Below are 45,491 nucleotides of genomic sequence, written 5' to 3'. Positions count from 1 at the left end.
TAATGACATTGCTCGCCGGGAGGCGAGCGACTGCCCACATGCTGCTAATAACGTAAACTGGTATCTGATTGAATATCGCTGATGGCAGAAGCTGGAATTGTGAAATCTTGTATATCCTGCCCCACGCCGATCATGCCCAGCGCTGTATATCCGCCCGCAAGATAACTGCCATTTGCAAATCGAAGTCCAGGCTTGTTACCTGCAGGATCATTCACACTCAATGCCAGAATATATTTCCCTTTCGATACGCCGCTCAATTTTATCTGCTGATCTACTGTATACAATGGAGCGGCAATACTGTATTGTTGTTTGGCTTCGTCCCATTCATCACCTGGCATCCATTTACTGATGTCCACTTTTTTCAAAGTGCTGCTCCATACAGGTTGCAGCGTGCGCGGCTCCAGCAATACTACCTGAACCGGCCAGTTGTAATAGAAAGGAGAGGAACCGGTATTGGTAAGATCGAAACGCAGATTGAGCATTTTTCCATTATCCACCCTTGGCGAATATTGGGCATTGTTCAATACAAAGCGATACCCCATTGCTTTTTGAAGCAGGCCGGCAGCGGCCATGAATTTCGGTTCCTCAAAATTGGCCCAGGTGATGCCACCCAGGTGATTGCAGTGTAAATTTCGTATCTGCTTCATCGTTAGTTTGAAGAATTCCGGGTCCAGCACCACCTGCTCAAAGCTCTTGAATTTACCGAGTGTTCCCCAGTTCCAGGTGATCTCACCACCGATAGGCTGTGTTTTCCACCGATCGCCGAGCTTGCGCATTTCTTCATACCCACGTACCTGTTCTTCTGGCTGGCTCCAGGAATCCCAGTAGATACCAAATTCATAATCCTTGAATTCGTAGGCATAACGCACCATCACTTTTTTATTTTTGAAAGATTTGGTGAATGCATCACCCAATACTTTTTCCATGCCCGGGATCCAGGTGCGGTTGACTACATGGTCAGGCTCATCATGCGGAGCCCAGTAGGTACTCAGATCAGGATCATGATGCTCACCCCATTCGCCGATGATGCCCATCTCCACGTAAGCCACGCGGGGATCATTGTCCCAGGCTTTACCGATCTTCTCCACCAGTTTCTTCACGCGTTCAGGAAACTTAGGATCGAAATAGCCGCCTGTAATGGGCTTGGTCTTGTCAGCCGGGTCAACGTGGGCGCCCCAGTTCCCAACATTCTGCTTATACGGACTGCTTTCTTCGGGTATACCATTTGGCCAATGAGTTCCTGTAAGATCATCCGGATTGTTGGGATCCTTGGGGCGCCCACCATGCCAGGGCTCAACCCAAACGAGATAGACTCTTGGAATTACTTTCATGTTCATCGCTTCCACTCCCTTCCAGCGATGATTGCTGTAGGCGATTATTTTGTCGATGCCATCATCGGCATCATTTTCGATCATATTCCACTGCATGTATTCCTTGATGATGCTTCCATAAGGGTACGGATAGGAAACCCGTATCTTGTCTACACCAGGCTGGAAAAATTCCCGGAATCCTTTCATGGGATTGCGGAAAGCTGACTGGTATTCCTGCAATTGCACTTGTACCATACCGTTATCAAGTGTAGCTGTATTGGATTGAGCAACTGCTTGCTGAAACAAAACAGACAGGCCCAGCGCAGCAGTGATATTCTTGAAATTTTGTAGCATGCCTGTTATTGTTTTTTGTATTTCAGTGTACGATCGTCTTTCATATCGCGGAAATCAGTTTCCGGGATCTCATAACTTTCCAGTTCCTTATTGATGCCGATATAGCCCATCGGATGCCGGCCACCGATAAAATAATTCTGAACGGCAAAGCGCAATGAAGGCTCCATGCCTGCGGGGTCCAGTACAGAAACAGCGATCACATATTCCTGTTCCGGCAGATCAGCATCCAGGCTGATCTCTTTTTCGATATTGTAAACAGGAGGCTCGATCCTGTACTTGTTGGTGGACTTATCCCAGTCGTCTCCCGGCATCCATTCGGAAATGTTCACGCCATCGAGCGTTTTGCTCCAGACTTTCTTTTTGGTACGCTTGTTCAGCAGTGAGATCTCTACAGGCCAGTTATAATAGAAAGGAGAGGATCCGTTGTTCACTACTTTGAAAGAGACTTTGAAGGGTTTATTCTTTTCTATTTTTCCAGGATAGATAAAATCCGACAGCACATAATTGTAGCCCATGGATTTTTGTAACAACTCTGCATTCACCTTGAACTGCGTATCGTTGAAATCCGCCCAGGTGATGCCGCCGAGATGATTATTGTGCAGGTTGCGGATCTGTTCAATCACTGTTGATCTGGTGGCAGCATCGGCCACTACTTGTTCGAATGTATGGAACTTAGAGAGACCGCCCCAGTTCCAGGTGATCTCACCACCGATGGGTTGCGTTTTCCACCTGTCGCCAAGTTTTTTCATTTCATCGTAACCGCGTACCTGTTCTTCGGGCTGACTCCAGGAATCCCAGTAGATCCCGAATTCATAGTCTTTGAAATCATAGGCATAACGCACCATCACTTTCTTATTCTTGAAAGCAGTGGTAAATGCATCGCCCAGAGTTTTTTCTATGCCGGGGATCCAGGTACGGTTGGCAACATGTGCAGGTTCATCATGTGGCGCCCAGTAGGTGCTGATATTGGGATCGTGTTGTTCGCCCCATTCGCCGATGATGCCCATTTCCACATAAGCTACACGCGGATCATTGTCCCAGGCCTCGCCGGCCTTGGCCACCAGCGCTTTTACGCGGTCCTGGAAGGTTGGATGATAATAACCGCCGGTGATCGGTTGAGTGGGATCGGCGGGACGTGTTTGTCCGGGTATATCGGCAGGCCAGTGCCAGCCATTGAGATCATCGGGGTGATTGGTATAGGTGTTCTTGGCTACGCCTCCATGCCAGGGCTCCATCCATACGATGTAAATGCGGGGGATCACTTTCATGTTGATATCCTCCACTCCTTCCCAACGGTGATTGCTATACGCAATGATCTTATCTACCCCGTCAGCTGCATTGTTCTCCAGCATATTCCATTGCATATACTCTTTGATGAGCGTGCCATACGGATAGGGGTAATCAGCCCGTTTTAGATCGATGCCGGGCCCGATGAATTCTCGGAAACCTTTCATCGGGTTCCGGATAGCGCCGGTGTATTCTGCGGGGTGCACGGTAACGACACCATTGGCCACCTCCACTTTCGGCTGTTCTTCCACGTAAGGAAAGGTTTCTGGTCCCAGCTTCTTGCAACCTGTTGCCAGCAATGCAAATGATGCAATGGCCAGACTGTTCTTTATGATTGAAGTTGATTTCATTGCTAACTTTTTTGATGGGGATTAATAACCGGGGTTGTTGTCTTTAATCGCTTCATTGGCGTCCATCGCTGCCTGCGGTATGGGATACAACACATGATAGTCCTGGATATCGATGCCCATCCGGTCTTTCAGGTAAGGCTTCAGCTTACCGAAGCGGATCAGATCGAATCGGCGCAAGTGCTCGAAGCAAAGCTCATGCAGTCGCTCCTGCAATACCACTTCCGCAAATTGTGCTTCAGTAAGATTATCCGCAGCGGTGATCTCATTTATGTTTGCGCGGCGTCTCACTTCATTCAGTGCATCGTATTTGGCGGAGGAAGCATCTTTGATGGCGTTCAGCGCTTCCGCCTTCATCAGCAATATATCAGCATATCGGATCAGGATGAAGTTGAGGTTATCATCTTCGATCACATTCCCAAACTCCGGATCCCAGAATTTGTTATTGGTAGCAGGCGATTGTGTTACTCCGTTATAAGTTGTAAGGAAGAAAGCTGCTTTGCGCTTATCGTTGGCAGCGTAACTGTTGTATACATAGTTGGTTGGACCGAATCCACCCCAGCCGCCGAAATTGGTGGGGCCGCCTACGCCGCGTGGTCCCCAGTAGCTGTGTTGGATGCTGCCTTCCAGCCCCCATGATCCTGAATGACGGAACTGCACTTCGAAAATATTCTCATACTCTGCGTTCTTGTTCTTCGGATCGAAAATATCTTTCAGATTAGTGTACAAATGGAATTTCCCGCTGAGCTTATTGCAATAAGGGAGTGCTTCAGCAGGCTTGCCCCATTGCAGGTAGATACGTGCCAGGAAGGCAGATGCAGCGTAGGTTGTAGCGCGTCCTTTATCCGCAGCATTGTTCCAGGTGGGTGGCAATACAGCTTCCGCATCCTTCATATCCTGTACAATCAGCTGGTACACTTCATCGGCAGCAGAGCGCGGCTTCATGATCTCCCCATCGATGGATGATTTGGTCCAGAGCGGAACACCGCCGTACATTCTTACCAAATCGAAATAGTAAACAGCGCGAAGGAATTTCGCCTGGGCGATCATCAGGTTACGCGTGTTGTCATCTACTACGCCTGATGGCATATCGATCACTGCATTGCTTCTTTTCACACCTTCATAGCATACGCGGTAATGGTCCTGGAAAAAAGGATGACCAGCATTGAAAGTGTACATTTTCAGCTCTGAATACGCGGCCCAGCCGAGATCGTAGGGTTCCACTTCATCGGTACCGAATTCACCGAGGGTGATGGTATACTTTCCCACGAACAGGCGCTGCATGGCGCCATAGGCGGCATTCAGGGTCTTCTGCCAGTCTTCCGGAGTATTGTAAGCATTCTCCGGCGTCTGGATACTGCGCGGATCTTCGGTAAGGAACTTTTTGCAACTGCCCAGTGCCAGCAAGGCGACTATAATGATGAAATAATTCTTTTTCATATCGCAATTGATTAGAAGTTGATGGAAAGGCCAGCCATGAATGTTCTGGCATTCGGGTAAGGATTGGTGTTATCTCCGGACTCTACATCAAAGCCGGTGAAGCGCGTCCAGGTATAAGCATTCTGCACGGAAGCGTACACACGCATGCCGGTGGCTTTGATGCGGCGCAGGAAACTGTCGGCTGAGAAATTGTAAGCCAGTTCTATATTGCGCAGCCGCAGGTAATCTCCTTTCTGCAGGTTGGCATCGGTACCGTCGCCATTGGCATAAGCGCTTCCCACGCGGGGTGCAGGGTAACGCATGCTGGGGCGGGTGGGTGTCCAGTAACTATTGTAATAATCAACACTCATATTGCCCCAGGTATTGAATGCATTCAGGTAACGGTTGAGTGAGTTATTGATCATATGTCCACCTGCATAAGTGAAGAAGGCAGACAGCTCGATGCCTTTGTATTTGAAAGTATTGGTGAAGCTGCCATAATATTTAGGAACAGCTACGCCGGCAAATGTTCTGTCGTCCCCATTGATCACGCCATCATTCTTCAGGTCAACGATCTTCCTGTCGCCGGGTTGCGCATTGTATTTAGCGGCTTCTGCTGCGTCTTTCGTTTGCCAGATGCCATCGGACTTCAGCATATAAAACACATTGATGGGCTGGCCAACAAAGAGAGATTTGTTCACATCCTGTTTACCTGCATAAAGCGCTGCGATCTTGTTCTGGTTGTAAGAGATGTTTCCGGCGGTGGTCCAGGTGAAATCCTTTGTGCTGATGTTCACGGTGCTGATGGAGAACTCGATGCCTTTGTTATCGATCTGACCAATATTGGTAAGTGAATTATCGAATCCCGATTCGATGGGCAGTGGCACCAGCCAGAGCAGGTCTGTTGTTTTCTTGTAGTAGGCATCGATGGTGCCGGCGATGCGGTTCTGGAAGAAACCGAAATCAAGACCGATATCGAACTGGTTGGCCTTTTCCCAGGTGAGGTTGGGATTGGAAATGGTATTCTGTACAGACCCGGTAGCGAGGTTGCCGCCGAAAACATAATCAGACCATTCGCCGCCCTGGCTGATGGTGGCCGCATAAGCGTAATCACCGATATTCTGATTGCCGAGCTTACCCGCGCTCAGCCTGAGTTTCAGCTCACTTACAAAGTCAACATCCTGCATGAATGATTCCTGAGAGATCCTCCAGGCCAGGGCCGCGGAAGGGAATACGCCCCATTGCATACCCGGCGCAAAACGGCTGGAGCCATCTCGTCTCATCGTCACCGTTAGCAGGTAACGGCTGTCGAAATTATAGTTGATACGACCGAAGTAGGAAGTGAGCGTGGATGCAGAAGCGTAAGATCCGTTCGGTCCGTGGTTCTGCGCGCCACCGAGATTATTGTAACCGAGGATCGGCGAAAGATTCTTTGAGTCGGCCGTTGTGCTTTCGTAATCATATTTCGATGCAGCGAAGCCACCCATCACGGTGAACCTGTGTTGCTTTCCGAGATCGAAAAGATAAGTAGCGGTATTTTCCGTTTGCACATATCTTTTCTTTCCATTGAATTTTACGGCGTGGCCACCATCGGGATAATGCTGCCCCATTCTTCCATCTTCATAAGAATTCACGTTGAAGAATTCCAGTTCGCCGCCATTCTCTGAACGGATCTTTAAATTCTTTATGGGCTCGATCTCGAAGTAGACTGAACCAACTGCCCGTGTTTTGGCGGTGCTTTTATCCATCAGGTCAACAATCGCAACAGGATTAGCTTTTGTATTGAGGAAGCCGTCGAAATATTCTCCGTTGGCTGTATAGATGGGTGCTGTAGGCTGCGAGCTGATAGCACTGAACATGGTGCCATAACCTGAATCATCTTCCTCGTTGATATTCCTCAGCTTGGATTCGATCACATTGAAGCGGATGCCAGATTTCAACCAGTCAGTCGTTTGTGCGTCCATGTTATAGCGGAGCGTCACTTTGCGAAAGGAAGAGTTCTTGATGGTTCCGATCTGATCGTAGAAATCTGCTCCGAAGAAATGCGTTACTTTTTCATTGCCGCCGGAAATGCCCAGGTTGTAGTTATTGAACCTTCCATTTTGTGTAACGGCATCCTGCCAGTCAGTGCTTTCACCGCGACTGAGCAATCGAAGTTCTTCGGAGGTCCAGGTATAATCAGGAATGGCTTTCGATGCCAGCTCATAGTATTGCTGTGCATTCATCATGTCCTGTTTATTGAGCATGCGTTGCGTACCACCATTGATATTGAGGGTTACACGGCCGCGGCCTTTGAGTCCTTTTCTTGTGGTAACGAGGATCACGCCGTTGGAACCGCGCGATCCGTAGATGGCGGCAGAGCTCGCATCTTTCAGAACTTCGATGGACTCGATATCACCCGGTGAAAGGTCCTGTAATCCACCTTCTACCGGCATCCCATCCACGATATAAAGCGGACCGTTGCCGGCACGAAGCGAGCCTGAACCGCGGATCACCACGGAAGCATCACCACCAGGTTTCACCGATCCTGTTGCAACGAATACACCGGCAGCCAGTCCCTGAAGCGCACTGGTGGCGGTTCCCACTCTTGCATTTTTCAATCCGTCCGGTTTGATGGTGGCTACAGATCCGGTGAGATCGCTTTTTTTCGTGGACCCGTAACCGATCACCACCACATCGTTGAGATCAACAGCTGCGCGGATCAGCTGTACATTGATAGTGGTGTTTGCGCCGATCACAACAGATTTCGTGACCATGCCCGTATGGGAGAACTCGAGGGTCTCTCCCTTCGATGCCTGCACACTGTACCTGCCCGAAGCATCCGTACTGGCGCCACGGTTGGAATTTTTGATGGTTACAGAAACACCGGACAGCGGCAGGTTATTTTCACCGGTGACCCGGCCGCTGATCTTTTCCTGTGCATGTACCATAACGGTGATGCACAAACAAATGGCTATAAAGAATATTTTCTTGTACATACGCTGTATGTTGTAGATGAATGGAAGTCAGTTAATCGAAAGATCAGAATGCACGGATGGCGCGGATACCGATCTGCCAGCCTTCTTTATCGGAATTGCCAGAGACCACCTGCGTAGCTTCATAGAAGTTCACATAGAAGGCAGACCAGCCGGCGGCATCACCATCGCCCTCACTGGAGCTCCAGTAATTGTTGGCAGGTACGGATGCGCCATGTGTGGCCAGCATGCTCTTCACTTTGAACATTTCTATCAGCTCCTGCCGGGATGGAAGGAACCAATCGTCGTAAACATCACCATTCTCTGTTACACTCAGTTCATCACAGAGCTCGGCGGCTGTTTTCTTGTTATTCCAGTTGGAAAAATTCTGGCGGAAGCTGATCATCTTCGCCACCAGCTTACTGGTATTGGTCTTACCTGCGCCCAGGTCCTTGCTGGTGCCCGCTGCATAAGCGATGGCGGCTGATGGACCGAATTGTTGCGTGGGTGTTCCTGTATTGGATTTGTTGACGATATAACCGTGCAGCTTGTTATTGTCTGTATAATACACTACACCTCCGCCGACTTCATCGCCAACGCTCACCTGAATTCCGATGGTTCCCAGAATGGTCTTGCGTTGGGTGCCTCGGGAAGCGATCACGGTGTTGATGCCATACGCATCGGCCGGCAACTGAAAGCTGATGCCTTCGGGCGTAACAGTGGTGGGAATGGAGATCACTTTATTGACGGGATAGAAAGGAGCAGTAAGCTGGATCATATCGCCAGCCTCAAATCCTTCCGCTGAGATGCTGACTGTGGCGCCTGCTGCAAACGGTGTGGTAGGCATCACCATATCTTCCAGTACGATCACGAATGGTACTTTCAATTCTCCGTCCAGCGTGGTTTGTTTACCAGCGCGTTCGATGGTAACAGTATACACGCCGCCTGCATCTGCCGGCACCATGATCACCATGGCTTCATCGGTTACACTTAACAGTTGTACTTCGGTCATTTTCTGTTCATCCTCGATGAACACTTTATCGGAAGGATCGAATCCCAATCCCCTGATGGTAGCAGGGCGGCCGGGCATTACATCGTTCTCGCCGGGGAAGATCACTTTTTTGAGGATCGGGGCGATGGGAACAGGAGCGGGATCATCGTCTTTTTCACAGGAGCTGAAAACAGCTGCCAGCAAGACGCCGATCAGGCAAATCGTTATCTTTTTCATATAGCAATCGTTTATTTGATTCAGGAGTTAATGCTATCAGAGACCTGCCGCAATCACCAGCCCCAGCCCCACTACAAAGAGAAGGAACATGGCAGCGATCAGGTTTTTTACTTGTTTGGAACTTCCGGCAAATTCTTTCCAGATCATTACGCCCCATACAGCGGCTACTAACGTTGCCCCCTGACCGAGTCCGTATGAAATAGCCGGACCGGCTTTTCCTGCTGCGATCAAATTGAAAAGATTCCCAAGGGCCCAGATGGAACCACCCAGAATGCCGATAAAGTGTAAGGATAAACGGCCTTTGAAATATTCGGTGTAACTGATGGGCGCTCCTTCCAGCGGGCGCTTCATCATAATGGTATTGAACAGGAAATTACTGAGCAGGATGCCTGCGGCAAAAATCACAGAAGCCGTGTAGGGCGTCATTTTGCTGGCTTCCGGATTCACGAAATTGTCCAGGTCCATACCTGCCGCAACAAATGGATAGAAGAAAGACATCAGCAATCCGGCAATAATGGACAACAAAATTCCTTTCGCTCCGGCTTTTGAAACCGTGGCTGATTTTTTCCTGTAAGCGATCGCATTCAGAATAATCGCCAGCGACACCAATGCTACCCCGGCAAAAAGCAATAGCGGATCACCTTTCTGATGGTTTGCATAATTGATGATCACACCCACCACCAGCGCCAGCCCGATACCAACCGGGAATGCAACAGACATACCGGCGATGGCAATAGCAGAGCTCAGCAAAATATTGGCGAGATTGAAAATGATCCCTCCCAGCAAAGCGCTTCCGATATTGGCGCCGGAAGCCTGTTGCAGATCAGGCAGGAAGGAACGGCCCTGATCCCCTGTACTGCCCATGGTCAGGGCTGCGAGCAGGGAGAACAAAAAGATGCCGATCACATAATCCCAGTAAAACAATTCATAGCGCCATTTTCCGGCAGCGAGTTTCTGGGTATTGGCCCAGGAGCCCCAACATAACATGGTGATGACGCAGAACAAAATGGCCAGGGGATAACTTTCAACAAAAAACATATGACAGCAATTAGTAGGTGAGCGATTAGTTCACGGAATTGGGACTGGTGAAATTGAGTTGCACGGCCACCAGCTCATTGCGATGCGGAATGGACGACTGTGCTCCTAACCTCGTCACAGAGATTGCCGCTGCTTCACAAGCGAATCCCACAGCGGCTTCCAGCTCACGTCCTTCCGCCAGCGCTACAGCCAGTGCACCATTGAATACATCTCCGGCTGCAGTGGTATCCACTGTTTCCACTTCACGGGTCTTCACCAGCTTGATATTTGTTCCATCGCAGATCACAGCCCCAAGCGGCCCCATCGTTACCACCACATTCTTTACGCCCATCCTGCAGATGGCCATTGCTGCGCGGCCTGCGGAATCGATATCGGTCACTTCCATTCCGGCAAGCATACCCGCTTCCGTTTTGTTGGGTGTGAGGATGTCAATCTGCGCCAGCATCTCTTTCGGCAAACTGGCCGCAGGTGCGGGATTGAGGATCACTTTCACATTCCTCTCTGCCGCATAAGCGATCACATGCTGTACTGTGGTGAGGGGAATTTCCAACTGCAGCAGCACGATGCCGGCTGATTCAATTTCACGCAGTGCGGAAAAAATGTCTTCATCACCGAGATAGGCATTGGCGCCGGAAGCGACCACAATGCTGTTCTCGCCTGCTTTGTCTACCGTGATCAATGCAACGCCGGAGGGACGCTCATCATCGAACCTGAGATGGGATGTATCGATACCTTCGCTGCTGAACAGCTGTGAGAACTGTTTGCCGAAAAGATCATTACCGAGTTTGGAGATAAAAACAACTTCGCCACCGAGACGGGCTACTGCCACAGCCTGGTTGGCCCCTTTGCCACCGGCATTCATGAAGAAGGAACCGGAAAGAACAGTTTCACCAGGTACGGGAATATGGTCTGTTTTCACCACCATATCCATATTGGAACTGCCTACCACTACAATTTTGCCTGATTTCATATAGAGCTGATTAGTAGAAAAATCGAATCGTTAGGAACCAAATGTATTGGTTGTTTATTTGGAAGAACGCACCAAAAAAACGATCAATTGGGAATCCTGAAATTCCAATTTTATACTATTTCACTTTCTAACTATATGAAAAATAGAATATTAATAATATTTATCTTGCCGTATTTCCATATTTTTAAGATGAAAACACACATGTATGTCCCTGCTGCCCGCCATCCGCCTGGTACAATCACTATCGGGTCCGGAGAAACGATTTTTCAAGCTCAATACCCGTCAGCAATCCGGCCCGCGGGATTACCAGGAGCTCTTCGATATTATTTGTAACGATGGCCCGCAACCGAAAACCATCGTCCAATCCTTCAAAACAGCTTTTCCGAAAAGCAATATCGATAATACGGCACGCTACTTACTGCGCATACTCACGGATTGCCTTATTCAATCGCGCGTACAGAAGGATGGATTCTTCCAGTTGTTCCAGGGCATCATGCGCGTGAAAGTGTTGCAGGAACGGGCATTGCCGGAAGAAGGTTACAAGGAACTGAAACGCATACGCGAAAATGCCAGCCAGCACCAGCAATATTTTATCGAATACCTTACCTACCGGTATGAGCTGGATCACCTGTCTGGCAGCGGCTTTTCCGGCGTCAGCGATAACCAGCTGGTGCAAACGCAAATGAAAGCCAAAGAACTGCTCAAGCATGTGAACCATGTACAGGACCATCATTCACTGTTTGAATTGATGAAGTACAGGCTTCTCCATGCCGGTCAGATCCTTTCCGATGAGCATCGCAAAAAGCTCAATGATCTCATGCTGAGCGAAATGATCCTGATGACAGGAAAAATGAAGGGGAATTTCGCCGCACAGAAACTGCACCTGCTGTTCCAGTCGTATTTCCTTACCAATGTGGGCGACTTCCCTTCTGCGCTTAAGACATACCGTGAGCTCAATAAATTGTTTGAAGACAATCTTTCTTTGCTGGATCATCCTCCCCTGGATTATCTCTCTGCGTTGGATGGCATCATCACCAGTCTTTGTATGTTGAAGAATTATAATGAGATCGAATATTATTCCACCAGGCTGGAGCAATTGTTCCAGCAATCCTATCCCGAATATTTCAAATACCAGCTTCGTAAATCCATGCTGGCAGCCAAACTGGCCACACTCACGGCCAGGGGCCAATATGAAGCTGCCAGGCAACTATTGCAGGATACAGACAAGGACCTGATCCCTGGCTACGCCATGGTGAACGAAGAAAAACAATGGGAGCTTCATTTTTACGCAGCCCTTGCACATTTTGGTTGCGGCGATCTGAAGAAAGCGCACAAATGGCTGGGGGCAGTGATGCAGCTGCACAAACCGCAACCTACGCTACTGATCTGCAAGGCAGCCAGGCTATTCAATCTCATCATTCATTTTGAACAGGGAGATACTGAGTACATAGATTATGAGATCCGCAGTTATACCCGCTTCTTCCATAGACCGCAATCACCAAGGCTGCAAACAGAATTGCTGTTGCTTAAACTGCTTCCTTCGATGCCTGCAAAAGGAAAACGCTTTGTAATACCGGCCGCTCTCAAAAAACAATTGTCAAAAATGGAACAACTGCAAAACGATAAATATGAACAGCAGCTCCTCCGTTATTTTGATTTTGCAGGCTGGATGAAACAGAGCATGCAGCCGGTCAAAAAGTAATAACTTTATACAAACTTCTTGTTATGCAAAACATCCTTGTTCCTGTTGACTTCTCTCCTGTTTCCCGGAATGCCGCCATCTATGCTGCTGAACTGGCAAAACAATTCAATGCCAAACTGGTATTGTTCCATGCTTATATGTTACCCACTCCGGTAAGCGAAGTTCCTTATGTAATGGTAACGGCAGATGAGATGCAGAAAGAGAATGAAGCGATGATCAAAAAAGAAGCGGACCAGCTGCATGATACCTATAAGATAGAAGTGGAATGGCTGGTGCAGATCGGTATCGCTTCAGATGAGATCAAACAACTGGCCAAAGACAAGAACTCGGATATGATCGTAATGGGTATGAAGGGAGCCGGCGGGCTGGATAAGATCATCGGTTCCACTACCACCAATGTGATCCGCAAAGTGAAAGTACCGGTATTGGTGATCCCGGACAATGCCACGTACCAGCCCATTCAACATATTACTTACGCCTACGATCTCAATGATCCTTCCCGCCCGGCGCTTTTCCAGCCTCTGCTGGACCTGGCCGCCGGTTACCAGAGCAGGTTCTCCCTCCTGCACGTACAGAGCTCATCTGAGGCCAAAGAAAATCCAGGGGCAGGCAAAGCCGCTCTGGAAGCCATTTTCAATGGCAGGCAGGTGAACTGGGTAACTACTGAAGATTCCAGTGTAACCCGCGGCATCAGCGAATATTTGCTGCAGCATCCGGCCGAACTGCTGGCCATGATCGCCCACAGGCATAACTTTTTTGAGCGGGTGTTTTCCAAAAGCCATACCACTGCCATGGCCTATGAAACCAGTATTCCCCTGCTGATTTTGCACGATAAGGAATAAGTCCCGCGCAGTTCCAGAGCCCTGGATCTCTAAAAAACCCATAAAAATCTGATGCTTAGCCCAACTTTTTGGGTTATTTGCCTATTTCAACGTGAGTTTCCATACCTTTGCACCCCAATTAAAAATTGTAATATGGCAACCGTTACCAGAGAGAATATAGGGCTGCTGAACGACAAGATCACAGTAAAAGTAGCAAAGGACGATTACCTGCCTTCCTTTGAAAAGGCATTGAAACAATATAGCAAAACCGCCAATATCCCCGGCTTCCGTAAGGGTATGGTACCCACCGGCATGATCAAGAAAATGCACGGCCAGTCGGTTTTCACTGATGAGGTGCTTCGCACAGTGGAAAAAGAACTCACAGACTACATGACCAAAGAGAACCTGGAAATCTTCGCCCAGCCTCTTCCCATGTCTGAGAACGATGCCCGTCAGATCAATATGAACGATCCTGCTGAATACGCTTTCGCTTTCGAAATTGGCCTGAAACCCGATTTCAAAGTGGCTGACCTCGGCAAGGAAAAAATGGTCCGCTATAAAGTGACCGTAACCGAAGAGATGGTCAACGAAGAAGAAGATCGTCTCCGTATGCGCCACGGTAAAATGAACGAGCCTGAAACCGTAACCGGCGACGACAACGTGTTGAACGTTTCTTTCATTGAATCCGATGCCGATGGTAACGAAGTGGAAGGCGGTGTAAAAAAAGACAATAGCCTCCTCGTAAAATATTTCAACGCTTCTTTCCGTCCCGGCCTCCATGGCAAGAAGAAGGATGATGCCGTTGTTCTCCAGCTCAGCGCTGCATTCGACGAAAAAGAAAGAGAGTGGATCCTTGGAGACCTCGGTTTGGACAAGCACGATGCAGAAGCTGCCAACAAGTTCTTCAAAATGGTGATCACCAAAGTTGGACTGGTTGAGAAAGCTGAACTGAATGAAGAATTCTTCAACGCAGCATTCCCCGGCAAAGAGATCAGGGACGAAGCCGGTTTCCGCAATGCAGTGAAAGAAGAGATCCAGTCATACTGGGATAAACAAGCCAGCAACCACCTGCAACACGAGGTTTACCACGTGTTACTGGACCATACAAAGATCGAGTTCCCTGAAACTTTCCTGAAACGCTGGATCCAGCAAGGCGGCGAACAACCTAAATCAGCAGAACAGGCTGAACAGGAGTTCCCCAGTTTCGCCAACCAACTGAAATGGACTGTGATCATCGACAAGATCGTTCGTGAGCATGGCGTGGAAGTAAAACCCGAAGACATTCAGAACTTCGCCAAACAACAACTGTTCGGATACATGGGCATGAACATGGGAGATGCTGAACAACCCTGGATCGCAGACTACGTGAACCGTATGATGCAGGACAGGAAGTTCGTTGAAGACGCTTACCACCGCGTGCAAACCGAGAAAGTTTTCGGATGGGCAGAGACGCAGGTGAATGCTACTGACAAGCCGGTAACAGTTGATGAATTCACGAAGGAATTAGAAAAACACCAACACCATCATCATTAGTAGAGATGGTTTAGAATAGTAGGAGAGTGTGTCGAAAGGCACACTCTTTTTTTTGTGGGTAGTTCGAACTTGATTCCAGTCATCTTTCAAGAAGCCGGAAATAAACATCCCCGTGAGGAAAGCAACCATCAGCAGATTCATTGAGAGTGCGGCCAAACAGAAAGCAGCTATAGTGATCATTAATTTATTTAACAGAGAATATACTGTTCAGGATGTCAAGAAGGGAATTATCGGAGCGCTTCAACCTAACAGGAACCGAAGTATCAGACAGGTTTGGGTAATTACACGAAAGAGAAACCTGTTTTTGATCAGACGGGAAATTGTATTTGAAGATCACCGGTATCTTGAATTATACAATACTTAAAAACAAACACGGCAATCACTAAAATTGTAATTGCCGTGCCGCGAGGCTTCGAACCGAAGTCAAAAGCACTACAAAACAAGCCCATAATTTCTACTTCCCATTTTCTCCGCCACCAAATCTCTCCTTTTCTTGTCCTCCATCAAGATTCCCCATTTCCGTCACTCCTTCCCTTCTCCTCCTGACAATTGTTGATAATAAAATTCTGTAATTTCCCTCTCCAGCCTTGATTTTGTGGCAAAATGTCGGATTTTTGAAGTAGCACGGTCTTTGATTTCCCAAATGACTTATATTGCTAACTAAATCAATAGGAATACGTTATGAACCTTGGAAAAGAATTTGAAAAATATGCAGTGAAACACAGGGGCATTTCGAGCAATACCCTGGACTCTTATCAAAAATACCAGGTCACTAACCTCACTCCCAATATCATCGAAGAACGTCCCATGAACATTGCTGTTATGGACGTATACAGCCGCTTAATGATGGACCGCATCATCTTCCTCGGCTATCCCATCAACGATGAAGTGGCCAACATCATCACAGCACAGATGCTGTTCCTGGAAAGTACAGACCGTCACCGCGATATTCAGATGTACATCAACTCGCCTGGCGGATCCGTTTATTCCGGCCTCGGCGTGTACGATACCATGCAATACATCACTCCCGATGTAAGCACCATCTGTATCGGTATGGCAGCAAGCATGGCAGCTGTACTGCTCTGCGCAGGAACCAACGGTAAACGTACTGCGCTCAGGCATAGCCGTGTGATGATGCACCAGCCAAGCGGAGCTATCGGAGGCCAGGCCAGCGATATCGATATCACCGTGAACGAGATCCGCAAGATCAAGAAGAACCTGTACGATATCATCGCCTACCATACCGGTAAACCTGTGAAGACGATCGAGAAAGACAGCGACCGCGACTACTGGCTCACATCAGATGAAGCCAAGGAATACGGACTGGTGGATGAAGTGTTGCTGATCAACCCACGCAAGGAAAAGAAAGACTAACCTTACTAAAAACATTAACTGAATAGCATGAGCAAGTATTCACAATATTTGATGAACCCTTATCGTATGGACGATGAGGATGAAGAAAAAGAAGAAGCGCCGAAGTCTGACCTGATGATGTTCAGCAAAAAGCTGGAAAAATATTTCTTCGATACACGCGCCGTTTATCTCTGGGGCGTTGTGGACGATAAATCCGCCCGCGACGTTACCACCAAACTCCTCCTGCTGGATGCAGACAAGCCCGGCCAGGAGATCAAGTTCTTTATCAATAGCCCCGGCGGCATCGTTACCAGTGGCATGGTGATCTATGATACCATGAAACTGATCAAGAGCCCGGTGAGCACCATCTGTATGGGTCTTGCGGCCAGCATGGGCTCCATCCTGCTCAGCGGTGGCGCCAAAGGCAGACGCTTTATCTACCCGCACGGAGAAGTGATGATCCACCAGCCAAGTCTTGGTGGCCATATCCAGGGCGTCAGTGCAGACCTGGAAATCCAGGCCAAACAAACCAAACGCGTGAAAGAAGTGAGCGCAAGAATCCTTGCTGAAAATACCGGCAAGAAATTCGAGCAGGTGATGAAAGATTTCGATCGCGATTACTGGATGGATGCCAAAGAATCTATCGATTACGGCATCGTTGATCAAATAACAGATAAGTTATAAAGTACTCATAATCAGGTTCCCAAATCCCCATTTCATGAAAAACAGGGCATTAACAACCCTATGACCTATTAAATTGGGATTTGGGAATTCATTTAGATACCTTTGTAACCGGAGAGTAAGTATCATTATGGCAAAGACAACCCTGCATTGTTCTTTTTGTGGTCGCAGTCGCGATGAAGTGAAAATTCTCATCGCCGGTCAGGAAGGACATATATGCGAAAACTGCGTGGAGCACGCACAGGAAATCATCGAGCAGGAGCTCATGATCCGCAGCGAAACCGCCCCCGCCCCCTCTTCCTTCAAGCTGAACGTGAAGAAGCCGATGGAAGTGAAGAAATTCCTCGACGAATATGTGATCGGTCAGGACGATGCCAAAAAAGTATTGTCCGTTGCCGTTTATAATCACTATAAACGTCTTCAGCAGAAATCAAACGACAGTGAGATCGATATTGAAAAAAGCAATATCGTGATGGTAGGGGAAACCGGTACCGGTAAAACCCTGCTGGCTAAAACCATCGCCAAATTGCTGAACGTTCCCTTCGCGATCGTGGATGCTACTGTATTCACCGAAGCGGGTTATGTGGGTGAAGACGTGGAAAGCATCCTTACCAGGTTGCTCCAGGTTTGCAACTACGACGTGCCTGCGGCTGAAAGAGGAATCGTGTATATCGATGAGATAGATAAGATCGCGCGTAAAGGCGACAACCCTTCCATCACCCGCGACGTTAGCGGTGAAGGTGTTCAACAGGGTCTGCTCAAACTGCTGGAAGGTACAGACGTACTGGTTCCACCGCAGGGAGGCCGCAAACACCCTGAGCAAAAACTGATCAAGATCAATACACAGAATATCCTCTTCATTTGCGGTGGCGCATTTGATGGTATCGACAGGGTGATCGCACGCCGTGTGAATACCAATGCCATCGGGTTCAACGTGAACAAAGAATTACAGGAATCGATGAAGAAGAACCTGCTGCAGTACATTACTGCAACGGATCTGAAATCATTCGGTCTGATCCCTGAGTTGCTGGGACGTTTGCCCGTGGTTACACACCTCAATCCGTTGGACGGAGAAACACTGCGCTCCATTCTCACCGAGCCAAAGAATGCCCTCATCAAACAATACAAGAAATTGTTCGAGCTGGAAAACATTCAACTCAATGTGGAGAATGATGTGCTGGACTTCATGGTGGAAAAAGCCATCGAGTACAAACTCGGCGCCCGCGGTCTGCGCAGCATCTGCGAAAGCATCCTCACTGATGCCATGTTCGAAATGCCATCTTCCAAACAAACCGTATTCAACCTCACACTTGAATACGCACAGAAGAAATTCGACAAGAGCAAGATGAGCATGCTCAAAGTTGCATAAAAAGGATCTCAATTCATTCAATATAGCAGTGCCGGGGAAACCCGGCATTGTTTTTCAAAAACAAGTATCATGAAAGAACTCATTGAAAAGCTGATGGCGGAAGGGCTTACAGAAGCCCAGGCGCTCAAAGCCATTGAAGTGATCAAGAATTATGCGAAGGAGAAGATCCCGATGTTCGGTGGCGCAATAGATAAGATGTTTGCCAAGTATGGCCCCAAACAGGATGATGATTTCATGCCCTGATCAATGAATGGAAGACCGGCAGTGATGCCGGTTTTTTTATGCCTGCATCGCTTCAAAATAAAAAAGCCCCCGCAACCATTCGGGGGCCGAACAAGACATGACAGACAAAACTACTTCGCCAGCACTTCCCTGGCAATTACCAGTTTCTGAATTTCGGAAGTGCCTTCGCCGATAGTACAGAGTTTGCTATCGCGATAATATTTTTCAGCAGGGAAATCTTTCGTATACCCATAACCGCCAAAGATTTGCACGGCTTCGTTGCTCACTTTCACTGCAACTTCACTGGCATAATATTTTGCCATGGCGGATTCTTTGGTCATTTTTTCCCCGGCAATTTTCAATGAACAGGCTTGCAGCGTCAGCAGTTCAGCGGCAGCGATCTCCGTGGCCATATCAGCCAGCTTGAAAGAGATGCCCTGGAAATTAGCGATCGGCTGATCGAACTGGTGGCGCTCTTTCGAGTATTTCAAAGCCGCCTCATAAGCTCCTTTTGCGATGCCAAGAGAGAGGGCGGCAATGGAGATCCGTCCACCATCGAGGATCTTGAGACTTTGCCTGAAGCCATCTCCCACTTCACCCAAACGATTGGCATCGGGGATCCGGCAATTATCGAAGATCATCTCGGCCGTTTCGCTGGCGCGCATTCCGAGTTTATTCTCTTTCTTACCACCACTGAAACCCGGTGTACCACGTTCAACAATAAACGCAGTTGCGTTACCGCTGCTCCTTGGTTCGCCGGTCCTGGCTATCACCACGGCCACATCCCCGCTGATCCCGTGTGTGATCCAGCACTTGGTGCCATTGAGCACCCAATGATCTCCGTCTCGCACGGCGGTGGTCTTCATATTACCGGCATCGCTGCCGGTATTGGGCTCCGTGAGCCCCCAGGCGCCCAGCCACTCTGCAGTGGCCAGCCTGGGTAAATACTTTTTCTTTTGCTCCGCATTTCCAAAGGTCATGATATGACCAGTGCAGAGGGAATTGTGAGCAGCAAGGCTTAAGCCAACTGAACCACATACTTTGGCGATCTCCTGAATAATGGCAACATATTCAAAGTAACTGAGACCAGCTCCTCCGTATTCTTCAGGTACAAGAACACCCATCAATCCGAGCTTGCCCATTTCCCTGAAAGTATCCAGCGGAAATTCCTGGCTTTCATCCCACTCCATTACAAAGGGTTTGATATGCTGTTTAGCAAACTCTGCGGCGGTCTGGGCTACTTGTTCTGTCAGTTCAGCTTTTTGAAAATTCATACTTAATCTATTGACAACAATCGTTAAAGGCAAGTGCAAGATATGGGATCCGGGCGAATATAACTAACATTCGTTAGTAATATTTTTCTAAAATTTGTTCCCCACTTGCCAGGTAACGATTGCCGGGTATTTGTAATTACAGAGGGATCTCAGTACTCAATATACGGCGCAATTTTCGTGATCAGAACAGGTGTGACCAGTATGATTTTCTGCAAATCTGCTGCCGAGCGGAATGGGCCGTGGTGCTGACGGTATTGCACAATCGCATTGGCTACTTGCCAGCGCAGGTAAGGATGTTGTTTCAATTCCTCAATGTCCGCGGTGTTGATTGGCAGCTTCCGTAAAACATCAGAATTGCATTGCAGCCAGGGTTTGATCTTTTGAAAAGTGGAGTCAGGCAGGGCCCAGGTCTCGCCTACCTGATCAGGACTATGAAAACCTCCCAGCTTATCGCGATACTTCACAATGCGAAAAGCGAGTCGGCTACCGATACCGGGGAAATTCATCCAGGCGCTGGTATCGGCTGTATTGATATCGATGCTGATGTATTTCTTTCTTCGTACAGGCGATGCCGTTACACGGGAAAAATTCCCGCTATCAGCAACGGTTGGCCTCGTAAATGTACCGGTAGCATTGCGATCCATCTTTCTGCCCTTTCCGGTAAATCCGGATTTCTCAGCGATCCTCACCCAGGGCATTAACCTTTTCACATCAGCGGCACGCATACCGTAAATACGCGCAATATCTTCCGGCTTTCTGAATTGACCGCCTTTGTTCAGATAATTGAAAATAATGCGGATCACTCTATCGGAAATGCCCAGCCGTTTCCAGCCGCTTTCAGTGAGTTCATTAGGATCGAAAGGGAAATGATGGATAGGGTCCAAGGTATTCCGGGAGGGATAAGAGTTGCTGCCAGACTGTATTTCAGTGGCGATTGTTTCTTTATCATTATATCCCTTTTCTTCAGCAGGCTTTGCCGCCGCCTTCTTTGCGACTTTCCATGCAGCCAGTTTCGATTGCCATTCTGTTGTTACGGCTTCATCAACTACCACTTCAGGCGCAGGAATGAAATAAGGCAATACACTGAGCAATGCAATCAACACCAGCAATACGATCACTCCATTGCGCTCTTTCCTGGAAAAGCTTACATATTCTTTCCAATCTTCTTTCATAGGCAGGCCATTTACCGGCCATCAAATCTAGTGGAAGCAAAAGAAAATAATGCGGTTGAGGCACACCGTTAGCGCAGAAAAGCGTCTTTAAATTACCAGTCAGTCTTCCTTTCCGGGGAGTTTCAATTGAAAGCCATCATAAGAAAGCATTACACCTGGAGGAAGTTCCTGACTTACATCTTCATGTTTACCCATTTGATGGCTGAGATGTGTGAGATAAACTTCAGGGATATTCAATTCTTTTGATACAGCAATAGCTTCGGATAAACTGAAATGCGAAATATGTTGCTCTTTGCGAAGCGCATTCAGCACCAGCACATCGCTTCCTTTGATCTTTTCTTTCTCCTCCTCATCGATACGATTGGCATCTGTGATGTAGGTGAAAGCTCCGAAACGAAATCCGAGTACCGGCATCTTCAAATGCCAGACCTGTATGGGCGTTACAGGAATATCGCCTACCATGAAGGGGAAGGCGGAATTGATAGTATTGAGTTTTATTTCGGGCAGGCCCGGATACCTGGCCTCGTAGAATGCATAAGGAATTTCCCGAACGATGGCTTCCTGCGTGAATTCTGTGGCATAGACCTGCATCGGCTGATGGGAAAAGAAATTGAAAGCACGCACGTCATCCAGTCCGCCGAGATGATCTTTATGCGAATGCGTAAGTAAAATGGCATCCAGGTGTTTCACATTGGCGCGCAGCATCTGGTAACGGAAATCCGGACCTGCATCCACCAGAATTGTGGTGGTTGCAGATTGTACCATAATACTGGAGCGAAGCCTGTTATCTTTTTTATCAGTTGAAGTACAAACCGGGCAATCGCAGGCAATCATCGGCACACCACTACTGGTACCCGTTCCCAGAAATGTTATTGTAAGTGCAGGATAACTCAAGGGATGACTTATTTACTGTTACTGTCTGCGTCTGCAGCTGCCTGGCGTTGGATCACATCGTCATACACTTTACGTGATTCGGGAGTAAGGAACTCGATATTCACGTTCAATTGTGGGATAATATCCATCAAGGTGTTGATACGGCCTTCCATCTGAAGGAACTTATTCAGCACAACCACCTTCTTCTGTTCCAGGATACAGTAACCGCTCTGGAATGTGCCACGTTCATACCTGACCACGTATTCCAGCTCATCCAGCAGGTTTTCCAGCTTATCTAAAGAGGTTTGTGTGTATTTCATAGTTGTACAACAAAAATGAACACTACAAAGGTAGCCAAATGTGACGGTGATGCCGATTACAGCCGGATAAGGTTATCCACAGGCAGTGGAGAGATTCTTATTTGCTGGTCATTTTGATAACAGGTACGATCATCTCCTCCAGGCTTACCCCGCCATGCTGAAAAGTATTGCGGTAGTAGTTCACGTAATAATTATAATTGTTCGGATAACAGAGATACAGGTCTTCCTTCGCAAAAATATACGATGAATTCACTGTAGGCACCGGCAGTCCGGCTTCTTTCGGGTCCCGGAAAGCCAGTACTTCCTTTTGCTCATAATGCAGGTTACGGCCGTGTTTATAGCGCAGGTTGGTAGTGGTTTGTTTGTCGCCGATCACTTTGGCGGGCGTTTTCACTTGTACGCTGCCGTGATCTGTTGCCAGCACCAGGTTGATCTTCTTATCGGCGATCTTCTTCAATGCCTGGTGCAATGGTGAATGCTCGAACCAGCTTTTGGTTACGGAGCGATAACTGATCTCGTCACCGGCAAGTTCTTTCAGCACTTCCATTTCAGTACGGGCATGGCTGAGCATATCCACGAAATTGTACACGATGATATTGAGATCGTTCCCCAGCAGGTTGTGTATATTGTTCACGAGGTCCTGCCCGGCTGAATTGTTCAGGATCTTGGTGTAAGAGAATTTGATATCCTCTCTTTTCGCTCTTTTCAAAAACCCTCTTACGAAATCTTCTTCATGCAGGTTCTTTCCTCCTTCATCATCATCATTCTTCCATTGCTGGGGATAATTCTTTTCTATATCGATAGGCAGCAATCCGCTGAAAATGGCATTGCGCGCGTATTGCGTGGCAGTGGGCAGGATGCTGTAGAAACTATCTTCCTCCAGTATCCTGAAGTTCTCTGCAAAGATTGGCTGGATGGCTTTCCATTGGTCGAAGCGAAGGTTATCGATCAGGATAAAAAAAGTAGGAATGCCTTTTTCAACATGTGGCAGCACTTTCCATTTCATGAGGGTGTGGCTCATCACAGGTCCTTCTACACTGCGCGGTCCTACCCATTTGGCATAGTTCTTCGAAATGAATTTGAAGAACTCGGTATTGGCTTCACTCTTTTGTGATTGCAATACTTCCTGCATCTCGGGGCTGTCGCTTTTTTCCATTTCAAGTTCCCAGTAAACGAGCTTGCGGTAGATCTCCATCCACTCGTTGTAATCGGGATTGCTGTTGAGCGCCATGAAAAGATTGCGGAATTGTTGCTGGTAAGCGAAAGTTGTTTTTTCCGCGACCAGTCTTTTATTGTCGATGATCTTTTTGAGGCTGAGCAACACCTGGTTTGGGTTCACGGGTTTGATCAGGTAATCCGTGATCTGGCTGCCGATGGCATCGTCCATCAGACCTTCGGTTTCATTCTTGGTGATCATCACCACAGGGATCTGCTGGTTCACTTCCTTGATCTTGGCCAGTGTTTCCAGGCCGGTAATGCCAGGCATTGTCTCGTCAAGCAAAACAACATCTACGTAGTTGTCTTTTACAAAGTCAACTGCATCAAAACCGTTGGTGAGTGCGCTTACTTCGTAACCTTTTCCTTCAAGAAAGAGGATCTGCGAACGTAAACTTTCTATTTCATCATCTACCCAGAGTATTTTTCCAATTGCCATGTAAAAGATTTAATGGTTTGATTCCAGCAAAATACCATATTATCACTGATAATCATTAATCCGTAGTTTTGCCGACTGTCTAATGGGGCAATTTTAACAAAATAGCAAGCAGCGAATGGCGCAACCAGTCAGAAAGATCATCAATGATCCCGTGTATGGCTTCATCACCATCGATCATCCTGTCATATTCCGGGTGATTGCACATCCATATTACCAGCGCCTGCGGCGCATTCATCAAATGGCTTTTGCGCACCTGGTGTACCCCGGCGCGGTGCATACCAGGTTGCATCATTCACTGGGAGCGTATCACCTCATGTGCAATGCGCTCCACGAGCTCCGGAACAAGGGTATCGAAATCAGTGCCGAAGAAGAACTGGGAGCCAAAGTAGCCATATTATTGCACGATGTGGGTCACGGCCCTTTTTCACATGCTTTGGAAAACGTGCTGATCAAGGGAGTGAAGCATGAAGATATCTCGCTCCGCATTATCCGTATCCTCAACAAGGAGATGGATGGTCAGCTTGATCTCGCCATTTCCATCTTCACCAATCAATATCATAAACCATTCCTGTACCAGCTCATTTCCGGTCAACTGGATGTTGACAGGATGGATTACCTGAGCCGCGACAGTTTCTTTACCGGCGTGTCTGAAGGAGTGATCGGCTACGATCGCATCCTTAAAATGCTTACGGTGCATGAAGGGGAGTTGATGGTGGAAGAGAAAGGTATCTTCTCCATTGAAAAATTCCTGGTGGCCCGCCGTCTCATGTACTGGCAGGTGTATTTGCACAAAGCCGTACTGAGTGCGGAAAAGATGCTGGTGAAAGTGCTGGAACGCGCCCGGGAGCTGATCCTCAGGGGAGAAACTGTACCGGGGGCATCTGCAGCGCTTGACCTGTTTTTGCAATCAAGGGAAGCAGAAACCCCGATAGATAAATACCTTACCGAATTCTGTTTGCTGGACGATTTCGATGTGATGGCCAGTATCAAGAACTGGATGTTCCATCCCGATCCTGTACTGTCAACCCTTTGCGAAGGGCTGATCGACCGTCGTTTATTAAAAGTTAAATTGCAGGCTGAACCTTTCGATCAGCAGTGGATTACAGAACAGCGGAACAGGATTTGCCAGTTGAAAGGTATACGGGAGGACGATTGTCATTATCTTCTTTTCACCGGCGAAGCCGTCAATACAACTTATAACCCGGTGGAAGAAAAGATCAATATCCTTTTCAAAGACGGATCGGTGAAAGATATATCGCAGGTAGACAATGCTCTGATCAGCCAGACGCTATCCAGCCCTGTGAAAAAATATTACATTTGTTACCTGAAGTAAATCAACATTACCAGTACCTTGCAAAATCCCTTATAAAAGCTCAACAACCATGCAATTCACCGCAGCACAAATAGCCATGATCATCAATGGGAAAGTAGAAGGCGATCCCAATGCCGCTGTAGGTTCTTTCGGAAAGATCGAAGAAGCCAAAGCCGGTCAGCTTGCCTTTCTTGCCAACCCTAAATATGAAGACTTCCTCTATTCAACCGAAGCATCGATCATCATCATCAGCGCGTCACAGGAACTAAAGGAACCAGTGAAAGGCACCCTGATCCGCGTGGAAGATGCGTATACTGCATTCGCCACATTATTGACAAAGTACCAGGAAGTGATGACGCAACAAATGGTGGGTACCCAGGACCCGGTGTACGTAGCGTCTTCCGCCAAACTTGGTGAGAATATTTTTCTCGGTGCTTTCTGCTATATCGGAGAAGGTGTAGTGCTCGGCAATAACGTAAAGATTTTTCCCAACGCTTATATCGGTAATAAAGTCACTATCGGTGACAACAGTATCGTTCATCCCGGTGTGAAGATCTATCACGATTGTGTGATCGGAAAGAACGTAACCATCCATGCGGGTACTGTTCTCGGCAGTGATGGATTCGGCTTTGCACCACAACCCGATGGCAGTTTCAAGAAAGTGCCGCAGATCGGCAATGTGATTGTGGAAGATTTCGTGGAGATCGGCGCCAATGCCACTATCGACCGCGCCACTATGGGATCCACCATTATCAGGTCAGGCGCCAAGCTAGACAACCTGATCCAGATCGCGCACAATGTAGAAGTAGGTAACAATACTGTGATTGCAGCACAGGCCGGCGTGAGCGGAAGCACCAAGCTAGGCAACAATGTAATGATCGGTGGACAGGCCGGCATTGTTGGACATATTACTATCGCAGACGGCGCCCGCATCAATGCGCAAAGCGGCGTCAGCAAATCCATCAAAACAAATAATGCAGCGGTAACAGGATCACCTGCTTTCGATTATACAAGCGCGTTGCGTTCACAGGCCGTGAGCCGTAATCTCCCTGAGCTGGAGAAGAGGATCAAGGAACTCGAAAAACTCGTACAGCAATTACTGGCTGAAAAAGTGTAAAAATTCCGGGCTTTACCATAAAATTCTTTCGGGGCTGACTAAAAAGTGCGGAANCTGGCAGTCGCTCGCCTCCGGCGAGTGACTTCTATTTGTTCGCCTCCGGCGAACACCGCGTCGCCGGAGGCGACTAAACAAAACTCACTCGCCGGAGGCGAGCGAGTGGGCACAGCGAAATGAAATGTAATAGCCTTTTTAGTCAGCCCCTTTTGTTGGAAATGGTCAAAATCGCCTGTCGGCGTCATATTATTTTTTCTTTCATGCTGCAAATCGCGCTCAATATCCCTTTCGTACTTTTTAAATATTTTTCTAATTACATGAAACTCACTGCTATAGCGGGATTCCCCACCAATCAGCCCTTTCCTGATGCCAACAAGTAAAATATCAATGCAACTTAGGGAGCTGGTTAGACGTTGATATGTATCTTTGCGCATCTAAAAAAATTGAATGGACGCGAACTTCAATCCTGACAAGCAGCATACTCTCGGATCGGCGATCAGTATTTCAGGCACGGGCCTGCATACCGGCTCTAAAGTTGACATGACCCTGAAACCCGCTAATCCGGGCTTTGGTTTCCAGTTTCAACGTGTAGACCTGCCAGGCCAACCGGTGATCAAAGCCGACTGCGACCTGGTGACCGATACTTCAAGAGGAACCACCCTGGAAGACAATGGCGCAAAAGTGAGCACCGTGGAGCATATCCTGGCTGCGCTTGTAGGTATGGGAGTAGACAACTGCCTGATTGAACTCAACGGTCCTGAGATCCCCATCATGGACGGAAGCTCCGCTCCTTTTGTTGAGATCATCGAAAAAGCAGGCGTACTGGAACAGGATGCAGCCAAACAATGGTATTTCATTGACCAGAACATTTCCCACTACGACGAAAAGAAGAGAGTGGAAATGACTGCTCTTCCTGCTACTGAATACAAGATCACCACCCTCATCGACTTCAACAGCCCCGTACTGGGAACCCAGCACGCCGGCCTGAAGCATATGGGTGAATTCAAATCCGAGATATCTTCCTGCCGCACATTCGTGTTCCTGCACGAACTGGAAATGCTGCTGGAACATAATCTCATCAAAGGCGGAGACATCAACAATGCCATCGTGGTAGTGGATAAACCTGTTACCGAAGATGAGATGGAAAGACTGGCAAAAGCTTTCGGCAGAAAAAAGATGGAAGTGAAAAGCGAAGGTTATCTCAACAACCTCGAGCTCCGTTTTCCGAATGAGCCTGCCCGTCATAAACTGCTGGATGTAGTGGGCGATCTGGCCCTGATCGGTTATCCCATCAAGGCGCATATTATCGCTAACAGGCCGGGACATAGCACCAATGTTGACTTTGCCAGGGTGATCAAGCAATACATTAAAAAGAACAAACAACTGAAGAATATACCGGTGTATGATCCCAATCAACCCCCGGTTTATTCATTGCCGCAAATAGAAAAAACACTTCCTCACCGCCACCCTTTCCTGCTGGTGGATAAGATCATTGAATTATCTGACAAGCAGATCGTTGGCGTGAAGAATGTTACTTACGACGAATGGTTCTTCAAAGGCCATTTTCCCAATAACCCGGTAATGCCTGGAGTATTGCAGGTGGAAGCTCTCGCGCAGTGCGGTGGCATCCTTGCTATCAATGCAATGCCCCCGGGTGAATACGATACTTATTTTATCAAGATCGAGAACTGCAAATTCAAACAGAAGGTTGTTCCCGGTGATACGATGATCCTGAAAATGGAATTGCTGGCGCCCATCCGAAGAGGTATTTGTGAAATGAGAGGCACGGTATATGTAGGTAATAAGGTCGCCACCGAAGGTGATTTGATGGCGCAATTGGTAAAACGCGGTTAAAAACATATCCCGCACGTATACTAAGAATAAAAAAGTTCGTTTGTATATAAGTTATATTTTTGCGGGTCGGCTTGAAATCCGACTTTAACTCTTTTAGCTGATCAATTGAGTATCAAACGCCAAACTTTAAAGCAAGACCCTGTTAGTGGTTTACATAACCAAAACCCCAACGGGGATGGGGCTGAATTCAATACCATGAACCCTCTTCCTGTAACTACACTTAAGAACGTAAATCAAATGATCCATCCGCATACGTACATTCATCCCAATGCAAAGCTGGCCACTAACGTAAAAGTTGATCCTTTCACCGTGATCCATCAGAACGTTGAGATCGGCGAAGGCACCTGGATAGGCAGTAATGTAACTATCATGGAGGGCGCCCGCATTGGAAAGAATTGCCGGATTTTCCCCGGCGCCGTAATCGCGGCTATTCCCCAGGATCTGAAATTTGGCGGCGAAGATACACTTGTAGAGATCGGCGATAATACCACTATCCGCGAGTTCGTAACCATCAACCGCGGCACCAACGACAGAGGTAAGACCAGGGTCGGCAGCAACTGCCTGATCATGGCCTATAGCCATATTGCACACGACTGTATGATCGGCAACAATTGCATCATGAGCAACAACACCCAGATTGCGGGCCACGTTGAAATGGGCGATTGGGCTATCCTCGGCGGCATGTGCGCAGTTCACCAGTTCGTAAAGATCGGCGCACACTCCTTTGTGAGCGGCGGTTCACTGGTAGGTAAAGACATCCCCCCCTTCATCAAGGCAGGCCGTCAACCCCTCAGCTATTCCGGCGTTAACTCCGTTGGTCTCAAGCGCAGAGGCTTCACCGTTGACAAGATCAACCACCTGCTCGATATCTATCGCATCATCTATAACAAAGGCATGAACACTTCCCAGGCACTTGAATTCCTGGAAGAAGAATTCCCTGCCACCGACGAGCGCGACGAGATCGTAACCTTCATTCGCGAAAGCGGACGCGGTATCATTAAACGCTGGTCAAAAAATAGCGTTGATGAAGATATCGCTGACTAATGCAGGCAAGCGCTTCAACCGCGAATGGATCTTCCGTAAAGTAGATTACCAGTTTATTGAAGGCAACTCATATGCCATCACCGGACCAAACGGTTCAGGGAAAAGCACTTTATTGCAAGCCATCGGAGGCGCAATTGCTCTCTCCGAAGGAGAAGCCAGCTATACTATCGAAGCCTACAACGCACACACTACGCAGAACAATCCTTCTACACATTCACGTCAGGTAGAGGCAGATCACGCTTTCCGTCAGATCGCCATTGCAGCCCCCTACCTGGAGCTCATCGAAGAAATGAGCGTTACCGAATTCCTGCATTTCCACCAGCAATTCAAACCCTTCCTTTCTCAAATCACCATTCCGCAGATCATCGAAACGGTCGGCCTTACCAAAGCCGCTCACAAACAGATCCGCTTCTACAGCTCCGGTATGAAACAACGTGTGAAACTGGCCCAGGCTATTTTCTCCGATGTATCCTGCCTGCTGCTGGATGAACCCTGCACCAACCTTGATGCTGAAGGCATCGCACTCTACCAGCACCTCATCAGCGCCTACGGCGGGGGGAGGCTCATCATCGTTAGTTCCAATGATCCGCAGGAATACAGCTTTTGTGAGAGCAGGATCAGTATTTTGGATTATAAGTCTTAGCTTTTTTGTGAGTCGCAAAGGGGTATGAACGCCGGCTGGAAAACAAACCAGCGCATTGGGATATATTGAGCCGTGGGTAGTTTGGGTTGGGCTGTAGTAGGTGGGCCGGACTGTTGAGCTTTTGTTTTCAAGGCCGGACTTTTCATACCACCTTTGCTCCTTGTACCGGAAGATGCTACAACTAAAATTCAAAATACTGATAGGGAACACAAGACTATTTTGCGGATCATTCAAACTACAATGATGAGCGAAAAGGGAAAATGGGAAAAACATCGAAGCCCCCGATGAAATACAACAACTTTTTCTGTTGATTCAAGAGAATGATGATGCAGGATATCTGAATGGCACAACTGAATAAGTTTAACCTCTCAATGCCGAACATACGAAGGCAGATCCTAGGCAAATCATTAGAAATGCAGCCGAATGCAATGAGCACTTCCCGATCAATTCATAATAAGCAGAAGGTATGATCAGCAACAGAGATAATCAGAAATTAAGTATGAAAGAACTCAAAGCGCGATCTCCAAATGAAAGGCGCCAAAAGGCTATTTGTCCGATGGCAGCATTAGAAATGGATTCAGCGTCTCTTCAATCAACTCACGCATTTGCCGATCATAAAATACAGCCTGCTGCACACCCGGAGCCATAGCAGCGAATGGTTCTAAAAACGAGGGCCTTGAAAACATAAGCGAAGAAGTCCGGCTTAGCACCACAGCCCAATCTCTCCTATCCATAGCTCAAATGGTATCCTCCCGGGCCGGATTGTTTTCCAGCCCGCGTTTTCAGAACCTTCGCAGCTAATTAACGCTGAGAAGCGATCAGCAAATTCAGATCCGTATACTTCAGATCAAATCGCTGACTGAGATGAAAATTTGTGAGTGCGCCTTTGAAGATGTAGATCCCGCTACGAAGATGCACTTTGTGCCATACGAGGTTTTCAAATCCGCCTTCTTCCCCTGCTTCGAGGAGCAACGGCATCAGTACATTGCTGATGGCCTGGGAAGCGGTACGGGCAAAGCCTGAGGGAATGTTCGGCACACAATAATGGATCACGCCGTATTTCATGAAGATGGGATGTTCATGACTGGTGATCTCGGAAGTTTCGAAGCAGCCGCCGCGGTCGATACTAACGTCTATGATCACACTGCCGGGGCGCATATTGCTGACCATTTCTTCGGTAACAACAACAGGTGTGCGGCCGGTGGTGGAGGCGAGCGCGCCTACAGCCACTTCGCAGGTTTTGAGCTGCTTGGCCAGGATGCGTGGCTCTATAACGGAGGTCCACATGCGCTGACCAATATTGTTCTGTAACCTTTTCAGACGGTATACGCTACTGTCGAACACTTTCACGGATGCTCCGAGTGCGAGGGCTGCGCGGGCGGCAAATTCGCCTACGATGCCGGCTCCGAGAATGATCACCTTGGTGGGAGGAATACCGGAGATACCTCCGAGCAGTACGCCTTTCCCGTGATTGGCCGAACTAAGATACTGGCCGGCTATCAGCATCACGGCGCTTCCCGCAATCTCACTCATACTGCGGACGATGGGAAGACTATCACTATCATCTTTCAGATTCTCGAAAGAGATGGCGGTAATGCGTTTGTCCATCATCTTTTGCAGCAACTCCGCTTTCATAGCGGAGAGATGAATGGGGGAGATGATAACCTGGTTGAACTGGAGGTAGGGTATATCTTCTTCCACTACCGGAGCGCTCTTGACGAGGATGGGCGCTTTGAATACTTCTGCCTTGTCGTACACAATACGGGCGCCCGCTTCGGTATAATCACGGTCGCGGAAATGCGCCGCTTCACCGGCATTGTGTTCGATCACTACATCATGGCCATTACTGATCAGCACGCCTACCGCATCGGGAGTGAGTGCTATCCGGTTTTCCTGGAAAGCGGTTTCTTTCGGAATACCAATATGCAATTGAGCCCCTTTGGGTTTAATATCTAGCTTTTCTTCAAGTGTTTCGTAACTGAAAGAGGTGCTGATGATCGGTCGTTGCTGAGACATGAATGTTTTTTGATTGGCAGCTATATCAAATATACTTATTTCTCATCTATCTGAAGGAAGCGGGTACTGGGATCAGTTACGGAAATATACACGGACAGGGTATTTTCGGGAAAGATCCCCTCCGCCCTTTCCGGCCATTCCACCAGGCAGATATTGCCGGAATACAGGCAATCCTCTACGCCGGCCCTGATAGCCTCCTCTTCGTCCTTCAGCCTGTACAGGTCGATATGATAGAGCTGACCGCCGGGGTAGGCATACTCGTTGATAATGGAAAACGTTGGGCTTCCCACGGTACTGGTCACTTCCTTCACATCGCACAGGGCATGAACAAATGTAGTTTTCCCGGCTCCCATTGGGCCATGAAAGGCGAAAACCTTACGGTCGCCAGCTGCTTCCCACAGTTTGCGGGCCGCTTCATGAATGGTATCCAGGGTAAATGATACTTGCATAAAACGCAAATATACCGTGAATTTGCAACCGTGCAGCGATATTATTGGTTATCATATAAGGGCCTTCCCGGCACTCTTCGGTAAATTTGCATACCCCTTTATCAATTTAAATGGCAAAGCAATGGAAACAGTGAATTGGAAAGTAGATGGGATGGACTGCTCGAACTGCGTATTGACGATCCGCCAGTTCCTCGAAAAAAAAGGATTGCAGGATGTAAAAGTGAACCTGGCAGGTGGAGACGTGAGCTTCACCATCAATGGGCAAAATAAAAAAGATGAGATCCTCAAAGGCATCGAATCACTCGGCTACTTGGTAGACGCCGGCGATGCACAACTCAATACAAAAAAGAAGAAGTTCCTCAAAAACCATAAAGAAAGATTTCTTTTCTGTATCATCTTTACACTCCCCCTGCTACTGCATATGTTCGACCGGTGGGTCCATATCCACTGGCTGATGAACCCCTGGATACAAATGGCCCTGGCCACCCCTGTATTCATAGTCGGAATGGACTTCTTCGGCAAGAGCGCCATCAAGAGCATCCGAAATGGAATGCCCAATATGAATGTGCTCATCGCCATCGGCGCAACTGCTGCATATGTGTACAGCCTGGCAGGAGCACTGCTCGGACTCGGGGAAGGATACCTTTTCTTTGAAACAGCCGCATCGGTGGTTACACTGGTGTTCCTAGGCAACTGGATGGAAGACGCCAGCATTCAGAGCACACAAAGATCCCTCAACAAACTGGCCCGCTCGCAGAAAGTGATGGCCAATATGATCGCTTACGATGATCAGCACCAGGAACATGTTTTCCCCGTAGAGAATACCACCCTCCGCGTGGGCGATATCCTCCTGATCAAAAATGGCGAACAGGTGCCGGCCGATTGCAAGATCCTCTGGGGCGATGCTACCGTGAACGAAAGCATCATCACCGGCGAGAGCATGCCCATCGTCAAAAAACCAAAAGAACATCTTATTGGCGGCAGCCTGCTGGTAGACGGAACAGTGAAAGCCTATGTGACTGCAGAAGCCAAAAACTCAGTCCTCTCCAATATTATCGACCTGGTAAAACGCGCACAGGGAGAGAAACCGCCCGTTCAGCAAATGGCCGATAAGATCAGCGCCGTCTTTGTGCCCATTGTACTGGGAATTGCCGCCCTGACGCTTATCGCCAACTGGATCATCCTGCAGGATTTCACGGCCTCGCTTATGCGAAGCATTGCAGTTTTGGTGATCGCCTGCCCCTGCGCCATGGGACTGGCTACGCCAGCCGCCATTGCAGTTGGACTGGGACGCGCTGCGCGTAGCGGCGTTCTCTTCCGCAATGCCAAAAGCCTGGAACTGTTCCGCAATATCCAACAAGTGGTTTTCGATAAAACAGGAACACTCACCACCGGCGATTTCAATATCGCAGCCTTCCAAAACAATAATGGCAGCGATGAAGACTTCAAACAGATCGTCTTCTCACTCGAAAAATATTCCAACCACCCCATCGCACAATGTATCGCCAGGGAATGGAAACAAAGCCAGCCGGTCCGCTGGGAGAAAATAGAAGAAATGAAAGGGCTCGGTATGAAAGGCGTCACCAAAGAAGGAGATACCTGGCAGGCCGGCTCCTTCAAAATTGCACAGGGGCTCACCAACGATGCCACTCACAATGTGTACATCCTCAAAAACGACGAACTGGTGGGTTGGATCGATGTGAAAGACGAGGTCCGTCCGGAAGCCATGACCATCGTGCAATACCTTCGTCATAAAAATATCCGCACCATCCTGCTCAGTGGCGACCGCTACGATAAATGCCAACAGCTGGCGGACTTCCTCGGCATCGATGAAGTGATAGCAGAACAAACACCGCAGGAAAAACTCGGTGTGGTGGAACACCTCACCCTCAAAGGCCCTACAGCCATGGTGGGCGATGGCATCAACGATGCTCCGGCCCTCGCGAAAGCCACAGTAGGTATTTCACTCAGCGATGCATCACAGGTAGCTATGCAGACTGCTGATGTGGTGCTGATGGACAATGGCATCAAAAACCTGCCGCTCTCGCTCGGATTGGGAAGACATACGTATATGACTATCCGCCAGAACCTGTTCTGGGCCTTCGCTTACAATATTGTTGCGATACCCGTGGCCGCTTTTGGCCTGCTCACCCCTACCTTTGGAGCATTGGTGATGGGATTGAGCGATGTGGTGCTCGCTATCAATTCCGGTCGCCTTTTCGTAAAGAAGGTGGTGTAATCATTATGGCCTATATCCATTCATTACTGAAAGAATATTTTAAGTACGATGCCTTCCGCCCCATGCAGGAAGATATCATCAATGCCGTGCTCGACCGCGAAGACACACTGGCCATCCTCCCCACCGGTGGCGGAAAATCATTGTGCTTCCAGATCCCCGCACTCGCGCAGGATGGACTTTGCCTCGTGATCAGCCCACTCATCGCTTTGATGAAAGACCAGGTGGAGAACCTCCGTAAGAAAGGGATCACCGCCTATGCTATCGATTCAGGCATGACGCGCAAAGACGTGATCAATATCCTGAAAGTAGCCACCGAAAGCAATTGCAAATTCTTATACGTATCTCCGGAAAGGCTGGAAACGCCGCTCTTCCGCGAATACCTGCCAGGTCTCGACCTCTGCCTCATTGCTGTGGATGAGGCACATTGTATCTCACAATGGGGGTATGATTTTCGTCCTTCTTATCTGAAGATCGCCGCGCTGCGCGATGAGGTAGGTGATGTGCCCATCCTCGCACTAACGGCTTCGGCTACCCCGGAAGTACAGGAAGATATCTGCGATAAGCTCGATTTCACCGGCAGGAAAATATTCAGAACCTCCTTTGCCAGGCCCAACCTGAGCTACAGCGTTTTCAATGTAGACAGCAAGCTCAGTAAGCTCCGTGAGATCCTGGAAAAAGTTCCGGGCAGCAGCATCGTTTATTGCCGAAGCCGCAAACGCACCAAACAGATAAGCGACCAGCTCAATGTATATGGCATCCAGGCCGATTGCTACCATGCAGGCCTCACCCGCGAGGAACGCAACCGCCGCCAGGAAGCCTGGATCCGCAACGAGGTCCGAACCATCGTTTGCACCAATGCCTTCGGCATGGGGATCGATAAACCGGATGTAAGGCTGGTGGTGCATGCCGATCCTCCCGACTGCATGGAAAACTACTACCAGGAAGCAGGCCGCGCAGGCCGCGACGGGAAAAAATCATACGCCGTACTGCTTTATGATCATACTGATCCCGAAGAGCTGCGCGCCTTGCCAGGCATCCGTTTCCCAGAGTCGGAAGACATCAAAAAGATCTATACCGATGTAATGAATTATATCCAGGTGCCCAACGGACTGGGAGGCGGGACATATCATGATTTCGAGCTGAACGATCTCATCGCCAAATTCCATCCTGAACCTCGTCTCGCCACATACGCGCTGAAAGCGATGGAACAGGAAGGATGGATGAATTACAACGAACAGGTTTTCATTCCCGCCTCTGTTGGATTCATCACAAATAAAGACTGGCTCTATGATTTTGAGGAAATGCATGCAGACCTGGAGCCACTGATCAAAACACTGTTACGCACATACGAAGGGATTTTTGATCAGCCGGTTCCCGTCTCGGAAAAGAATATTGCCTACCTCATGCGCAGCGATGTGGAAACAGTAAAGCAACAACTCCGCAAACTGCATGGCTATGCGATCATCGAATACAAGCCACAGAAAGATACGCCGCAACTCTATCTCCGCCTCAATCGCGTGAGAACGGAAGAGCTGCGCATAGATATGGTCCAATTCAATAAAAGGAAAAAACTTTTTGAAGCCCGCCTCAGTATATTACTCCGTTACATCGAAGAAAGAAAACAATGCCGCAGTCAGCAGATTGCTCAATACTTTGGAGACAAAGAAGCAGGCGTTTGTGGTGTTTGCGATATTTGCCTCGATAAACAAAAACAACCACTGACCGCAGAAGAGCTATCACAAATCCACCAGCAGATCCGTGTAGTGATCAAACAGGGTTCCAGCACGCCGGAACAGCTGATGGCGGCATTGCCAGGCATCCAGAAACATAAGCTCCGCGAAGCAATCGCCTTTCTCCAGTCTGAGGAAATGATAAATGTGAACGATAAAGGAGAGATCAGTGACCGGTCTTAGAACCAGCCACTGCTTTTCTTTTTGGTACTTCTTCCTCCCAGGCCGAGTGCGCCCAGCAGGGTCCTTGTTAATGTATTGGCAACAGTTCTGCCTACCTGGCGGCCGACGGAGCTGTCCATCATTTTTTCCAATGTAGATTTTTCCTCTTTTACAGTTTTTTTCTTTGAGGCTTTCTCTTCCGCTTCTGCTTCAGATCTCTTTGCAGCTTCTTCGATCTTGGCATTGAGGATCTCGTAAGCGCTTTCCGTATCCTCTGTTTCAGCGTATTTCTTTACCAGTTTGGATCTGGTGACGATGCTGTCTATTTCGGTATCACTCAGTACATCCATCCGGCTGCGGGGAGGCACCAGCATGGTATGCACCAAAGGTGTGGGGATACCTTTTTCGTTCAGCATTGTTACCAGTGCTTCGCCAATACCAAGCTGTGTTAGCAGGTCTTCCGTTTTATAGAATTCCGTTTCAGGATAGTTCTGCGCTGCCTGCCTGATGGTCTTGCGATCGGCAGCAGTGAAGGCGCGCAGGGCGTGTTGTACTTTCAGACCGAGCTGGCTCAGTACGCTTGCCGGCACGTCCTGCGGATTTTGTGTACAGAAGAAAATACCCACGCCTTTTGAACGGATCAGTTTGATCACCGTCTCGATCTGTTGCAGCAGCGCTTCGGTAGCTTCCTGGAATACCAGGTGGGCCTCATCGATGAACATCACCATTTTGGGTTTGTCCAGGTCTCCGGCTTCCGGTAGTGTGGCATAGAGCTCGGCCAGCATCTGCAGCATGAAAGTGCTGAAGAGCTTCGGGCGGTTCTGCATATCCGTTACACGGAGGATGCTGATCATACCGCGGCCATCATCGCCGATGCGCATGAGGTCGTCTACTTCAAAGGAAGGTTCTCCAAAGAAGATATCGGCGCCCTGTTGTTGCAGTTCAATCACCTTGCGCAGGATAGTGCCTGTGCTGGTGGTAGCGATCTTGCCATAATCCTTTTCAATATCGGCCTTGCCTTCATTGCTGACGTACTGCAGCACTTTGGTGAAATCTTTCAGGTCCAGCAAAGGCATTTTATTATCGTCGCAATATTTGAAGATCATGGCCACGAGGCCCTGTTGTGTATCGTTGAGATCGAGGATCTTGCTGAGGAGGATTGGACCGAATTCGGTAACGGTAGCCCGGAGGCGAACTCCTTTCTCGTTACTGAGCGTCATCAGTTCCACCGGGTAACCTGATGGCGTGTATGTTCCGCCAATCTTCACCATGCGATCTGTGATCCTGGGGTTTTCCGCGCCAGGCTGTGCAATGCCGCTGAGATCTCCCTTGATATCCATTAGTAAAACAGGGACGCTGGCATCAGAGAGGCCTTCGGCCAGCACCTGGAGCGTTTTCGTTTTACCGGTACCGGTAGCCCCGGCAATAAGACCGTGACGGTTCATGGTCTTGAGCGGTAAGAGAATATCTGAACCTGTGAGCACATTGCCATCCAGCATGGCGGCGCCGATACGGAAGGATTCACCCTTGAAAGAATAACCATCTTTTATCAACTGAACGAAAGCAGTCTGGTCAGCCATAATCAAATTTTGAAGTGGGGAAGGTACTGAAAATGAGCGGAATCAGATACGGTTCGTTTATTGTAACTTTATAAAGGAACATCGGTGGGTCCCGTTTATTTCCAAACGGATGCAGCGATTATTCTGTTCAAAGAGTCAGCCCATAAACAGTACAAACCATATCAACTCATTCCCATGAAACCGCGTGTGCTATTGGCAATCATGGCCCTTGTGATAACCCTGGGCAGTAACTGTAAAAAGAGTAGTGATGATAAAGAACCCTTTAATTTGGCCAATACCGAATGGCGTGGAGAGGGCAGGATGCATGAACGGGATTTCAACCCACTGACTGTACTGTTCAAAGAGAACCATGAAGTGGAAGTGATCTTTATTCCCGTGGATGCCCCTGGCGATAAGTTCACATTCTATGGCACCTGGGGTAAGGCTGATGATTCGGATGCAGTGGAATTCAAATTCGAGAAAGGACTGGAAACAGTTACCTCCACTGCCACACTCACAGAAAATAATACAAAAATGGACAATGGCATATTTAAGGTCAGCAGCGATGAACACAACGATGCCGGCAGTTTCAAGATCAGTAAACAGTAACAATATTGGGAGCTGACTAAAAGCTTATTACATTTCATTTCGCTGTGCCCACTCGCTCGCCTCCCGGCGAGTGAGTTTTATTTAGTCGCCTCTGGCGACGCGGTGTTCGCCGGAGGCGAACAAATACAAGTCACTCGCCGGGAGGCGGGCGACTGCCAGCTCTCCGCCCTTTTTAGTCGGCCCCTCCATCTTCTTACAGGTCCTCTTCTCTTTCCAGCATCAGGATGGCGCTTTGTGGAACGATATAGTACTTTTCATTTTCGTACAACACTTCGGTTGCCCCACTCAGTAAAAAGATGGCCAGATCGCCTTCCTTTGCCTGCAGGGGCACATATCGTACCTTGTCTTCCGTACCCTTCCAGGCCTCATCTTCCACGGGCATGGGAATGGCATAACCAGGGCCCGTTTTGATCACATAACCCTGTTGCACTTTTTCTTTTTCCTGAACACCCGGAGGCAGGTACAATCCACTGGCGGTGCGCTCATCCGGCTTTGCCGGGCGAATCAATACCCGGTCTCCGATCACTATCAGTTTTTTGAACGTATTCTCTGTTGTAAGTCTCATTACCTGGATTAAAAGACAAAATTAGGAAAAGGAGAAACATTAATAATTAACAAAATATTACACGGCACTTGCCGGAACTGGTAAATGATTTAATTTTATTTACATCTACGAAACTAAATCTACCAACAATGGAAGGAAAGAAACCGAAAATCTTGTTATGTGAAGACGATACGAACCTGGGAAGTGTGTTGAAGAACTATCTTGAACTGAACGATTTCGATGTAACCCTTGAAAGGGACGGGCGCCTCGGGCTGGCTGCCTTCCAGCGTGAAAAGTTCGATCTCTGCCTGCTGGATATCATGATGCCGCATATGGATGGCTTTACACTCGCAGAAGAGATCCGTGATGTAGACCCCGATATTCCCCTCTTCTTCCTCAGCGCCAAAACAATGAAAGAAGATATCATCCAGGGATACAAACTTGGTGCGGATGATTATATCACCAAACCATTCGACAGCGAAGTACTCCTCCTGAAAATAAAGGCCATCCTTAAACGCAATGAGGAAGTGACCAAAGAACAGGAGAACAAGGAATACGATCTCGCCAGCTATCATTTCAATCCCAAACTTCGCGAGCTCAGCCATGCCGGCAAAACACAAACGCTTTCTCCCAAAGAGAATGAACTGCTCAAAATGCTGGCCGAACATATGAACGACCTGCTCCCCCGCGAACAGGCGCTCAAAAAGATATGGGGCAGCGATACTTACTTCAATGGCCGCAGTATGGACGTGTACATCGCCAAGCTGAGGAAATATTTGAAAGAAGATGAGACCATCGAAATCGTGAATATCCACGGTAACGGATTCAGACTGGTAGTGCCTGTTGCATAAACAGCATTCCGCATATAACAGTAAGGGCTGACCGATTAGTGTCAGCCCTTTTACATTATCGGGGAGCAGTCGCTCGCCTCCGGCGAGTGACGGGTATTTGTTCGCCTCCGGCGAACGCTGTGTCGCCGGAGGCGACAGAATAATAGTCACTCGCCGGAGGCGAGCGACTGCTCCCCGATAATGTAATTTGATTAGAACAGCGATTGTGCTCCTCCGGCCCTGGGGTCCTTACCCAAATGCTCATACGCTTTTGGTGTAGCTTCGCGGCCGCGCGGTGTGCGTTTGATGAAACCTTCCTGGATGAGGAACGGCTCGTACACTTCTTCCAATGTACCTGTTTCTTCACCAACTGCTGTGGCAATGGTGGTGATGCCTACAGGTCCTCCCTTGAACTTCTCTATGATGGTATTGAGAATGCGGTTGTCCATTTCGTCAAGCCCGTGTTCATCCACGTTCAATGCTTTTAATGCATGCTGCGTGATGCCGAGATCGATCACACCATTGCCGAGCACCTGCGCAAAGTCGCGAACACGGCGAAGCAATCCATTGGCAATACGCGGCGTGCCGCGGCTTCTCCGTGCTATTTCAGCAGCGGCATCGGAAGTGATCTTTGTAGTGAGTATTCCCGAGGAACGCAGCACGATCTGTTTCAGCGTATCTGCATGGTAATATTCCAGTCTTGATTTGATCCCGAACCTGCTCAGTAGCGGTGCAGTGAGCAACCCGCTGCGCGTGGTGGCGCCGATCAGTGTGAAAGGGTTCAGGTTGATCTGGATACTGCGGGCATTGGGGCCACTGTCGATCATGATATCCAGCCTGTAATCTTCCATCGCGGCATAAAGATATTCTTCCACTACAGTGCTCAGGCGATGGATCTCATCGATGAACAACACATCGTGCGGCTCCAGGTTGGTGAGCAATCCAGCCAGGTCTCCCGGTTTCTCGATCACCGGACCGGATGTTTCCTTGATCTGCACACCCAGCTCATTAGCCACAATACGGCTCAGCGTGGTTTTACCAAGACCGGGAGGCCCGTGAAAGAGAATATGGTCCAATGCCTCTCCACGCATCTTCGCCGCTTTGATAAAGATCTTCAGGTTTTCGATGATCTGGCCCTGCCCCGCAAAATCGATGATCTCCCGGGGCCGGATATTGTTCTCAAACTCCTTGTCGGCAGCACTCTGCGAATTCTTATCAGTATTTAAGTTTGGATTGGACATTTCTTTATGCAACTTTGTAAATCTACACAAAAGTAAGGCAGTAATACCATGCATATCCATTTTATACAACACGTACCTTTCGAATCTCCCGGATATATCCTGGAATGGGCGCAGGACAAGGGTTTCAACACCAGCTTCAGCAGAATGTATGAGAACGATCCATTCCCTCCCATTGCTTCGATCGACTGGCTGGTGGTAATGGGCGGCCCGATGGGCGTTCACGATGAAGCGGCATATTCATGGATGGCCGGAGAAAAAAGATATATCCGCAGCGCTATCGATGCCGGCAAAAAACTGCTCGGTATCTGTTTGGGTTCACAGCTTATCGCGGATGTACTCGGCGCACGCGTGTATAAAAATGATCAGGAAGAGATCGGCTGGTGGCCACTCCAAACCATCGACACCAAACATCCACTCACGAAAAATTTCCCCGCAACGTTCAACGTATTCCACTGGCATGGAGATACATTCGACCTTCCTGCCGGCGCCACTTTACTTTTTTCCACCGAAGCCTGCAGGAACCAGGGCTACCTGGTAGGCACAAAGATCGCCGCATTGCAATTCCATATGGAAGTGAATGAATCACTGGTTGCTCAGATGATGCAACACGGAAAATCAGAATTGAAGGAAGCACCTTTTATCCAGGAAGAGACCAGTATCTTTTTGAACACGCTGAGTATGGTGCCAGACACACAGTTACTGCTGAGCAGGTTCCTGGAAGCATTTGCGAAATTGTAAACTAACTGACAGTAATATTCCAGCCTATAATACTGAAGACAAGGCGAAAGCAAGTTTCTCATTCGCCAATGCTGACGGATGGCCGTCATCCGGAAGGATATGCTGTGGATCATTCAGATCCATCACTGAAGACACTTTAATGATACGCAGGTTTGTAAGCCCATCCAGCTTCTTTTTGAAATCAGCCATCAGCTGCTCATCGATCATATTATCATTCCATTGATTACCTCCCCAATCCAGTAATAGGAACTGACCGCCGCTTCTTTCAGCAATCTCCACCATAGTTCTTATCATCATAAAACAACGGTCAAAATCTTTTTGCTGCAAATTATCTACCCTTCGCCTGGTATCCACATTGGAAAGCATCTTACGTAAAAAGCTGAAAGTACCCAGCCCCGACAGGTAATGGATATATTTTGGGTTGTGCTTTTCTACATTCATTAGTAAAGAACCTGAATGAATGAGCGAATCAGCATGGATCTTGAAAAATGGCCCCGCAGCACTCCAATCGTACACACCGTTGGCGCGTAAGATATGATCATAAATAAAAGAATAAACAAATACCCTGTTGGTATTAGGCACATCAGCAAACTTCTTACGGAACAATTGGTAAACCTGGTTGGTTCCATATCCCTGAATGCCTAAATTGACCGTATTGCTCAGCGTATGCTGACCTGTCTTATAGGCCATACAGGCAGTATCATCCAGCCCAACGCCAAAGGTTACACTACATCCCAGGAAAACGATCTCCCGGGCGGAGTCTGGATGCTGAAAACCAATCCTGTGATTGAAATCTATACGGGGTTGCGTTGAATCTGCAATTACGCTGTAAGTCTTTACAAACACTGTATCGTTGCCGTCCATCTTGATGGCAATTGAATTTCCGGCTTTTTTAATGATATACCCCAGCGAGCTGTCCTGCTTGAAGTAATCAGCCAGATCGCCTGTAAAATACTTATGCTTTTGAATGAACAAACGGTAGACAAATTCCGTAACGGAAAGCATCAGAATAGTGGTTGTAATAAGCAGAACAAAGTTCCGCAGCTTTTTTCTGTCTTTTGCTACAAGCAGTACAGCAATCAATAAAATATTGACTATGATAAGGCCGATAGTCCTTTTGTCCATTCCAGCGCTTTCAGCAAAATAAAGCCTTATCCCCGGTATTTCATAACCTCCACTCTCAGCCTTTCCGCAGACTGATTGCAGCAGATTTAACAAATCAATATTTGTACATACAAATAAAAGATTTATCTTTGCATAGTCGAACTGAATAGTTAGTTTGGCACCTGGTATGAAAACCTCAGAAAGCAAATTCAGACAGTGTTTTTATTTCGCTTCCGGCGCACTGGCCCGCATCGTTGAGAAGATGGCCAGTGATGTATGGAAGAAAGTAGACCTGAGCCCCAGCCACGCTTATGTGCTGCTGCTGGTGCTGGATGAGCCGGGTATGCAGCCAGGTTCCATTGCAGGTCAGCTTCACCTGACACCCTCTACCATCACGCGTTTGCTGGAAAAACTGGAAAGCAAAAAGCTGGTAGTCCGTACTTCTGAAGGAAAGCTCACCAATGTGTATCCCACTCCCAGGGCCAAAGAACTTCAACCTCAGCTGATCGCCTGCGCTGAAGAATTCAGTCAGCATTATTACAAGATCCTGGGTAAGGAAGAATGCGATACACTTATCGATTCCATTACAAAAATGGCCGACCAACTCGATAAGTAATTTTTTTTATTTCATTATTTGTATATACAATTATAAAAAACGCAATCAATTATCAACCGCTTAAATCAAAAGAAATGAAATACGTTATTACCGGCGCTTCAGGTCATATTTCCAAACCCATCGTACTGCAATTATTGAATGAAGGCCATGATGTGACCGTGATCGGCCGTTCCGCGGCTAACCTGCAGGAGCTTACCACCAAAGGCGCCAAAGCAGCGATCGGTTCCCTGGATAATGCTTCATTTTTGTCGGAGACTTTCAAGGGAGCAGATGCAGTTTACCTGATGACCCCACCCAATTACAGTTCACCAAGCATCAAGGAATATATTGCTGCTGTAGGAAAAAATTATGTTGTAGCTCTGAAAGCGTCAGGCGTTCGGTATGCAGTTGTACTGAGCAGTATCGGAGCGCATTTATCTTCCGGTGTTGGACCTGTTGATGGCATCCATCGCCTGGAACAGGAACTGAACCAACTGGAAAACGTGAAGATTCTTTATCTCCGTCCTGCCTATTTCTACTACAATCTTTTTTCTAACCTGGAACTGATCAGGCATCAGCACATTATCGGCAGCAATTTCACTGCTGGTACCGGTAGGTTCCCACTGGTTCATACATCCGATATTGCAGCAGCAGCTGCGGAAGCTTTGCTGAAACTGGATTTCAAAGGTCATTCCGTAAAATATGTGGTGAGTGATGAAGTAAGTACGGATCAGATTGCGGCCACCATCGGCAAAGCCATTGGCAAACCGGAACTTCCCTGGGTGAAATTCACGGATGAACAGGCATTGCAGGGCATGCAACAGGCAGGCTTAGGCGAAGATATCTCCAATAACTATGTTGAAATGGGCAATGCCATCGATTCCGGTCTGATGTCTGAAGATTATTTTCAAAATGGTAAGGGCACCATCGGAAAAGTGAAGCTGGCCGACTTTGCGCAGGAGTTTGCAGCAGTATACAACGCAGCCACCCCCGCTTAAGAAAATAAAATTACTTTCACCTCTTAATCCGCATAATATGATCACTACTAACAGGAATGTACTCGACAGGAAATACCTGGATAATGCAATGGATTATCCCGGTTATCGAAAACTGGTGGATGAGCTGTTGCTGGAAGGAAAAGTGACAGGGCCTCAACAATCTGAATCCCTGGCGCATTACACCAAGCTGAATGTGCAACGTATGCAGCGAATCGACAAAACAGTCCAATTGTTGCCTGAGGTTTCCGAAACATTGCGCGCTATCAGTAAACCACAAACATGGCTGGTGATCACGGAAGGCTGGTGCGGCGATGCTGCACAGATCTTGCCGGTGCTCAATGCCATGGCTGGCGAGAATCCGCTGGTCCAACTCAAACTGGTACTGCGCGATGAAAATACAGAACTGATAGATCAATACCTTACAGACGGCACCAGCCGCAGTATCCCCAAACTGGTGGTACTGGATACAGAAACACTGGAAGAAAAATTCAACTGGGGACCAAGACCAGCGCCTTTACAGGAATTGTATAAAAAGATGAGGACCGAAGGAATGGATTATGTTGCTATAGCCCAGGAATTGCACGCATGGTATGCGAAGGACAAAACTATACATACACAGAAAGAGATCTTGAAAAGACTGATAGAATCTTAGTATAGTTCCCTGCCTAAACCAGGCAAATGCTTTTAGTCGGTGAGCAGTCGCTCGCCTCCCGGCGAGTGACTCTTAATAGTTCGCCTCCGGCGAACCAACCGGGTGTGGCGCCTGATTGGTCGCCGGAGGCGACAAAATACTTGTCACTCGCCGGGCAATGTCATTAAGTTAAGGGAG

The 45,491-nt window shown here is 48.2% G+C and carries 39 protein-coding genes; 20 read left to right on the top strand and 19 right to left on the bottom strand.

The annotated features are described in order from the left end of the window. Positions 1 to 44: 44 nt before the first annotated feature. From D9Y29_RS26185 to rbsK, 7 genes are read right to left on the bottom strand one after another with little or no spacing between them, the layout of a single operon-like run. Complete coding sequence (locus D9Y29_RS26185; RefSeq protein ID WP_127133215.1) at positions 45 to 1,664, bottom strand: DUF4832 domain-containing protein; 1,620 nt, start codon at positions 1,662 to 1,664, stop codon at positions 45 to 47. 5 nt (positions 1,665 to 1,669) lie between these two features. Next, positions 1,670 to 3,301, bottom strand: a complete 1,632-nt coding sequence (locus D9Y29_RS26180; protein WP_127133214.1) for a DUF4832 domain-containing protein — start codon at positions 3,299 to 3,301, stop codon at positions 1,670 to 1,672. A 21-nt stretch (positions 3,302 to 3,322) separates the two neighbouring features. Continuing rightward, positions 3,323 to 4,738: a RagB/SusD family nutrient uptake outer membrane protein gene (locus D9Y29_RS26175; protein WP_127133213.1), complete on the bottom strand. Its 1,416-nt coding sequence runs from the start codon at positions 4,736 to 4,738 to the stop codon at positions 3,323 to 3,325. 11 nt (positions 4,739 to 4,749) lie between these two features. After that, positions 4,750 to 7,695: a SusC/RagA family TonB-linked outer membrane protein gene (locus D9Y29_RS26170; protein WP_206513881.1), complete on the bottom strand. Its 2,946-nt coding sequence runs from the start codon at positions 7,693 to 7,695 to the stop codon at positions 4,750 to 4,752. 43 nt (positions 7,696 to 7,738) lie between these two features. Next, positions 7,739 to 8,899: an IPT/TIG domain-containing protein gene (locus D9Y29_RS26165; RefSeq protein WP_127133212.1), complete on the bottom strand. Its 1,161-nt coding sequence runs from the start codon at positions 8,897 to 8,899 to the stop codon at positions 7,739 to 7,741. 36 nt (positions 8,900 to 8,935) lie between these two features. Continuing rightward, positions 8,936 to 9,937 carry a GRP family sugar transporter gene (locus D9Y29_RS26160; protein WP_127133211.1) on the bottom strand — a complete coding sequence of 334 codons (1,002 nt, stop codon included), beginning with the start codon at positions 9,935 to 9,937 and terminating at the stop codon, positions 8,936 to 8,938. Positions 9,938 to 9,962: 25 nt separating this feature from the next. Next, entirely contained in the window at positions 9,963 to 10,907 is a 945-nt protein-coding gene (gene rbsK / locus D9Y29_RS26155) for a ribokinase (protein ID WP_127133210.1), read from the bottom strand. A 205-nt stretch (positions 10,908 to 11,112) separates the two neighbouring features. On the opposite strand from rbsK, the gene D9Y29_RS26150 reads away from it, so the two are divergent. From D9Y29_RS26150 to tig, 3 genes are all read left to right on the top strand, one after another. Next, complete coding sequence (locus D9Y29_RS26150; RefSeq protein ID WP_127133209.1) at positions 11,113 to 12,609, top strand: hypothetical protein; 1,497 nt, start codon at positions 11,113 to 11,115, stop codon at positions 12,607 to 12,609. A gap of 23 nt (positions 12,610 to 12,632) precedes the next feature. Further along, the gene (locus tag D9Y29_RS26145; RefSeq protein WP_127133208.1) at positions 12,633 to 13,451 is read left to right on the top strand and encodes a universal stress protein; all 819 of its coding nucleotides are present in this window, start codon (positions 12,633 to 12,635) and stop codon (positions 13,449 to 13,451) included. Positions 13,452 to 13,583: 132 nt separating this feature from the next. Then, positions 13,584 to 14,963 carry a trigger factor gene (tig, locus tag D9Y29_RS26140; protein WP_127133207.1) on the top strand — a complete coding sequence of 460 codons (1,380 nt, stop codon included), beginning with the start codon at positions 13,584 to 13,586 and terminating at the stop codon, positions 14,961 to 14,963. Between the two features lie 454 nt (positions 14,964 to 15,417). Here tig and D9Y29_RS26135 read toward each other — a convergent pair whose 3' ends face one another. After that, a complete protein-coding gene (locus D9Y29_RS26135; protein ID WP_127133206.1) occupies positions 15,418 to 15,606 on the bottom strand; it encodes a hypothetical protein in 189 nt (62 codons plus the stop codon). Positions 15,607 to 15,644: 38 nt separating this feature from the next. Between D9Y29_RS26135 and D9Y29_RS26130 the strand changes: the two genes are divergently transcribed. From D9Y29_RS26130 to D9Y29_RS26600, 4 genes are all read left to right on the top strand, one after another. After that, positions 15,645 to 16,337, top strand: a complete 693-nt coding sequence (locus D9Y29_RS26130) for a ClpP family protease (RefSeq protein WP_127133205.1) — start codon at positions 15,645 to 15,647, stop codon at positions 16,335 to 16,337. 27 nt (positions 16,338 to 16,364) lie between these two features. Further along, positions 16,365 to 17,000 carry a ClpP family protease gene (locus tag D9Y29_RS26125; protein WP_127133204.1) on the top strand — a complete coding sequence of 212 codons (636 nt, stop codon included), beginning with the start codon at positions 16,365 to 16,367 and terminating at the stop codon, positions 16,998 to 17,000. Positions 17,001 to 17,127: 127 nt separating this feature from the next. Next, a complete protein-coding gene (clpX, locus tag D9Y29_RS26120; protein WP_127133203.1) occupies positions 17,128 to 18,366 on the top strand; it encodes an ATP-dependent Clp protease ATP-binding subunit ClpX in 1,239 nt (412 codons plus the stop codon). Between the two features lie 69 nt (positions 18,367 to 18,435). Beyond that, entirely contained in the window at positions 18,436 to 18,609 is a 174-nt protein-coding gene (locus D9Y29_RS26600; protein ID WP_164735559.1) for a hypothetical protein, read from the top strand. A gap of 110 nt (positions 18,610 to 18,719) precedes the next feature. Here the strand turns inward: D9Y29_RS26600 and D9Y29_RS26115 are convergent, their stop codons facing one another. The 5 genes from D9Y29_RS26115 to porX form a co-directional block, all read right to left on the bottom strand. Next, positions 18,720 to 19,862 (bottom strand): acyl-CoA dehydrogenase family protein, encoded by a 1,143-nt coding sequence (locus tag D9Y29_RS26115; protein WP_127133202.1) that lies wholly within the window; start codon positions 19,860 to 19,862, stop codon positions 18,720 to 18,722. Positions 19,863 to 20,011: 149 nt separating this feature from the next. After that, positions 20,012 to 21,034, bottom strand: a complete 1,023-nt coding sequence (locus tag D9Y29_RS26110; RefSeq protein WP_127133201.1) for a helix-hairpin-helix domain-containing protein — start codon at positions 21,032 to 21,034, stop codon at positions 20,012 to 20,014. A 99-nt stretch (positions 21,035 to 21,133) separates the two neighbouring features. Then, positions 21,134 to 21,928, bottom strand: coding sequence for an MBL fold metallo-hydrolase (locus tag D9Y29_RS26105; protein ID WP_127133200.1), 795 nt, complete (start codon positions 21,926 to 21,928; stop codon positions 21,134 to 21,136). 8 nt (positions 21,929 to 21,936) lie between these two features. Next, positions 21,937 to 22,227 carry a hypothetical protein gene (locus D9Y29_RS26100; protein ID WP_127133199.1) on the bottom strand — a complete coding sequence of 97 codons (291 nt, stop codon included), beginning with the start codon at positions 22,225 to 22,227 and terminating at the stop codon, positions 21,937 to 21,939. 97 nt (positions 22,228 to 22,324) lie between these two features. Next, positions 22,325 to 23,881 carry a T9SS response regulator signal transducer PorX gene (porX, locus tag D9Y29_RS26095; RefSeq protein ID WP_127133198.1) on the bottom strand — a complete coding sequence of 519 codons (1,557 nt, stop codon included), beginning with the start codon at positions 23,879 to 23,881 and terminating at the stop codon, positions 22,325 to 22,327. A 115-nt stretch (positions 23,882 to 23,996) separates the two neighbouring features. Between porX and D9Y29_RS26090 the strand changes: the two genes are divergently transcribed. The 5 genes from D9Y29_RS26090 to D9Y29_RS26065 all read left to right on the top strand — a co-directional run bounded on the left by D9Y29_RS26090 (position 23,997) and on the right by D9Y29_RS26065 (position 29,848). Beyond that, the gene (locus tag D9Y29_RS26090; RefSeq protein ID WP_127133197.1) at positions 23,997 to 25,214 is read left to right on the top strand and encodes an HD domain-containing protein; all 1,218 of its coding nucleotides are present in this window, start codon (positions 23,997 to 23,999) and stop codon (positions 25,212 to 25,214) included. A 49-nt stretch (positions 25,215 to 25,263) separates the two neighbouring features. Beyond that, on the top strand, positions 25,264 to 26,310 hold the full coding sequence (lpxD, locus tag D9Y29_RS26085) for a UDP-3-O-(3-hydroxymyristoyl)glucosamine N-acyltransferase (protein ID WP_127133196.1): 1,047 nt from the start codon (positions 25,264 to 25,266) through the stop codon (positions 26,308 to 26,310). Positions 26,311 to 26,754: 444 nt separating this feature from the next. After that, positions 26,755 to 28,161, top strand: a complete 1,407-nt coding sequence (locus tag D9Y29_RS26075) for a bifunctional UDP-3-O-[3-hydroxymyristoyl] N-acetylglucosamine deacetylase/3-hydroxyacyl-ACP dehydratase (RefSeq protein WP_127133194.1) — start codon at positions 26,755 to 26,757, stop codon at positions 28,159 to 28,161. Between the two features lie 105 nt (positions 28,162 to 28,266). Next, complete coding sequence (gene lpxA / locus D9Y29_RS26070) at positions 28,267 to 29,205, top strand: acyl-ACP--UDP-N-acetylglucosamine O-acyltransferase (RefSeq protein WP_241238053.1); 939 nt, start codon at positions 28,267 to 28,269, stop codon at positions 29,203 to 29,205. Continuing rightward, complete coding sequence (locus D9Y29_RS26065) at positions 29,186 to 29,848, top strand: ABC transporter ATP-binding protein (RefSeq protein ID WP_127133193.1); 663 nt, start codon at positions 29,186 to 29,188, stop codon at positions 29,846 to 29,848. The genes lpxA and D9Y29_RS26065 overlap by 20 nt, the downstream gene beginning before the upstream one ends. 801 nt (positions 29,849 to 30,649) lie before the next feature. On the opposite strand, the gene D9Y29_RS26060 is transcribed toward D9Y29_RS26065, so the two are convergent. Both D9Y29_RS26060 and tsaE read right to left on the bottom strand, forming a co-directional pair. Then, complete coding sequence (locus tag D9Y29_RS26060) at positions 30,650 to 31,864, bottom strand: alanine dehydrogenase (RefSeq protein WP_127133192.1); 1,215 nt, start codon at positions 31,862 to 31,864, stop codon at positions 30,650 to 30,652. Between the two features lie 35 nt (positions 31,865 to 31,899). Beyond that, positions 31,900 to 32,313: a tRNA (adenosine(37)-N6)-threonylcarbamoyltransferase complex ATPase subunit type 1 TsaE gene (gene tsaE, locus D9Y29_RS26055; protein ID WP_127133191.1), complete on the bottom strand. Its 414-nt coding sequence runs from the start codon at positions 32,311 to 32,313 to the stop codon at positions 31,900 to 31,902. Between the two features lie 121 nt (positions 32,314 to 32,434). Here tsaE and D9Y29_RS26050 point away from each other — a divergent pair, with 121 nt between their 5' ends. Continuing rightward, positions 32,435 to 34,552: a heavy metal translocating P-type ATPase gene (locus D9Y29_RS26050; RefSeq protein ID WP_127133190.1), complete on the top strand. Its 2,118-nt coding sequence runs from the start codon at positions 32,435 to 32,437 to the stop codon at positions 34,550 to 34,552. A gap of 5 nt (positions 34,553 to 34,557) precedes the next feature. Further along, positions 34,558 to 36,465 carry a RecQ family ATP-dependent DNA helicase gene (locus D9Y29_RS26045; protein ID WP_127133189.1) on the top strand — a complete coding sequence of 636 codons (1,908 nt, stop codon included), beginning with the start codon at positions 34,558 to 34,560 and terminating at the stop codon, positions 36,463 to 36,465. Here D9Y29_RS26045 and D9Y29_RS26040 read toward each other — a convergent pair. Then, entirely contained in the window at positions 36,462 to 38,024 is a 1,563-nt protein-coding gene (locus D9Y29_RS26040) for a helicase HerA-like domain-containing protein (RefSeq protein WP_127133188.1), read from the bottom strand. The genes D9Y29_RS26045 and D9Y29_RS26040 overlap by 4 nt on opposite strands. Positions 38,025 to 38,225: 201 nt before the next feature. Here D9Y29_RS26040 and D9Y29_RS26035 point away from each other — a divergent pair, with 201 nt between their 5' ends. Then, a complete protein-coding gene (locus D9Y29_RS26035; RefSeq protein ID WP_127133187.1) occupies positions 38,226 to 38,612 on the top strand; it encodes a hypothetical protein in 387 nt (128 codons plus the stop codon). A 193-nt stretch (positions 38,613 to 38,805) separates the two neighbouring features. Here D9Y29_RS26035 and D9Y29_RS26030 read toward each other — a convergent pair whose 3' ends face one another. Then, on the bottom strand, positions 38,806 to 39,177 hold the full coding sequence (locus D9Y29_RS26030) for a co-chaperone GroES (RefSeq protein ID WP_127133186.1): 372 nt from the start codon (positions 39,175 to 39,177) through the stop codon (positions 38,806 to 38,808). Between the two features lie 128 nt (positions 39,178 to 39,305). Between D9Y29_RS26030 and D9Y29_RS26025 the strand changes: the two genes are divergently transcribed. After that, a complete protein-coding gene (locus D9Y29_RS26025; RefSeq protein ID WP_127133185.1) occupies positions 39,306 to 40,007 on the top strand; it encodes a response regulator transcription factor in 702 nt (233 codons plus the stop codon). 191 nt (positions 40,008 to 40,198) lie between these two features. Here the strand turns inward: D9Y29_RS26025 and ruvB are convergent, their stop codons facing one another. Next, positions 40,199 to 41,227 (bottom strand): Holliday junction branch migration DNA helicase RuvB, encoded by a 1,029-nt coding sequence (gene ruvB / locus D9Y29_RS26020; protein WP_127133184.1) that lies wholly within the window; start codon positions 41,225 to 41,227, stop codon positions 40,199 to 40,201. Between the two features lie 48 nt (positions 41,228 to 41,275). Between ruvB and D9Y29_RS26015 the strand changes: the two genes are divergently transcribed. Then, complete coding sequence (locus tag D9Y29_RS26015) at positions 41,276 to 41,965, top strand: type 1 glutamine amidotransferase (RefSeq protein ID WP_127133183.1); 690 nt, start codon at positions 41,276 to 41,278, stop codon at positions 41,963 to 41,965. A 24-nt stretch (positions 41,966 to 41,989) separates the two neighbouring features. On the opposite strand, the gene D9Y29_RS26010 is transcribed toward D9Y29_RS26015, so the two are convergent. Continuing rightward, positions 41,990 to 43,090 (bottom strand): hypothetical protein, encoded by a 1,101-nt coding sequence (locus D9Y29_RS26010; protein ID WP_127133182.1) that lies wholly within the window; start codon positions 43,088 to 43,090, stop codon positions 41,990 to 41,992. 166 nt (positions 43,091 to 43,256) lie between these two features. Here D9Y29_RS26010 and D9Y29_RS26005 point away from each other — a divergent pair, with 166 nt between their 5' ends. The 3 genes from D9Y29_RS26005 (at position 43,257) to D9Y29_RS25995 (ending at position 45,314) form a co-directional block, all read left to right on the top strand. After that, complete coding sequence (locus D9Y29_RS26005) at positions 43,257 to 43,685, top strand: MarR family winged helix-turn-helix transcriptional regulator (protein WP_127133181.1); 429 nt, start codon at positions 43,257 to 43,259, stop codon at positions 43,683 to 43,685. Positions 43,686 to 43,759: 74 nt separating this feature from the next. Then, a complete protein-coding gene (locus D9Y29_RS26000; RefSeq protein ID WP_127133180.1) occupies positions 43,760 to 44,662 on the top strand; it encodes an NAD(P)H-binding protein in 903 nt (300 codons plus the stop codon). A gap of 37 nt (positions 44,663 to 44,699) precedes the next feature. Next, complete coding sequence (locus D9Y29_RS25995) at positions 44,700 to 45,314, top strand: thioredoxin family protein (protein WP_127133179.1); 615 nt, start codon at positions 44,700 to 44,702, stop codon at positions 45,312 to 45,314. Positions 45,315 to 45,491 lie beyond the last annotated feature (177 nt).

Origin of the sequence: Pseudoflavitalea rhizosphaerae (assembly GCF_003991355.1) — a bacterium.
In the GTDB taxonomy this organism is placed as follows: Bacteria; Bacteroidota; Bacteroidia; order Chitinophagales; family Chitinophagaceae; genus Pseudobacter; species Pseudobacter rhizosphaerae.
This window is presented reverse-complemented; position numbering and strand designations above follow the sequence as displayed.

Excerpts from the sequence above, each read along its gene's own strand:
- tig (WP_127133207.1), top strand. The coding sequence starts at position 13,584 with ATGGCAACCGTTACCAGAGAGAATATAGGGCTGCTGAACGACAAGATC.
- lpxD (WP_127133196.1), top strand. The coding sequence starts at position 25,264 with ATGCAATTCACCGCAGCACAAATAGCCATGATCATCAATGGGAAAGTA.
- D9Y29_RS26110 (WP_127133201.1), bottom strand. The coding sequence starts at position 21,034 with ATGAAAGAAGATTGGAAAGAATATGTAAGCTTTTCCAGGAAAGAGCGC.
- D9Y29_RS26185 (WP_127133215.1), bottom strand. The coding sequence starts at position 1,664 with ATGCTACAAAATTTCAAGAATATCACTGCTGCGCTGGGCCTGTCTGTT.
- D9Y29_RS26015 (WP_127133183.1), top strand. The coding sequence starts at position 41,276 with ATGCATATCCATTTTATACAACACGTACCTTTCGAATCTCCCGGATAT.
- D9Y29_RS26145 (WP_127133208.1), top strand. The coding sequence starts at position 12,633 with ATGCAAAACATCCTTGTTCCTGTTGACTTCTCTCCTGTTTCCCGGAAT.
- D9Y29_RS26030 (WP_127133186.1), bottom strand. The coding sequence starts at position 39,177 with ATGAGACTTACAACAGAGAATACGTTCAAAAAACTGATAGTGATCGGA.
- rbsK (WP_127133210.1), bottom strand. The coding sequence starts at position 10,907 with ATGAAATCAGGCAAAATTGTAGTGGTAGGCAGTTCCAATATGGATATG.
- D9Y29_RS26150 (WP_127133209.1), top strand. The coding sequence starts at position 11,113 with ATGTCCCTGCTGCCCGCCATCCGCCTGGTACAATCACTATCGGGTCCG.
- D9Y29_RS26010 (WP_127133182.1), bottom strand. The coding sequence starts at position 43,090 with ATGGACAAAAGGACTATCGGCCTTATCATAGTCAATATTTTATTGATT.
- D9Y29_RS26075 (WP_127133194.1), top strand. The coding sequence starts at position 26,755 with ATGGACGCGAACTTCAATCCTGACAAGCAGCATACTCTCGGATCGGCG.
- D9Y29_RS26165 (WP_127133212.1), bottom strand. The coding sequence starts at position 8,899 with ATGAAAAAGATAACGATTTGCCTGATCGGCGTCTTGCTGGCAGCTGTT.
- D9Y29_RS26600 (WP_164735559.1), top strand. The coding sequence starts at position 18,436 with ATGAAAGAACTCATTGAAAAGCTGATGGCGGAAGGGCTTACAGAAGCC.
- D9Y29_RS26180 (WP_127133214.1), bottom strand. The coding sequence starts at position 3,301 with ATGAAATCAACTTCAATCATAAAGAACAGTCTGGCCATTGCATCATTT.
- D9Y29_RS26090 (WP_127133197.1), top strand. The coding sequence starts at position 23,997 with ATGGCGCAACCAGTCAGAAAGATCATCAATGATCCCGTGTATGGCTTC.
- porX (WP_127133198.1), bottom strand. The coding sequence starts at position 23,881 with ATGGCAATTGGAAAAATACTCTGGGTAGATGATGAAATAGAAAGTTTA.
- D9Y29_RS26050 (WP_127133190.1), top strand. The coding sequence starts at position 32,435 with ATGGAAACAGTGAATTGGAAAGTAGATGGGATGGACTGCTCGAACTGC.
- D9Y29_RS26040 (WP_127133188.1), bottom strand. The coding sequence starts at position 38,024 with ATGGCTGACCAGACTGCTTTCGTTCAGTTGATAAAAGATGGTTATTCT.
- D9Y29_RS25995 (WP_127133179.1), top strand. The coding sequence starts at position 44,700 with ATGATCACTACTAACAGGAATGTACTCGACAGGAAATACCTGGATAAT.
- D9Y29_RS26025 (WP_127133185.1), top strand. The coding sequence starts at position 39,306 with ATGGAAGGAAAGAAACCGAAAATCTTGTTATGTGAAGACGATACGAAC.
- D9Y29_RS26100 (WP_127133199.1), bottom strand. The coding sequence starts at position 22,227 with ATGAAATACACACAAACCTCTTTAGATAAGCTGGAAAACCTGCTGGAT.
- D9Y29_RS26130 (WP_127133205.1), top strand. The coding sequence starts at position 15,645 with ATGAACCTTGGAAAAGAATTTGAAAAATATGCAGTGAAACACAGGGGC.
- D9Y29_RS26005 (WP_127133181.1), top strand. The coding sequence starts at position 43,257 with ATGAAAACCTCAGAAAGCAAATTCAGACAGTGTTTTTATTTCGCTTCC.
- D9Y29_RS26035 (WP_127133187.1), top strand. The coding sequence starts at position 38,226 with ATGGCCCTTGTGATAACCCTGGGCAGTAACTGTAAAAAGAGTAGTGAT.
- ruvB (WP_127133184.1), bottom strand. The coding sequence starts at position 41,227 with ATGTCCAATCCAAACTTAAATACTGATAAGAATTCGCAGAGTGCTGCC.
- clpX (WP_127133203.1), top strand. The coding sequence starts at position 17,128 with ATGGCAAAGACAACCCTGCATTGTTCTTTTTGTGGTCGCAGTCGCGAT.
- D9Y29_RS26160 (WP_127133211.1), bottom strand. The coding sequence starts at position 9,937 with ATGTTTTTTGTTGAAAGTTATCCCCTGGCCATTTTGTTCTGCGTCATC.
- tsaE (WP_127133191.1), bottom strand. The coding sequence starts at position 32,313 with ATGCAAGTATCATTTACCCTGGATACCATTCATGAAGCGGCCCGCAAA.
- D9Y29_RS26175 (WP_127133213.1), bottom strand. The coding sequence starts at position 4,738 with ATGAAAAAGAATTATTTCATCATTATAGTCGCCTTGCTGGCACTGGGC.
- D9Y29_RS26125 (WP_127133204.1), top strand. The coding sequence starts at position 16,365 with ATGAGCAAGTATTCACAATATTTGATGAACCCTTATCGTATGGACGAT.
- D9Y29_RS26060 (WP_127133192.1), bottom strand. The coding sequence starts at position 31,864 with ATGTCTCAGCAACGACCGATCATCAGCACCTCTTTCAGTTACGAAACA.
- D9Y29_RS26000 (WP_127133180.1), top strand. The coding sequence starts at position 43,760 with ATGAAATACGTTATTACCGGCGCTTCAGGTCATATTTCCAAACCCATC.
- D9Y29_RS26170 (WP_206513881.1), bottom strand. The coding sequence starts at position 7,695 with ATGTACAAGAAAATATTCTTTATAGCCATTTGTTTGTGCATCACCGTT.
- D9Y29_RS26115 (WP_127133202.1), bottom strand. The coding sequence starts at position 19,862 with ATGAATTTTCAAAAAGCTGAACTGACAGAACAAGTAGCCCAGACCGCC.
- D9Y29_RS26065 (WP_127133193.1), top strand. The coding sequence starts at position 29,186 with ATGAAGATATCGCTGACTAATGCAGGCAAGCGCTTCAACCGCGAATGG.
- D9Y29_RS26045 (WP_127133189.1), top strand. The coding sequence starts at position 34,558 with ATGGCCTATATCCATTCATTACTGAAAGAATATTTTAAGTACGATGCC.